At 44.0% G+C, this 42,862-nt stretch carries 29 protein-coding genes and 3 pseudogenes (1 of these 32 running past the window's edge); 5 read left to right on the forward strand and 27 right to left on the reverse strand.

The annotated features are described in order from the left end of the window. The 13 genes and pseudogenes from ACQKMP_RS06665 to ACQKMP_RS06725 all read right to left on the reverse strand — a co-directional run. A protein-coding gene (locus tag ACQKMP_RS06665) for a response regulator (RefSeq protein WP_341125854.1) crosses the window boundary here: on the reverse strand, nucleotides 1-557 show its 5' portion. 1,003 nt of this gene lie to the left of the window's left edge; 557 of the gene's 1,560 nt are visible here — the first part of the coding sequence; its start codon is at nucleotides 555-557; its stop codon lies beyond the left edge, outside the window. After that, nucleotides 550-2,043, reverse strand: a complete 1,494-nt coding sequence (locus tag ACQKMP_RS06670) for a sensor histidine kinase (RefSeq protein ID WP_427469039.1) — start codon at nucleotides 2,041-2,043, stop codon at nucleotides 550-552. The genes ACQKMP_RS06665 and ACQKMP_RS06670 overlap by 8 nt, the downstream gene beginning before the upstream one ends. After that, the gene (locus ACQKMP_RS06675) at nucleotides 2,040-2,957 is read right to left on the reverse strand and encodes a sugar-binding protein (RefSeq protein WP_427469040.1); all 918 of its coding nucleotides are present in this window, start codon (nucleotides 2,955-2,957) and stop codon (nucleotides 2,040-2,042) included. The genes ACQKMP_RS06670 and ACQKMP_RS06675 overlap by 4 nt, the downstream gene beginning before the upstream one ends. 239 nt (nucleotides 2,958-3,196) lie before the next feature. Further along, nucleotides 3,197-5,920, reverse strand: coding sequence for a glycoside hydrolase family 3 N-terminal domain-containing protein (locus tag ACQKMP_RS06680; RefSeq protein WP_427469218.1), 2,724 nt, complete (start codon nucleotides 5,918-5,920; stop codon nucleotides 3,197-3,199). A 54-nt stretch (nucleotides 5,921-5,974) separates the two neighbouring features. Further along, a pseudogene (locus ACQKMP_RS06685) lies at nucleotides 5,975-8,167 on the reverse strand (glycoside hydrolase family 3 N-terminal domain-containing protein); the annotation flags it as partial. 639 nt (nucleotides 8,168-8,806) lie between these two features. After that, a pseudogene (locus ACQKMP_RS06690) lies at nucleotides 8,807-9,439 on the reverse strand (S-layer homology domain-containing protein); the annotation flags it as partial. Between the two features lie 235 nt (nucleotides 9,440-9,674). Next, complete coding sequence (locus ACQKMP_RS06695) at nucleotides 9,675-11,747, reverse strand: methyl-accepting chemotaxis protein (protein WP_427469041.1); 2,073 nt, start codon at nucleotides 11,745-11,747, stop codon at nucleotides 9,675-9,677. 48 nt (nucleotides 11,748-11,795) lie between these two features. Further along, nucleotides 11,796-12,758 (reverse strand): acetylxylan esterase, encoded by a 963-nt coding sequence (locus tag ACQKMP_RS06700; protein WP_427469042.1) that lies wholly within the window; start codon nucleotides 12,756-12,758, stop codon nucleotides 11,796-11,798. A 696-nt stretch (nucleotides 12,759-13,454) separates the two neighbouring features. Then, entirely contained in the window at nucleotides 13,455-14,486 is a 1,032-nt protein-coding gene (locus ACQKMP_RS06705; protein WP_379422683.1) for a glycoside hydrolase family 130 protein, read from the reverse strand. Between the two features lie 76 nt (nucleotides 14,487-14,562). Then, entirely contained in the window at nucleotides 14,563-15,396 is an 834-nt protein-coding gene (locus ACQKMP_RS06710; protein WP_042186110.1) for a carbohydrate ABC transporter permease, read from the reverse strand. A gap of 3 nt (nucleotides 15,397-15,399) precedes the next feature. Beyond that, complete coding sequence (locus ACQKMP_RS06715) at nucleotides 15,400-16,281, reverse strand: carbohydrate ABC transporter permease (RefSeq protein WP_042186108.1); 882 nt, start codon at nucleotides 16,279-16,281, stop codon at nucleotides 15,400-15,402. 129 nt (nucleotides 16,282-16,410) lie between these two features. Continuing rightward, a complete protein-coding gene (locus ACQKMP_RS06720; protein ID WP_042186107.1) occupies nucleotides 16,411-17,781 on the reverse strand; it encodes an ABC transporter substrate-binding protein in 1,371 nt (456 codons plus the stop codon). 320 nt (nucleotides 17,782-18,101) lie between these two features. Further along, nucleotides 18,102-18,881 carry a response regulator transcription factor gene (locus tag ACQKMP_RS06725; protein WP_042186104.1) on the reverse strand — a complete coding sequence of 260 codons (780 nt, stop codon included), beginning with the start codon at nucleotides 18,879-18,881 and terminating at the stop codon, nucleotides 18,102-18,104. Between the two features lie 302 nt (nucleotides 18,882-19,183). On the opposite strand from ACQKMP_RS06725, the gene ACQKMP_RS06730 reads away from it, so the two are divergent. The 4 genes and pseudogenes from ACQKMP_RS06730 (at nucleotide 19,184) to ACQKMP_RS06745 (ending at nucleotide 23,719) form a co-directional block, all read left to right on the forward strand. Then, on the forward strand, nucleotides 19,184-20,134 hold the full coding sequence (locus ACQKMP_RS06730; protein WP_427469043.1) for a glycoside hydrolase family 113: 951 nt from the start codon (nucleotides 19,184-19,186) through the stop codon (nucleotides 20,132-20,134). A 22-nt stretch (nucleotides 20,135-20,156) separates the two neighbouring features. After that, the gene (locus tag ACQKMP_RS06735) at nucleotides 20,157-21,371 is read left to right on the forward strand and encodes an AGE family epimerase/isomerase (protein WP_427469044.1); all 1,215 of its coding nucleotides are present in this window, start codon (nucleotides 20,157-20,159) and stop codon (nucleotides 21,369-21,371) included. Next, a complete protein-coding gene (locus ACQKMP_RS06740; protein WP_427469045.1) occupies nucleotides 21,371-22,543 on the forward strand; it encodes a glycoside hydrolase family 130 protein in 1,173 nt (390 codons plus the stop codon). The genes ACQKMP_RS06735 and ACQKMP_RS06740 overlap by 1 nt, the downstream gene beginning before the upstream one ends. A 274-nt stretch (nucleotides 22,544-22,817) precedes the next feature. Beyond that, nucleotides 22,818-23,719, forward strand: a pseudogene (locus ACQKMP_RS06745) (manganese catalase family protein). Between the two features lie 63 nt (nucleotides 23,720-23,782). Here ACQKMP_RS06745 and ACQKMP_RS06750 read toward each other — a convergent pair. The 13 genes from ACQKMP_RS06750 to alaS all read right to left on the reverse strand — a co-directional run bounded on the left by ACQKMP_RS06750 (nucleotide 23,783) and on the right by alaS (nucleotide 39,291). After that, nucleotides 23,783-24,343 (reverse strand): GNAT family N-acetyltransferase, encoded by a 561-nt coding sequence (locus tag ACQKMP_RS06750; RefSeq protein ID WP_042186094.1) that lies wholly within the window; start codon nucleotides 24,341-24,343, stop codon nucleotides 23,783-23,785. Nucleotides 24,344-24,402: 59 nt separating this feature from the next. Beyond that, on the reverse strand, nucleotides 24,403-25,467 hold the full coding sequence (locus tag ACQKMP_RS06755; protein ID WP_042186092.1) for a LacI family DNA-binding transcriptional regulator: 1,065 nt from the start codon (nucleotides 25,465-25,467) through the stop codon (nucleotides 24,403-24,405). A 45-nt stretch (nucleotides 25,468-25,512) separates the two neighbouring features. Further along, entirely contained in the window at nucleotides 25,513-26,820 is a 1,308-nt protein-coding gene (locus ACQKMP_RS06760; protein ID WP_427469046.1) for an ABC transporter substrate-binding protein, read from the reverse strand. Between the two features lie 22 nt (nucleotides 26,821-26,842). Then, nucleotides 26,843-28,723, reverse strand: coding sequence for a sensor histidine kinase (locus ACQKMP_RS06765; RefSeq protein ID WP_340968204.1), 1,881 nt, complete (start codon nucleotides 28,721-28,723; stop codon nucleotides 26,843-26,845). 163 nt (nucleotides 28,724-28,886) lie between these two features. Then, entirely contained in the window at nucleotides 28,887-31,064 is a 2,178-nt protein-coding gene (locus ACQKMP_RS06770) for a methyl-accepting chemotaxis protein (RefSeq protein WP_427469047.1), read from the reverse strand. A 316-nt stretch (nucleotides 31,065-31,380) separates the two neighbouring features. Further along, a complete protein-coding gene (locus ACQKMP_RS06775) occupies nucleotides 31,381-32,712 on the reverse strand; it encodes a peptidase U32 family protein (RefSeq protein WP_427469048.1) in 1,332 nt (443 codons plus the stop codon). 97 nt (nucleotides 32,713-32,809) lie between these two features. Further along, nucleotides 32,810-33,742: a peptidase U32 family protein gene (locus ACQKMP_RS06780; protein ID WP_427469049.1), complete on the reverse strand. Its 933-nt coding sequence runs from the start codon at nucleotides 33,740-33,742 to the stop codon at nucleotides 32,810-32,812. A 56-nt stretch (nucleotides 33,743-33,798) separates the two neighbouring features. Next, nucleotides 33,799-34,848: an endolytic transglycosylase MltG gene (mltG, locus tag ACQKMP_RS06785; protein WP_339316583.1), complete on the reverse strand. Its 1,050-nt coding sequence runs from the start codon at nucleotides 34,846-34,848 to the stop codon at nucleotides 33,799-33,801. A 178-nt stretch (nucleotides 34,849-35,026) separates the two neighbouring features. After that, nucleotides 35,027-35,335: a DUF1292 domain-containing protein gene (locus ACQKMP_RS06790; RefSeq protein WP_076300046.1), complete on the reverse strand. Its 309-nt coding sequence runs from the start codon at nucleotides 35,333-35,335 to the stop codon at nucleotides 35,027-35,029. After that, entirely contained in the window at nucleotides 35,328-35,636 is a 309-nt protein-coding gene (locus tag ACQKMP_RS06795; RefSeq protein WP_038569507.1) for a DUF1292 domain-containing protein, read from the reverse strand. The genes ACQKMP_RS06790 and ACQKMP_RS06795 overlap by 8 nt, the downstream gene beginning before the upstream one ends. Nucleotides 35,637-35,649: 13 nt before the next feature. Beyond that, on the reverse strand, nucleotides 35,650-36,066 hold the full coding sequence (gene ruvX / locus ACQKMP_RS06800) for a Holliday junction resolvase RuvX (protein ID WP_042193474.1): 417 nt from the start codon (nucleotides 36,064-36,066) through the stop codon (nucleotides 35,650-35,652). Further along, complete coding sequence (locus ACQKMP_RS06805; protein WP_042125473.1) at nucleotides 36,066-36,341, reverse strand: IreB family regulatory phosphoprotein; 276 nt, start codon at nucleotides 36,339-36,341, stop codon at nucleotides 36,066-36,068. Before ACQKMP_RS06805 ends, ruvX begins: the two co-directional genes overlap by 1 nt. 316 nt (nucleotides 36,342-36,657) lie before the next feature. Next, entirely contained in the window at nucleotides 36,658-39,291 is a 2,634-nt protein-coding gene (alaS, locus tag ACQKMP_RS06810; RefSeq protein ID WP_427469050.1) for an alanine--tRNA ligase, read from the reverse strand. Between the two features lie 567 nt (nucleotides 39,292-39,858). Here alaS and ACQKMP_RS06815 point away from each other — a divergent pair. Then, a complete protein-coding gene (locus tag ACQKMP_RS06815; protein ID WP_427469051.1) occupies nucleotides 39,859-40,722 on the forward strand; it encodes a CPBP family intramembrane glutamic endopeptidase in 864 nt (287 codons plus the stop codon). A 210-nt stretch (nucleotides 40,723-40,932) separates the two neighbouring features. Here ACQKMP_RS06815 and ACQKMP_RS06820 read toward each other — a convergent pair whose 3' ends face one another. Beyond that, nucleotides 40,933-42,318 (reverse strand): MATE family efflux transporter, encoded by a 1,386-nt coding sequence (locus ACQKMP_RS06820; protein WP_427469052.1) that lies wholly within the window; start codon nucleotides 42,316-42,318, stop codon nucleotides 40,933-40,935. Between the last annotated feature and the right edge of the window lie 544 nt (nucleotides 42,319-42,862).

The raw sequence follows: 42,862 nt of genomic DNA on the forward strand, positions 1-42,862 counted from the left end.
ATCACAAATACGATAGCGAATCCTGAAGATTCTGGTACACCAAGGGTATGGCTCCAATCTCTAACCTGCACTTCCTGTATTCGATCCATCAAAATAGCACTAACCCATTCGGACTCTACTAGTGATAATGTCTCTTTAAATTTGGACTCCAGCTCATTAGTTCTTTGTTTATCCTCTTTTTCTCGTGCAATCTCATGGGACATCGTGCGGATGACCTCCACGATCTGATCCTTCCGATATGGCTTGAGCAAATACTCCCTCACACCATAACGCATGACTTTACGTGCATATTCAAACGTATCGAACGCAGACATCATAATAAAACGAATCGCTGGAAACCTATTATGGATCAAGGACACAGCTTCCGTTCCATCAATTCCCGGCATTTTGATATCCATAGTGATGACATCAGGCCGTAGTTGTTCGGCGAGCTCTACAGCTACCCTACCATTTTCGGCTTCACCAACTACTCGAATCTCTGGTAGAAACCGCTCGATGATCATCCGTAGAGCACTACGTTCAATACGTTCATCATCCACAATCAGGAGCTTAAGCATGCAGGATCTCCTCCTTGCTATTATTCACACGCGTTAGCCTCAGTTTGATGGTCGTTCCCTTTCCCTGCTCGGACATAATCTCGATTACATCGTTCCTTTGATAGAAAAGCTGCAGCCGTCGTTGTACATTTCGAATTGCAATTCCATTGGAGTTCGAATCAGCGCTCACCACAGGCTCCCTTTCTTTCTCTGAATCTATGGGCGTATGTTCGGAAAAAGGAATATCTCCGCTCAAGCGAGCAATCGTTTCTGGGTCTATTCCAACGCCATTATCCTGTACCTCTACGATGACATCATTACCACTCTCGTAAATGGCCAGATGCAGTTTCCCACCCTGTTCATAGGATTCCACACCATGGGTGAAAGCGTTCTCAATAAAGGGCTGCAAAGTCAGTGGTGGTAACAAGCAATCCAAGGCTCGCTCCTCAATGTCATCCGTAAACGCAACTCTATCATCAAAACGCATCCTTTGAATAAACAAATACTCTTTAACAATATTCACCTCATCACGCAGCTGAACAATATAATTCATCTTCTTCAGATTGTAACGCAGCAAGGTCGAAACGGAATCCACCAACTCGCTTGTTCTTTCTGCGCTCTCGACATAAGCCATTTTAGAAACCATGTTCAGTGTATTAAATAGGAAATGTGGATTGATCTGATTTTGCAGACTTTTCAGCTCCATTTTCTTAACCAATTGATCGAGTTCCGATTTCTGTTTGATTTCAACCACGAGATCGCGGATGTTAGAGCGCATATTATTAAAGGTTGTTGCGAGAAAGCGCATTTCATCACGCGTATTCACCGTAACCTCCCCCTCGAAATTCCCGCGAGATATCCGATTCGCCGCAGCCGTCAATTGCTGTATGGGCTTCGTAATTCCATTGGAGAACCAATATGCAAAAATCATACACAAAATGGCTACCGAACTAAAAACAAAAACACCTAAATATCTAAAGTTCTCATTCTTTCGACTAATCAGCTCAAACACATTCCGGTAATCCGTCAGTTCGCTATTAATAATCGTCAATGTGGTCTCTTGAATATATCGGGTAATCTCACCCGATTGTTTTAAGTGTGCGTAGTAAGCATCCTGGTTGCCTAGATCAAAAGCTATAAGACTTTGCCGGCTCTCTGTCATGTAGCTGTCTATCATATTGCTATAGTTATCAACGAGCAGTTGGTTATGATCATTTTGTAGAATATCTACTAGTAAATCCTGTTTGTTATTAAGCTTCATAATGGCAGTTTCATACTGCTTCAGGGTCTCATCGCCGCTTCGATTCCGGAGCACATACCGGTTCATAGCATCATTAACATCAGTGGCATCCTGGTATAGCTCATTAAGCAGAAAAAATCGGTGCAGAACTTGATCGTATGTCCTTGCCATATTGATATTATCTATGTAAAGAAAGACGAAGACACTACTAAGTAGTACTATAAAAGCACTAAAAAAGATCATCAGTTTGCTTTTAATACGAATCATGGCCCGAAGTCCCCCTTTCCGCGGGAAATTTCCTCTTTGCGGACCACATTGGCATCCGTATTAAAGATAGTAACAATCTTTTTCCCTGCTAGATAATCCACCATCAGTTCTACACTTTTTCGTCCCATCATGTACGGTTGCTGCACTATAGAGGCATCTATGATGCCCTCTTCAATGAATTCAAGCGTTTCCGGTAAGTCATCAAAAGCAATGATCCGCGCCTGCTGATTTTTACCTTTCAGCATTTGGGCAATTCCCAATCCATCCAAAGAACTTGTACCCAAAAAAGTGTCTATTTCCGGATGCTGATTCATGATTTTAAAAGCTATGACTTCTGACTGAATCCGATTAATGTTTGATTCTTCAATTTGTACGACATGGATACCAGACTGTCCATCAATTGCATCCATAAAACCTTTAACCCGCTGCTGTTGATTCGTAGAGGTAAAGCTCCCCGTCACAATCCCAACTTGACCTACGCCCTTCGATTGCTGAACAAGTGTCGTTCCTGCTAAATATCCAGCCGCGTAGTTATCAGTGCCAACATAGGCAATCCGCCCGCTAGATGGTGCATCCGAATCAATAGTAATGACAGGGATACCTTGTTTAACAGCTTCAGCTATGATGGGATTAAATTCCTTATCATTAAGTCCTTGTGTCAATATTCCGTCTACCTTAGATGCAATAGCTTTATCTATGATTCGAATTTGCTCTCTCTTATCTGCTTGGACGGGTCCGAGATATTCCAGCGCAATCCCTTCCTCTGCTGCTGCTCTCTGAGCACCTTTCTCAATTTCACGCCAATAGGGATTATCCAATTCTTCCGAAATTAAGACCAGATGTAGTAGTGGCTTTTGCGCGGGCTTTTGTTCGGCTAGTAAATGATCGTAATACAACACTTTTCCAGTAAACACGCCAGTAAAACATAGGGAAATGGACAGTAAGAGCAGCATGAAAGTATAAAAAGGTCGGCGAAGTATGTTTATGATGTTCTTCCCCCTCTAGCATTGTTTATGCCAATAAGAATGCGCTTACATTAAAATAATAATAGATACTATAGTAAATATAGTCAATTCCCGATTCCAAAAAAAACTGCCCCAAGCTACTTATAGCTTGAGGCAGCTTTGTCATTCCTGCTTACGAAGGGAAAAGGCTATGGTGCAACAGTTAAAGCCTCTTGCGCGTAATCGGCAATGACCGGATGAACCAAAAGATTTAGTGGTTTGACTGGAATCAGTACACTGTTGGTGGTTTTCACTGTCAATAGCGATTCCAACTGGAAGTACGTATTCAGTTTCTCTCCTGCGGAAGAGGAACCGATTCGAACCGCATAAGTGCCTGAATCTGCTACCCAAGAATGACTGCTCTCATCAAAGGAAGCTAGATCCATACTATTTAGTGTGAACGTAAGGGTCTGATGCTCTCCTGCATTCAATAACGCTGTCTTTTGGAAAGCCTTCAATTCTTGAACTGGTTTATTGGCACCCGGAGCGCTTAGATATAGCTGAACTACCTCTTTACCTGCAACTGTACCGTTGTTATATACATCCACGGTTACAGTCACACTTCCTGCTGCAGAATCAAAAGCATCTGAACTGATCTTAAGATGGCGGTAGCCAAAGGTTGTATAGGAGAGGCCATATCCGAATGGATAGGCAACCGCACTGCTTTTGCCAAACGTATCATAGTAACGGTAACCCACATAAATATCTTCCTCGTACTTCACTTCCGCACTATTTCCTGGAAAGTTATTAGCGGAAGGAGCTACACCATAACTTGTAGGAAAAGTCATTGGCAGCTTGCCCGATGGATTCACAGCTCCGGATAATACGTCGGCAATTGCATGGCCTGCTTCCTGTCCTGGCTGCCAAGCCAAGAGAATAGCATCCACTTTATCTTTCCAGGAGATCATTTCAATCGGACCGCCGATATTCAGAATCACGGAGACCTTCTTACCTTGCTCATGGTAAGCAGTTGATACCTTATCAATCATATCCAGCTCTGTTGCTGTCAACAAAAAGTCACCCTCAGCATTTTTCCGGTCTGCACCTTCACCAGATATTCTGCTGATTACAATAATGCCCATCTCGGAAGAAGCTTCTGCTGAATTAATCTCATCCGCTGATAATACCTTTTCAGGAAGCGGTGGATAGGCCAAGCCGCCAAAGCTGCTCACTGGACCGTATTCTGGTTTCTTTCTTAGCTCTGTAATATATTCTTGATAGCTGACATTTAAAGGTTCATATATGGTGTAGCCTGCGTCACTTAACCCTTCAACAATCGATACTGTATGCTCGACATTGACATCCCCGCTGCCAGTTCCGCCCTTGACGGTTTCAATCTGAGCATTTCCGAAGAGGGCAATATTCGTACCTACTGCGATAGGCAAAGCCGCCGCTTTGTTCTCCAACAGCACCATACCTTCTGTTGCAGCTTGACGAGAGGTCACTGCGTTTGCAGCAAGATCAGGCTGGTTGCTATGTCCGATTCCTTTAAAGGATGGTGATTTCACTACGACTTTCAAAATTCTTTTTACGTTAACATCCAATTGTTCTTCACTCAGATCGCCATCGTTCACAGCTTTAGCAATCGCTGCAATGGCTGTCGCATTACCTGGCATGATGAGGTCATTGCCTGCAATCATATTTTGTGCCCGGTTCGAGCCCCCACCCCAGTCCGTCATTACAAAGCCTTGGAACCCCCACTCATCGCGGAGAATTGTGCTCAGTAGATCTTTATTTTCGGAGGCAAACGTTCCATTGATTTTGTTATAAGAGCTCATAACAGACCATGGCTGCGATTCTTCCACTGCGATTTCGAACCCTTTCAAGTAGATTTCGCGCAGTGCTCTCTCTGAAACGACTGTGTCGATAGACATCCGGTTCGTTTCCTGATTATTTGCGGCAAAATGCTTAATTGTCGTTCCGACCCCATTCGCCTGAACCCCATTCGTAATCGCAGCGGTCATTTTTCCTGAGATGAGCGGATCTTCGGAATAATACTCAAAGTTTCTGCCCCCCAATGGATTGCGGTGAATGTTCAGCGCGGGAGCCAGATATAAATCCACACCATACTCCAGTAGCTCATTCCCCATCGCATTACCTACTTGGTTAGCCAAGGCTTCATTCCAAGTCGCTGCAATGGAAGTGGCGATAGGGAACCCTGTAGCAAATGTTGTATCTTCACCCTGTTTCGTGTTGATTCGGACTCCCGCTGGTCCATCTGCCATGATTAACTTGGGAATCCCAAGACGTGGCAACTCATAAGAACCACCAGCAGCTCCAGCTACCTTCGTGCCTGAACCAGCACCGACAACCAGCGAAGCTTTTTCCTTAAGCGTCATTTCACCAATAACGGCATCAATGGATGCTTCGTCTGTCAGTACAACCAGACTTGCGTCGATAGTGTATTTTAATTCAGCTATAGGACTGGATGGGATACCAGCTTTAACTGCCAAGGCTTTAATTGTAGCCGTCTCTTTATCGGCACCTACAATCGTAATTGGTCCTTGATATACGATACTGTTTTCAGTTGGTGTACTTCCGTCAAGTGTGTAATAAATTGTAGCGCCGGATGTTGAGGTGAGCGTAACCTTAGGGCCACTCTTATATACACCAGGCTCTGGAAAAGCAGTAGGCAATGCCGCTCCAATTACATAATTGAATTCAGCAACTTTACTTGTCTTGCCGTCTTTAACCGTTAATGCCTTTACTATTGAGGAGGCCGTAATACTGATTCCAGACCGTGAATTATACTGCTTGGTCGTATTCATTACCGATGCTGCAGGTGCAGATCCATCGGTAGTATAGAAGATGGTTGCGCCACTCGGAGCAGTCAACATTACCGTCTGAGCTCCATAATAAGTTCCTGACGGGATAGAAGCTGTTGGAGCAGCAACGAGTCCTTCTTCAGGTTCAGTTCCGGGATCAACAGCTTTTTTGTATTTCGCTGTCCGGGCATCGTTAATTACGCCGCTCCAGTTCATCCCGAAGGCAAAGTCATAAGCATTCCCTTCAGAATCTACATAGACTTTCATATCATGGGATACATCCTCATACTGCTCCTCTACCGTCTTCATGTCTTTAGGCATTTGCATAGGCAGAAGGGCCGATGGTTCATATGCACCTACCAGAATATCGAAGATCGCTTGATTCTGAATGCCAAAGTTCGCAATAATCGCATCCGCACGATCTTCGAATTCAGCAACAATCGTTGGATTAGACATCGTTAGGGAAACGACTACTGGTTTATCTCCCATTGCTTTTTTGGTATCAAGCACCAGATCAAGATCAGACTCATTGGATGCCGTAGTCTTCTTTCCCTTGTAAGAACGGTTCAATACATCTCTTGCATCACCAGCCAAACTCGTTTCACGTGCATACTCCGCTGTATATGGACGATACTGCAGGCTGATCGGGATATACCCATTACCTCCGGCATCTACGTCAGCTTTGCTGTAGCCTGCGCCAGTTTGCGGATTCTTGATAAAGACAATCGCGCTGTCAGCTTGAGCCGGATCATCCGTCACATTGAAGTATTTCTTCAGCTGATCAATGTTGACAGGATACGAATACGATTTGGTAGCTGCATCATAAGTTTTTGGAACATAAACTTTCTCATCTTTTTTAAGTGGAAGTACATGGTTATCTTTGTTTTTCAGCATAATGACTGACTTTAATTGGGCCATATAACCCTCTGTCATAAACTCCTTGTTACCCACAGTAGCTTTTGTTTCCTCTACATCAAGATATGGATTCTCAAATAGCCCTGCGTTAAAAATATTAGTAAGTAGTCGTACTGCTGACTCTTCAAATCGTGTCCGTATCACCTTCTCGCCTTGTTTCTCAATTCCTATTTGATACGCTGCAATGATAGGTTTGGAATCGTTATTTCCACCGAATTGGTCGACACCGGCCATGATGATTCGATAGTGACGTTCCGCAACTGTGTAATTTTCTTCTACACCCCATGGGCGGTTACCAAATAATTCAACAGGTCCTTCATCGCCTGTGATTCCCCAGTCTGTTGTGATTACCCCGTCGTAATGATACGTGTTCCGTAAAAGATCGGTGATTACATAAGGACTATACGAGTTCCCTACATTCTCTCCATTCGCCTTATCCTGATTAAATGAGATTGTATAATACGGCATAACTGCAGCGGCTTTTCCAGTCGGTCCTTCCAGGTCAAATGCTCCTTTTGTAAAAGGAATCAGATGCTCATCGAAGTTATTTCCCGGATAAACAGCATACTTTCCGTACCCGTAGTGCGCATCTCGGCCGCTTTCACCTGAACCCCCACCTGGCCAATGTTTTACCATAGCATTCACACTCTCATTGCCCCATCCATCGCTGCTGCCCGGTGTAGTCTGAAAACCATCCACATAGGCTCTTGCCATATCAGCAGACAGTTTGGAGTCCTCACCAAATGTTCCGCTGAAACGAGTCCAGCGCGGTTCCGAAGATATATCCACCTGAGGGGATAAAGCTGTTGCGATGCCAAGCGCCCTGTACTCTTTAGAAGCAATTTCGCCAAACTGCTTCGTCAGATTGGCATCGAAGGAAGCAGCAAGACCTAGTGCCTGCGGCCACATCGAGATCGCTCCACCTGATCCTTCGTTATACTCTGCGTTAGCTACAGTGCTATGACGAGGGTCCGAGCTGTTATTAGCTGGAATACCAAGTCCAATCTTCTCCACTAAGGCTTGGGCATTGTTGTTCCAACGGGCAGCCACCTCAGGGCTCTCAACCGTAGTAATCAATACATGCCGCAAGTTATCTTCTGTCAAGAATACTTTCTGTTGGTCTGTTAGATCGGATGCTAATGCACCGCTTTCCACCAGCGGTTTTCCACCATAAGTTCCCCCACGGAATCCCGAAGCTGAGGCTGCTGGTATGGATTGATGACCACTGTACAGCATAAGTCCGGCAATTTGCTCCACAGACATTTGCGAAGCAAGATCCGTAGCTCTTACTTCTGTGCTAAGACGCCAATCCTCATATTTGTCTAGCTTGCCGTTTTTATTCAAATCTTTAAATGCTAACCCATCTACGGTTAACAGAGCTACCCCTGATTGTGTTGAGTATCCTAAGGTCTCTCCACCAGGATTGGTCACTGTACCAATCGTACCAACAACGCTTTGGCTCCATTTCGTGCTACTGCCTCCATTATTTGAGCCTGACCCGGACCCTCCGCCGCCAGTAGCAGGACTGCTGGTTGGCTTAGCCGCAGTATCTTTACCATCATAAGTAATTGTTCCTTGGCCAACCTCTTTACCATCAATGATCACACCTGAAGTTTGTACCACGATACTGGTCACATTTTTCCCACCAGTTATGATTGTTCCCTCTGCTCCTGGCCGGATAGTGATCGTTCCCACCTTCGCCCCATCATTGATTACAATAACGGTAGGAACTAAAATTTCCATAGATTGGATTGCAGTGAACCCTTCGGCTACAACTCGAACCTTTCCGCCTTGCTTATTAATGGTTACACCCGACAAAGTGCTACTCTTCAAGTGAATACTGTCTATTCCACCGCCGCTTACAAACGTGGTTCCAGATACGGTTACTTGATCAAGTGTAGCCTCTCCGTTACCGATACCTGCGGTTAAATATAAATCTCCACTCACTTTGCTACCAGATAGGATTGCTCCTGAAGCAGTAATTAGCGCAGAGCCCGCGATCGCCGTGGCATCATAAGTACCTGCAGCATTGTAATATCCTTTTGCCATACCATCAATAATCTTAATGACCTCAGCACGTGTTATGGATCCCGTTGGTTTGAATGTTCCATCCGTATACCCGTTGATAGCCCCTTTTTGAGTAAGGATGCCAACCGCTGAGGCAGCATAAGCACTTATTGAAGCAGCGTCCGAGAAGGATAGGGAAGCCGTCCCTGCCTGTTTCAATTCGAACACACGAGCCAGCATGGTTGCAGCGTCCTGTCTCGTTAGGTAGTTATCTGGTTTCGCAAGATTACCTGCAAAACCTTCAAAGTAACCTGCTTGACGTGCGATCAGCACATCAGCTGCATACCATTTCCCGCTCGGTATATCGTTAAAGCTATTGCTTGTTTGCTGTGAAAAACCGAATAATCGGTTGAGCACTGCCACGAATTCTGCTCTAGTTACTTTTCCGTTTGGTAGGAAGCTTCCATCCGTATATCCATTTATAATTCCGCTTGACGCCCATTTTCCTATTGGTGATTGCGCCCAATGCCCGTTTACGTCCTTAAAACTCGCAACCGTTTGAACATTTGTAATTTCAGCGGCAAACGCCCCTGGATTCACAGATGAGAATAACAACGCAGCGACTGCTAAGCTACTGGCCAGCTTTCTAGCTATGGGCATTTTCTTAACTTTTAGGCTTGAACTGTTTTTATATTTTGTCAACATGCCATCCTCCTCAGTAAAATATGTAAACGCTAACAATACTGTCTAACAAAAGGATCTCTTCAGTTCACCCCCTATTTGATAGACATATTATAGCTTGAGGTTTGGGATGGCTTATCTAGACTATCTTCAGATGCATCTGGATTATTTTATACTCGCTACATGCCGCTCAAAACAAAGAACCGCTTCTCCTAAAGGAATAAGCGGTTCTTTAATTTAGTATTCTGTTAAGGCTACCCTACACGCTGAATTTCGATAATTTCTCCTTTAACTGCAAGGATGCATCCTCCAGCTTCAAAGAAAGCTCTACCAAATGATCACTTACACTTTGTTGCTCTCCACTAAGTGAGGCAACTTCTTGAGAGGCAGCTGATGATTCCTCAGCTATTGAGCTTACGTTGCTCATCGAATCGGATAGAACCTTTTGCGATTGACTCAGGCTGTCCATCGACACAGTTACAGCATTCAGACGGGCGATAAAATGCTGCATCTGATCCTGCACAGATACGAAGATATCGCTAGTACTCTGCACGGAAGTCATTTGCTGATTAAAGAGCGGTGCAACTTCTGAAAGGACCACAACCGTCTCGTTCATATCTCTCATAACGGTATCTGTTATTTCTGCCACAACAGCGATAGACTCTTTCGATTGATCTGCAAGCTGGCGTATTTCATCGGCTACCACCATGAATCCTCGCCCGGCCTCGCCTGCTCTTGCTGCTTCAATGGTGGCATTCAGAGACAAGATATTCGTCTGCTGAGTAATATTTTGCATCACATTAAGAACCTTCATAACGGAAGATGCCGCTTCTGTCAGCTCGTTAACCTTCAACACAAGCTGATTCGTCTTCAGGCCCGTCCTATTCGTCTCATTAAGTAATTCTTTCAACCTGTTGAAGCCTTCCTCACTGAGTTCGCCGATGCTATGTGCGGTGTGATCCATCTCGTGAGTAGCTGAATTGACTAAATCCATCTGTACCGAAATTTGCCCCGTCAACTCATTGCCACGATCAGCTTCCAAGGCCAGACTGCCTGCACCACCCGCAATTTCTTCCGTGGCCGCAGCAATATCCATAGCTGCATCAGCTGTCTTGCGCGAAACACCGCTAAGCTCATCGGCGGTTTCCAGTACCTTCCGAGCGGTTTCATTCGTATGGATAACCAGCTCTGTTATTCGTTCCATCATCATGTTAAAAGAACTGGATAACTGACCGATCTCATCACGTGATGTGATATTCGTACGCACCCCTAGATTCCCTTCGGCTCCCTCTGACATCAAATTCTTAAGTCTGGTCAGCGGTCGAGATACCATTCTGAACATCCAATACCCTATTAAAATAGCGATAACAGCAGCTACAGCAACAATAATATAAGTAGTCTTGAGAATACGCAGCGCGTCTTTCGTCAAGTTCTCAGCCGGTACAACACCAAGTAACCTCCATCCCGAGGTTTCTAGTGTTCCGTATACAGCTAATATAGATTTCCCCTTCTCATCCTTTGTTGGCAATGAGCCTGCTGTATTCTGCAGACCACCCAGAAGCGTCCCTCCCAGATTCAAATATGTATCCGTCCCCACTTGCTGGGAGGAGGCTATCAATTCATCCTTATTCGTTAGCAATTGCATGTAGGAGCTTGTTCCAAGATCCACTTTACGAAGCTGATTTTCTAATTCGCTAATTCTAATATCGTTAATGACTATGTATCCTGAGCTTTCAGAATCACCAGCAATCGATTTGGCCAAATGGAAAACACCTGACGTATTTCCTTCCTGGCCCTGTAATTCACGTGGAATCCATACACTCTGTGGCTTCTCCTCTAGCTGCTTAAACCATGAGGATTCTCTGAAACTCTCAATAAAAGCGCTATCTTTTGTACCCGCCGAAGAAATCGGAAAATCTTTATTCATCGGAATAAGGTATACGGCCTCCACACCGTTTGATGCCGTGAGCCAATCATTTAGCTGCGCACTAATCTGGTTAGATAGTACCTTACGTTCCTCATTACTTGTAGTGGGATTATTCCCTTGTTTGAGTGCATTTTGAATTTCATTGTCGTACAAGATTCTACCTAGACCATCCTCATAACGTAACAATTCCACATCAAACTTCTCAGCGGTTTGAACGACTGTCTGTTGATTGGCTGACAGCGCATTCGTCTCGATCGTATGCTCAGCTACGGAATAGGAAGTGTAGCCGAGAGAGAGCACGAGCACCATCGTCGAAACAAAGAAGATGAGAAAAAGCCGCACCCCAATGGATTTGGATGGATGCAGCTGGAATCGTCTTTTTTCTTTTTTCACTTGTACTTTCATCTAATCATTCACCACCGTTGTCGTCTGTTATGCCTACTGGCTTATCGTTTACAAGGTCATGAACATTTGTAACACCCGATCGGAAAGATATGGCAAATACTCATGACCGTACTCATAATAAACCATAAGCTCTTTGGGCGCTAGTACTTTGTTGTACGCGGCAAACTGCGTTGAAGGTGGACAAATCACATCGGATAACCCTGTAACCCACAATATTTTGGCTTGAATTCGCTCCGCGAGATTCTGAATATCGATGTAACCCAGTCTATTAAAAATCTCGTCCTCACGTAAATGATGGGGATCAAAAAAGCGGAAATAATAGTTAATTTCCTCATAAGCTGACGTAGTGATATCAAGCTCCCAAGCCCGTCTATAATCTGAAAGAAAGGGATACACAGGAACGGCCATGCTCACACGCGGCTCTAATGCTGCACAAGCTACAGTAAGCGCTCCGCCTTGAGATAAACCAAAAGCACCTACTCGTGCTGGATCAACTTCTTCCATAGACATCAATATTCGAGCAGTCTGCGCTGTATCCAGAAACACATTACGATAATAAAGGTTGTGCGGATTAGGATCGTCAATGCCGCGAATAATATGTCCACGAATGGTTGTGCCTTTTACTGTAAGATTATCCTCGGAAAGTCCGCCTTGTCCCCGGCAATCCATCGCAAGGACACTAATCCCATGGGCCGCATAAGTCACCTTCTCCATCCAATCCCCGCTGTCACAGGAATATCCATGAAACATCACGACACCAGAACCTTTTTCTGAACCCCTTTTCTTCGGTCTTACATATTTACAATGGATTCTTGCTCCGCCAACACCGGTAAAATACAGATGAAAACATTCCGCCAGCTCGCTGACGAACTCCGCAGGCTCTAGTTCATAATCTAGTGACTGGGCGTCCAGATCATGCAAAGCCCGCTCCCAAAATGCGTCAAAGTCGACTGGTTTTGGGCTGCTTCCGTTATATTTTTTTAATTGTGACAATGTCATGTCATTTCCCATATTAAGGTCCTCCTTAAGGTTTTTTCACTTAAAAAACAATGGAAACGGAAAACCCGCTATGTGGGTTTTCCGTTAGTTTCTACTAATAACAAGAGCTCGCTAGTTGCACATTGTGCAACTATTACAGCTAAGTAAGTCGTGTTGTTCATTTAATTGCATTCTATACAACTAAAATTGCTCACAGCGGGGTTTCCGGGGCAAAATCGCCTGAAATAAGTGTACAATGTGCAACTATTTACACTAAACACCACCAAACTGGTTAGTTTAAGTGCACTTTGTGCAACTAGCGGCTTTAGCCTAGACATACTGGCGTCTCATGAATGAGCTCATAGTACTCACTCGTTGCTCTTTGGCTGCACTTTGTGCAATAGAATCTCTCCATATGAGTGTCCGTCTTTGTTCTATTGCACTTTGTGCAATCAGTTCGAGCGAAACCGAGCATAAAAGTGATTTTTGCGGAAATCCATTGCAGAGAGTGCAATAGATTCTATTTTCAGACGAAATCGAGAGTTTCTATTGCAGAGAATGCAATGAAAAGCCCAAACCACAGAACACAAAGCACGCAACGTGCAGAACCCAGCATACAAAATACAGCACACTACACGCCGCACACTTTTTTCGAACGCTGCTCAGCCACCAAATATCTACCCAACTTCACTCTACCTAAAGCTTGTTCCTCAAAGGTTGTTCACCCTATTAAATTTTACCTAAACCCGCATCATCGCCAACCTCTTCATGGGTGTCGATGACATAGTTGACGATTTCATCAACAGTTGTATATGCAACGCCTACATAAGTGTCAGCAGCGCCATAATAGATGGCGATACGGCCCGTTTCTGCATCATGCAGAGTGGCACATGGGAACAGAACGTTATTCACAAAACCTCTTTCCTCATACCATTCTTCAGGAGTTAGCACAAAATTTTTCGAGCGATATTTTACTTTCGAAGGCTCGTTAATATCCAAAATAACTGCACCCATGCTATATACAAGACCGTTGCAGGTTCCTGTAACGCCATGGTAGAACATCAACCAGCCTTCTGTAGTTTCAATCGGTGCAGGTCCGCCGCCAATCTTGACACTTTGCCACCAGCCTTGGCCACCTTTACTCATGACATGGCGGTGTTTACCCCAAAATACAAAGTCAGGGCTTTCACTAAGGAATACATCACCGAATGGTGTATGTCCGCTGTCACTTGGACGGGACAACATCACGAAGTTATTATTGATTTTTCTAGGGAATAATACACCGTTCCGGTTGAAGGGCAGGAATGGATTTTCCAAGCTGATAAATGTTTTGAAATCTTGCGTTTTAGCAACACCGATAGCTGCGCCGTAAAAATCTGTACACCAGATAATATAAAATGTATCTTCGACCTTAACCAGACGTGGATCGTAAGCATAACGCGGCTGATAAGAGTTACCTTCTTCATCTATAAATCGGATCGGCTCATCATCGATTTTCCAATCTAGACCGTCAACACTATGCCCCATGCGCAAATGCGGACGCGTTGTGTTATCTTCTACACGAAATACTCCGATAAAACTACCTTCAAACGCAGTAACCGCACTATTAAAAATACGGGCTACACCTTTTGCAGGATTTCTTTTGATAACCGGGTTATCATTATGTCTCCAAATCGGGTTCTCATAGCCAGCAGGCTTATCCTGCCAAGGCATGTTCGGGATGTTAATCGCACTTGCTCCAACCAATTTCACTTCACTCATTAGTATTCCCTCCAAATGTATGCAACTTTTCAGTTTGCTATTTTATCTAGTACTGCTATGAAATCCACTACTAAGCTTACTTAACGGAACCTTGTGAAAATCCATTGTAGATATACTTTTGCAACGCGGTAAACACAACCAATGTCGGAATAATCGCGATCATAATCGCCGCACATATTACTTCCCACTGCGATCCGTATGGACCTTTAAACTTAAAGAGTGCTGTGGAGATCGTTTGGAGATCTGTTTTCGGCATATATAGGAAAGGAGTGTAAAAATCGTTATAAATATTTACGCCCTTCACAATAATTACTGTTACAATCGCCGGTTTCAGCAGTGGCAAAATAATTCTCCAATAAATCGTCCAATACGAAGCCCCGTCCAGCATCGCGGATTCATCCAGTGACTCGGAAATCGAATCCAGGAACTGCATGAAAATATATACAGCAATAATATCCGTACCGAGGTACATCACGATGGGTGCCCATCTGGTATTAAACAGGCCCAAGTGATTGATGATTTGGAAGGTTGCCACTTGCGTTGTAACACCCGGAATCAGGGTAGCAATCAGAAACATACTGATGAGAACTTTACTGCCTTTAAATTTGAAACGGGATAAAATATATGCCATCATCGAACCCGTCAGCGTTGCACCCAGGATAGAGATCACAACGATAATGACAGTGTTTTTAAATCCTAGAAGCATTTTGCCATCAACAAAAGCCTTAGTGTAGTTGGAGAAATTCAGCCAATTCTCTGGCAGCGTTAACGGTCCGGTTGAAGCGTATTCCGGCCCTGTTTTTAATGAGGCAAAAAATACAACTACGATAGGTATCAATGCTGCAAGTGCTCCCAAAATCAAGGTGAGATATTTGAATATACTAGCAGTGGTATATTTTACAGAATGCATAGTTTATTTCTCCTCCTTGATCAGAACGCGCTGCAAAATAGTAACTACTATAACGATACCCAGCAAAACTACGGCCATCGCTGACGCTAATCCAACTTTGCTATATTTGAACGCTACATCGACCGTCTGAATAACAAATGTGCTACTTCCGTTAGATCCGCCTGTCATGACGTATGGAATTTCAAACACACCAATGGCGCCACTGACCGCAAGAATCAGGTTCAATTGCAGAATACGTTTAATACTTGGCAAAATAATATGCATAAACTGATGCCATCTGTTTGCACCATCAATCTCAGCAGCTTCATAAATATCCGAACCGATCGAGGAAATAGCCCCAAGGAAGATCAGGAAGTTCATCCCCATGTATCTCCACAGTGACGCACCTGCGAGCGAGAAGTTAATCAAGTTCGGATTGAGCAGCCACTTCTGCTGTAAACCGCTGAGTCCGAGCAGGTTAAGAATCGTATCTAGCGTTCCATCTGGTTTGAAAAAGAACAGAAAGATAAAGCCGATCGCTACACCGTTTAGCAAGGTTGGGAAGAACAAAATCCCTTTGAATAAATTTTTCATGCGAACACTAAAGCTCAGTATGGTTGCAAAATACAAAGCAAGTGCCATCTGAATAAAGGTAGTGAAGAAATAATACAAGCTGACCTTAAATACGGAAAAATACTCCGGTTTCGTAAAAATGGTTTTGTAGTTTTCTAACCCAACGTACTCCATGTTTTTACTTAGGCCATTCCAGCTGGTGAAGCTGTACCGAAACATACTGATTACTGGATAATAAGCAAATGTGAGTAGTAATACGATCGGCACTAATGAGAACAAGCATATGATGGCAATCCGTTGATTTTTGTAACTCAAATTCGAAAACTTGAACACCCGATACACCTCCAGAAAAGCATCCTCATTTATTTATGACTCGTTTAAATGTGAAGGGGGAAATGCCCGTTAGCATATCCCCTCCCACATCCACTACCGCCTATAGCATTTAAGAAAGCTTATAGTTGTTTACTGTGCTGTGACTTTAGCGCGAGCGGCTTTCCACTTGTCGTTGAGGTCCTTCATGATGTCATCATAGGATTCTTTTCTGTTGCCAATTGCGGCTTCAATAATCCGTTTCTTGAAGTCTGGTTGCCAAGCACCGATTTCGGCTTGTTTGTCGATTTCATCAGACCAGCCTTCTTCGCCGGCTTTAGCAGCTGCAAGTGTATCAAAGGTTACTTCAGTGCCTTCATATTGTTTCAGAATTTCTGGAAGCTCTGCACCGATAGCCGGACTCATACCGCCACCTTCAGTCGTTGGGTAGCCAGATTCGTTAATGAACCAATCCACCCAAGCTCTAGCAGCTTCTTTGTTTTTACTATGAACGCTGACACCCAGATTGTAGTCACCAGCAAGTGGTACAAGGATTTTATCTGCATTCGTAGGGAATGGCATAAAGCCGACATCATCTGGATTCGTTGCTAAACCTTTGATTTGACCGATTGCCCAAGATCCAAGAACCATCGTGCCGATTTTTCCGTTAGCCAGATCCGCTTTGGAAGATTCCCAGTCTGTAGTCGTTGGATCTTCTTCAATCAAACCTTTTTGTGCTGCATCATACAGGATTTTGTACAGTTCATAGTGAGGTTGGCCTGGAACATAGTTATCGTCGCTAGCCACTTGCCCAATGTTCACATAATCACGGTTACCAGCTACTGTAGCCAAATCCGCTTCCCATTGGGTCAATGTCCAGCCAGCTGCGTAGTTTGTGTACAGAGGCACAGCTTTCGTTTTATCTTTAACAGATTGCAGAGCAGTTAAGAATTGTTCAGGCGTTCTTGGAACCTCTGTAATCCCAGCATCTTTAAAGACTTGTTTGTTGTAAATAATACCGTTAAAGTTGATGGTCATTGGAATTCCGTAAGCCATTCCGTCTACTGCTCGTTCTTCCACACCTGTATATTGTTTTTGCATATCTTCGAGTGTACCCAGTGGTTCGAAGAAATCGGGAATATCTTTAATAGCTATGCTTGTAGGTAACAACAGAACGTCGCCATAGTCACTAGTGCTCATGCGAATTTTAATTTGATCTTCGTAAGTAGCAAGCGCTTCAAAGTTTACCTTTACATCAGGATATTTCTCATTGAACTTAGCCGCATACTCTTTGAATACGGTATCAACAATATCCGTTCTTTGCGTAATGACCGTGATATCCCCTTTAATATCCTTGGCTGCTGCATCATCAGCCGGAGCTGCCGTCGCCTCTGTTGAGGATCCATTGCTTCCTGTGTTTTTAGCACCTTCATTGTTGGTGTTGTTGTTTGAGGAACAACCGCTAAACAATCCTGCCATAAGTGTCAGTGCCATCAAGCCCATCATTGTTTTGCCTTTTTTCATGCTTTTACGACCCCTCTCTTCAATTCGACTCTAATTTGGTTTAATAACAAAAATAATAACTTTTATCATCACCATCAATTTAATAGAGTAATCACTATTATCAAAATCACTGAAATACTCTTGAAAAAAAGTGATGATATCGCTTACAAACTCATTATAGATCTATTTTTAACGCAAAACGATGGTTTGAATTGCTTTTTCTGGTCTTGTATTTGTTATTTTTGTTTTTGTTATGGTGTTTTTATTATCTAATTTATTGAAAATAACCACAAAAAAAAGAGAGCTTATCGCTCTCCTAAATAATAGCTTCCTATATAGGACTAAAACTCACGCTCCATTTTCGGTAATTTACAGCCACTTTTATAATCCTTAGGTGTCATACCACACATTTTCTTGAACAATTTATTAAAATAAACCGGATCACTATAGCCAACCTTATCGGCAATTTCATAATTTTTTAAGTCGGGATGCTCGATCAGCAATTCTTTCGCCTTAGTAATACGAATTCGAATTAGATAGTCGGTGATGGTTTGCCCCGTCTTTATTTTGAACAACCGGCTGAGGTAGCTCGCATTCATACCGACGGTCTCCGCCAAACGCTCAAGTTCGAAGTTCTGATCATACTCCCTCTCCAGTATGCTTTTAGTCTGTTCAACTACGTAATGCTCTCCACCATCTGCCGCTTGAGAGAACATCTCCTCCTGCTCTGTGACGTTCTTTTTCTTTGTATCCTCTACTCTCTTGAGCAATTCATATAACTGAGTCTTATCAATAGGTTTTAGTAAATAATCCATCACCCCATGGCGGATTGCTCGGCGGGCATATTCAAATTCACTAAAACCGCTAAGAACGGCAATAGGTATATCCTCCATATGTCCTCTAACCTGTTCAATCAACATAAAGCCATCCATTCTAGGCATTTTGATATCTGTAATAAGCAGATCAATGTCATCTCGGGATAACTTTTCAAAATGCTCCCAGGCTTCCACCCCGTTACCGTAGGATCCAATTACATGTACATCTAGCTCCATCCTCGATGTGATTTTTTCGAGCCCCCTGCGAATGACCTCCTCGTCGTCCGCAATCATAACATTTATCATTTGAGCACTTCCCTCCAGTTGTATCTGCCAGTTATTATGAATGCTCCATCATCACGAATAGAATTCTTCCTATGTATTACGACAATGTACGATTACACTCTTTTATAGTCTTGTATTTACTATAACGAAAGTTATTCTAATTTCCCAGCTGCAACTATAAATTGTCCTTGAAATCATCTTCGAAAAAGTATATAACTAAATTAAGTTGTTATCATAAACTAACAAATTAATAATAACTATATAACAAAATTATTTTACTAATTATTCTCTTTTCTATTTTCAATGTAAGGTGGGGATTCTCGATGGTATTTAACAACGAATACATTGCAGGTATAACCTGGGGCTTCTCGGGTACACGTGGTTCATGGAAAACGGAAGAAGCGGAACGTTCGATGGAACTCATGTCTTCAGTCACTGGAGCGAACTGGACGGCCATTGCCTTTAGTGCGCTTCAAGCTACCGCTCATTCTACGGAAATTCCCTACTGGGAGGCGCCAACCGTTACCGACGAAGAAGTGAAACAGTCCATCAGTAAAGCGAAGTCACTGCAGCTAAAGGTATGCCTGAAGCCGATCGTTAATTGCGCGGACGGAACTTGGCGTGCTCACATTAACTTTTTCGATAAGGATGTTCCTTGCGAGCCTAAATGGTCGGAGTGGTTCAGCTCTTATACTAAATTTATTCTGCATTATGCTGCTATTGCTGAAGAAACAGGCTGTGAGATGTTCTGTATCGGCTGCGAGCTTGTACAAACGGATAGACGAGAAACCGAATGGCGTACGCTTATTGCCGAGGTTCGGAAGGTTTACTCAGGAATTCTTACTTATAATTGCGATAAGTATCAGGAGGATAACGTGACCTGGTGGGATGCGCTCGATGTAATTTCTTCAAGTGGATATTATCCAGCCAACGATTGGGAAGCTCAGCTCGACCGGATTGAGCATGTGGTGAGATCACAGAATAAGCCATTCTTTTTCATGGAAGCGGGTTGCCCAAGCCGAAGCGGGAGTGCGGCGATCCCTAATGATTGGACCTTGAAGGGTGAACCAAGTCAAGCAGAACAAAGCAAATTCTATCAGGCAATGTTTCAAGGCTGTGAGCGCAGAGATTGGGTTCAGGGCTTTATGCTTTGGGATTGGCCTACTCATCTTTATCCAATTCATGAAGCAGAACACAATGATGATTATTGTATGTATGGCAAACAAGCCGCTGGGATCATCAACGATTACTTCACCTCGAAAATCAATAAGTAATGTGAGGAGTGACTACTTACCAATGATTAATTCACCAGAATTATGGTTGACCCAGCTTGAGGATGAGCTACAGGGTAATATTCTTAGTTTTTGGATGAAACAGACGAAGGACGAAATCAATGGCGGTTTTGTTGGTGAAATCGACAATCAGCTGAACATTGCACCTGACGCGGAGAAAAGCCTTGTGCTTAATGCCCGTATTCTTTGGTCCTTTGCCAGCGCTTACCGGAACTACGGCAAGACAGAATATCTGGCCATGGCAGAGCGTGCCTATGCCTATTTGATGGATCATTTCATCGATAAGGAGTATGGCGGATTATACTGGATGGTGAATGCTGAAGGCAAACCTTCTCAGGAGAAAAAACAGATCTACGGCCAAGCTTTTGCTATCTACGCATTGGCTGAATTCTACCACGTGACTGGACGGCCTGAGGTGTTAGATGAGGCCATTCAAATATTCCGGCTTGTTGAGAAATATGGCTATGATTCAACTTATAAAGGTTATGTTGAAGCTTTATCTCGGGAATGGCAAATCACGGATAACCTCAGTCTTAGCAGCAAGGACTTGAATGAAAAAAAATCTATGAATACCCATCTGCATGTTCTGGAAGCGTATACCGGTCTCTATCGAGTATGGAAGTCAGAGGAGTTGGCGAGTACGCTGGCTGAGCTAATCGAAACGATGCTGGACCATATCATTGATAACGAAGGCAAGCATTTTCATCTTTTCTTAGATGAGGCATGGAATGTAAAGTCAGATATTATCTCCTATGGACATGATATCGAAGGCAGCTGGCTGCTTGTGGAAGCCGCAGAAATACTTGGCGAAGAAAAGCTGCTACAGCGTGTTCGAACCGTCGCTATCTCCATGGCAGAAGCTGTTCTTGCAGAAGGTATAGATACCGATGGCGGGATATGGAATGAAGCTGATCCGAGCGGATTGCTAAGCAAAGATAAAGATTGGTGGCCGCAAGCGGAGGCGGTTGTTGGATTCTATAATGCTTATCAGCTGACCGGTGACAGCAAATTTAACGAGGCTGCCCAAGCCTCCTGGACTTTTATCGATAAATATATGGTGGATCACAAACAAGGCGAATGGTACTGGGGCGTGGACGAGAAGCATCTGCCTCTCCCTCACGCAACCAAGGTTAGTGCCTGGAAATGCCCTTATCATAACAGCAGAGCCTGCTTCGAAATGATCGCACGACTGAATTCAACCCTAAAGGAGACTGTATAATGTCATCGTTATTTCATGAACGCAAACAACTATTAACAGAACGTTATGAAGCGCTGATCACCCGTAAAAATGAAAAGCTTCCTTGTGGAAACGGTATTTATGACCGTTATGCTTATCCACTGCTTACCGCTGAGCACGCTCCTCTAATCTGGCGTTACGACTTCAACCCTGACACTAATCCTTACTTCGCTGAAAGAATCGGCGTCAACGGCGTTTTCAACCCGGGTGCCATTGCACTGAACGGCAAATTCTATCTTGTTGCCCGTGTTGAAGGCAATGACCGCAAATCTTTTTTTGCTGTAGCAGAAAGCGACAATGGCGTAGACGGCTTCCGCTTCTGGGATCATCCAGTCGTGTTGCCTGAGACAGAAGCTCCGGATATCAACGTTTACGACATGCGCTTAGTAAGTCATGAAGATGGCTGGATCTATGGCCTCTTTTGTACAGAACGCAAAGATTCAGACGCCCCACACGGTGACCTTTCCAGTGCAGTAGCACAATGTGGTATAGTTCGCACAAAGGATCTGAAGACCTGGGAACGTCTGGCCGATCTTAAGACAGGTTCTGCTCAACAGCGCAATGTCGTGCTCCACCCTGAATTTGTGGATGGAAAATACGCCTTCTACACTCGCCCACAGGATGGCTTTATTGATGCAGGCTCCGGTGGCGGTATTGGCTGGGGACTCTCGGATACGATTGAGGATGCCGTGATTACAAGTGAGACAATCATGGATGAGCGCCACTACCATACCATCAAGGAAGTTAAGAATGGCCAAGGTCCAGCTCCAATCAAAACACCAAAAGGCTGGTTGCATATCGCACACGGTGTGCGAAACACTGCCGCTGGGCTTAGATACGTCCTTTATGCCTTTTTATCTGATCTGGAGGAGCCAAACAAAGTCACACATTCACCAGGCGGTCATTTCATCGCACCAGACGGTGAAGAACGTGTCGGTGATGTCTCCAACGTTGTATTCTGTAACGGTGTAATTGCACGCGATAACGGTGAGATCTATATCTACTACGCTTCCTCCGACACCCGCATCCATGTAGCAACAACTACGGTTGATCAAATGTTAGATTACGTACTGAACACACCAGAAGATCCACTCCGCTCTTATGCTTGTGTAGAGCAACGTATCGCCCTCATCGATCGTAATTTAGCGCTGTAAATAAGAGTTCAGAGTCCTTAAAAATCAACAGAGCAGCGATTCTCCTTAATGGAGGGTCGCTGCTCTGCGTTTTTGATCATTCTGTGTCCCCTAGCACGTTACTATGGGTATTTGATAGTGTTTACTAATGCTCTTTCGACTTGTAAATCTGTTCATGGATACTCCCTTATTGTTGATAAATATCCATACTTTTTAGCCGTTTAATGATTAATTCCTATAGATTAAGCTCAAAATAGCTCAGTAATCCCCTAACTCCAAGGAGGCTGAGATATAAATGTTCAAACGTATGGATGAGATCATGATCGAAATTCCTGAAGTTGAGAAGCCAGATCCCAATGCTGCTGCCGCTGTACAAGAACTGCTTGGCGGAAAGTTCGGAGAAATGTCGACCCTTAACAATTATCTCTATCAATCCTTTAATTTCCGTTCAAAAGACAAACTGAAACCCTTTTATGATTTGGTGATGAGTATAACAGCGGAAGAGCTAGGCCATGTGGAGCTAGTTTCGCATGCCATCAACAAATGCCTTCGAGGGTCAACAAGTTATAAAGAGCCTGATTCCACCCCTCTAGGGTCCGTAAAGATGCGCGTTTATCCTATCACTTTCTGGCGGGGGCTCAAGGTGCTATGCCTTTTGATTCAACGGGGAATCCATGGACCGGAGCAAATGTATTTAATAGCGGCAACTTAGTGGAAGATCTGCTACATAACTTCTTCCTCGAATGTGGAGCCAGAACACATAAAATGAAAGTTTACGAAATGACGGACCATCCAGCTGCACGCGCTGTAGTCGGATTTCTCTTAGTGCGCGGTGGTGTCCATGTGGTCGCTTATGCCAAAGCCATCGAAATCGCAACAGGTGTTAATGTAACGAAACTCGTGCCGGTTCCTTCGTTAAATAACAAATCGTTTAGTGAAGCGAAGAAATATGAGGAGAAGGGTGTGCATACAAAGCTGTACACCTGGAGTGACAGTGACTTCGGCGCCATCGATCAGATTTGGAAGGGAACCCACCCAGAGGATAACCTCCCGCTTGAAGTCATTAAGGGAGCACCTAAAGGCTTCCCGATCCCCGTAGCTCCTGCTGTCGAAGAGGAGTTCGCCCCAGGAATCTCCCCCGAAGACTTTAAAGAAATTGCCAAACGCCTCAAAATGGCTGGAAATATTACCGAATAATATTTAAAATGAATCTGGTGAGGAATTTACGCAGCGTCTTCCTCACCATAGGTTCACTTTTTTTTAATTGTACAAAGCCCGATATTCATCCTCCAGCATAGACATCAGAATCATGTTATGAAATTCTCCGTCTACATAAAGAGCATCCCGCTCTACACCATCGTGCTTGAAACCAAGCTTCTCATAGACATGAATGGCTCTTGGATTAAAAGGATATACACCCAGATGGATACGATGCAGCTTCAAGGCTTCAAAGCCATATCGCAGCATTTGAGTCATAGCCTCAGTACCGTAACCCTTCCCTCTATGTTCATGACTACGAATCCCAATTCGAATATTTGCGCTACGGTTGTCCGGATCTATTTCGTTCAGAACCACTTCTCCAATAAGCTCATCCGTTTCCTTGACGATAATCATAAGATCCACACGATCCTCAGCTGGAACACTAATCTTTCGAATCCATGCCGAAGTTTGCTCGCGAGAGATTTCCCCTTGCGACCCTGTTAGACGACCCATCTCATCATCAAGTAAAAATTCGTAATAGGCCTCCAGATCGGACTCTCCTACACCACGCAGATGAATATTTTCGCCTTCGATCTTAGGTATTGCAACTGCTTCTGACATAACTGAATTCCCCCTAACCAAAATTCCATGACTTTCAATTATTTTTAATCGGCTGATTTCTAGTCTCTCGGTATATCCACAGAATCACGATGCACTATGTCTGCTGCAATCAGGATCTTCTCCAGTGGTGCAGAGGGATGCCCAATCCGACTTAGCAGTTTCTCCACTGCCGCCCGGCCCATCGCTTCTTTAGGGACATGTACAGTAGTAAGCGGCGGAACGCCTCTTGAGGCATCCTCAATATTATCAAAGCCCGTGACCGAGATATCCCCTGGAATATTAAGACCTTCTGCCTTCAGGATATCACTGACCGTAAGTGCTGTTTTGTCATTGGCGCAGACCAAGGCGGTTGGGAGTGTCTTAGCTTTTTTCCGCTTCATCACCCAATTTTTAAAATCCTCTTGGAATACATCTTCCTCCACCCCTTCTAAAAAGAGATTCGCATCATCTTCCAAAGGCAGTCTTATCCCACTCTCCTCCAGCGCACTCCGGAAGCCAATCCACCGATCCCGAAAACTGCGTGAAAATCCAATATTCCCGATAAAATGCATTTGTGTATGGCCTGTCCCCATCAAATGATTAGTAAGTCGAGCCATGGAATCCACATTGTTCGCGAATACAGTATCACTTGGAATTAATGGATCTTCATGGTCAATCAACACCATCGGCAGACCGATGCGATGTACCTCAAGTAGTAAAGAAGTGGAGATTTCGCCCACACCTACCAAACCAAGAATCCCGCTTGGGTTCAAGATATTCACGAAATTATCCGCACGATTCTCAGAGATGATCACCATTCCAAGTCCTTCTTGATCCAGCGCAAGGGCAATACCGTCCACAATTTTCCCCCAATACAAGGAATCCTGAGTTTGCGAGCGGATATTCGGCATTAATACAAGCACAGATTGCTTATTCCGATCACTCCCCCCTACCGGAGGAGTCCGTTTGACACCTTGGACAAAAGCATTTTTTTGCGTAAAATAGCCTAACTGCGATGCCGCTTGAATCACTCGTTCTCTGGTCGTCTCATTAACGCCAGCTTTACCAGATAGTGACTTGGAGACAACAAATTTGGATACACCGAGATGATCAGCTATTTTCTGCATGGTGACCTTTTTAGCCATATTAAAACCTCCAGAGATTGTAATAAAATTAATATTAAACTAAAGTTAAGGCTGAGAAGTTACCTGTGTAGCTACCCGCGCTTCCGTCCATTTTGCATTTAATTCGTCAAAAGACTTTTGTAAATCAGGCGCAGCAAGTAACTCTTGAATATAATCTCCGGACCAAAAGGACAGCTTAGCTCCATTTGCCAGATCGATGAACGCATCACTTTGTACCGTGCCATAAACCAGCTTAGGTTCATAAGATAAAAATTCACGGTACTGCGGCAAAAAAGGGTTCAGACTACCATCAGCAGGAAGGAATCCCCAATCATCTGAATACGAAGTCTCTTTTACAAAAAAATTCAACCAAGCCATAGCAAGCTCTTTATTCTTACTGTATTTGCTAACACCCACGAACCAGTCCGGATTGATCGGTGCATAGTGAGTACTGCTATTATCATAAGGAAATGGGAAGAATCCGATATCATCTGGTGAAGCCCCCACATCAAGCACTTGACCAACCGCCCAATTTCCAAGTAAATACATGCCAGCTTGACCTTTAGCGAGTCTAGTCTTAGAGATCTCCCAATTGTTCGAGAAGAGTTCATTCTCTACATAACCTTTAGCAATTAAGGTTCGAGCAATGGAAATGGATTTCCCCCACTCATTATCAAGCTGCCATGGACTATCCTCATTTACCATATTATTTAGATACTCAGGGTTGCCTGTCATATAATTGACCAGACTATTTCCCCATTCACGCAGTGGCCAGACGGCTCCATAATTCATATACAGCGGGATAATTCCAGCCTCTTTTAATTTAGCGCAAGCTTCGTAGAATTGATCCAGTGTCTGTGGAACTGCGGTAATTCCTGCTTTTTCGAAGGACCTTTTATTATAGACAATCCCTACCGTGGTAGTTCCCGTAGATAGCCCATATCGCTTACCATCATAAGTAGCAAAAGAAGTGAAGCGCTCACTAGCCGAAGTTTCTTCATCCAACGGTTCGAAAAAATAATCCAGTTCCTTTGATGGTAGATTCACAGGAAGCAAAAGTACATCTCCGGCGTCCTTGGTGGACAGTCTTACCAGAATGTCCGTTGCGTAATTGGATAAACCTTCAAATTCAACATTCGCTTCGGGGTACTTTTGCTTAAATTGGTCTGCGTACCCTTGAAAGGTTCCGTTCTCAATCAGATCTATTCGATTGGTCATCATGACTATGGTGCCGGATAAGTCAGACTTCACCTCGTTTCCAACTAGAGGCACTGTAGATTCCGTCTGCTTGGTGTTGTTCTCACAGCCACTAATCGATAACAAAATGAGAAGCAGCAGTATGGTACGCGTAGTCCAGTGTAATCTCATCCCCATCAACGGACAGCCTCCTCTTATTTCAGTCAGATAATCTAATCATTTCCGGTTCCAGCAACGGCAGTGACAAAATAACATCCGTCCCTTGTCCAAGCTCACTATATACCTCAATTCCAAAAGCCGCTCCATAATGAAGGCGCACTCGCTGCTGTATATTTTTCATACCAATGCCCCCATTGATACTTTTCTTAGGAGGACTTTCTTTCTGCAGCCCATCGTTCAATCTCTCCAAAGTGATCTTATCCATTCCACAGCCATCGTCCTTAATATGAAAGAACAGCATTTGCTCAGTCATCTCACAACGGATACTTAAATGCATTTGTGGTTTATTATCATCCAAGCCATGATAAGCAGCATTCTCTATGATCGGCTGGAAGACCAGCTTGATAATAGAGTAATTATCTAACTCCTTCGGTACGTCGATCTCGAGTACAAAACGATTAGGGTAGCGACAGTTCAGCAGCTCAACATAATTGCGTACATATCCAAGCTCTTGCTTCATTGTCGTTTTGCCGCTCAAATCACTTGTACTATATCGTAGCAGTTTACCTAAAATTGAGATCATGTCCGCAGCTTCAATATCATCATTGAGCTCAGCGGTCATTCGGATCGACTCCAGCGTATTATAGATAAAATGAGGATTAATCTGACTCTGCAGTGCGTGAAGCTCCGCTTCCTTCTTCTGTTCTTCAATTCGGTAGATATCCTGAATTAACTGCCTGATCCGAGCCAACATTCGATTAAACTGATGCCCGAGCAGACCAATCTCGTCACGCCGTCTAACCCTAAACATCACATCTAGATCGCCGCCCTGAACCTTTTTCATCAGTTGAATCATCTGCGATAGTGATTTAGTGAGTGCAAAGGAAAGGATAATGGAGATAATTAACGCAAGTACAATGATACTTAATGTAGCAGCGAGCGTTGTATTACGGGTTACCTTCACATCCCGCATTAGCACATCTACAGGAATCGAAATAATGGCCTTCCAATTGGTCTTGCTAGAGCTTGAGTAAATATTTAGAAAATCTTTTCCGTTGACTGTATCATAGAAACTCCCGGATTTCCCATCGACCCTTTTGAATAGCTCTGAATCAGATACATCCGTGGCAAGAAGTTTTTTATCACTGTCGTACACGACCATCCCCATCTCATCAACGATCAAAGATTTGCCATGTGTTACTTTATCCAGCTCCGTAACCCGATTCTCCAAATTGCTAATATTTGCTTCAACCGCGATCAGCCCAATCGGATTTAACAAACCATCCACGATTTTGCGAACAACGGTAAAAGCATATCGAGTGCTCTGCAAATTACTCGTAAATGATTGGGTACCAAACAAAAGGGCCTCTCCGCTGGAATCCTTCGTCTGCTGACTCCAGTACTTATAGCTTTGATCGAGGTCGAGCCGTACTCCACCATCCTTGGCAGAATAATAACCATTCCCATGCGCGTCAAAAATATAAACCGTGTTCGCGCCTCGCTTAATATTGTTAATAAATGAAATGTTGCCTTCTATGCCCCGCTGAATGGACAACAGTAAATCAAAATCTCCGGGTAACAATGTAGCACTGCCTGATTCGCCACCCATGATCTCTTTCTGCTCATGATAGTGGTTCGAACGAATTAAATTTTGTTTAATATCGTTCACATAGGCTGGCATAGATGAAATACGCTTCATATCTTCGATATAATCATCTACTCCATCCATCATTTGATCGATTAGCTTCTCAGAATAAGCAATGGTGTTGCCCTGAATAGATTCTGAATAACTCTTATAAGTAAACACACTAATAAAGGTAAGCGGAAGGGTAATAATTATTAAAAAGACGAGGAGCAGCTTGCGTTCCATACTCATGTCCCCGATAACGGACCACCAGCCAAAGATGCGTTTACCTTTCATACGGTCCTTCTCCTTAACCCTTTTTTACCTAACTTGTTATTATTATTTACCTAACAAAATTATTATACGGGGAAGTCCTTCTTTACACAATAACAAAACCGCTTCCTCATAACGAAGAAGCGGTTTTGTTATGTAAATCATAAAAAATTAGTTAGGGACCCACTTATTTTATCGTGAATAATGACAGTTTGTCCTTTAACTGTCCTGAAGCACTTTCCAGCTTACCTGACAATGAAACGAGTTGATCACTTACACTTTGCTGTTCATTACTGAGTGAAGCCACTTCTTCGGAAGTCGCTGATGATTGCTCAGCTACAGCACTTACGTTACCCATTGCTTCCGACAACACAACCTGTGAATGATTCAAGCTACTGATCGCTGTTGTCACCGATTCCAGACTAGTAATGAACTCATCCATCTGTCCTTTTACGGATACAAAGATATCGCTCGTGCTCTTCACTGCGCTTATTTGCTCTTTAAAGAGAGGTGCCACTTCAGATAATACAGCTTCCGTTTCGTTCATTTCCGTTATGATCTTGTCGGTGATCCCAGCAACAAGAGCAATAGACTGCTTCGATTGGTCGGCAAGCTGTCTTACCTCACCTGCTACCACCATAAAGCCCTTGCCAGCTTCGCCTGCACGTGCGGCTTCTATCGTCGCATTCAATGATAAAATATTCGTCTGTTGTGTGATACTCTTCATCACATCCAGCACCTTAATCACTGAGAATACTGTTTCTTTCAAATTGTTAACACGTTCTACAAGCGCACCTGTCTTTTCCCCAGTACGGCTAGTCTGATCCAGTAAATCCGTTAATTGCTTGGCACCTTGAGCACTAGCTTCTCCAACCCCGCGTGCTGCCTCATCCATCTCACTGTTGGCACTAATCACGGTCTGCATTTGCGTAGCTATCACATCTGTAAGCTCATTACCACGTTCAGCTTCAAGTGCCAGACTGCCTGCTCCTCCAGCAATTTCTTCCGTAGCGGCTGCGATTTCCTTCGCGGAAATAGCAGTCTTACGCGAAGCTTCTCCAAGCTCGCCAGCGGTCTCTAGCACATCTCGAGCAGTTTCTCTAGTTTGCGATACAAGCTCAGTAATACGCTCCATCATCAAGTTAAAGGAGGCTGATAGTTGTCCAATCTCATCCTTAGACACATATTCTGTACGTACACTTAAATCTCCGCTTGCACCTTGAACCATAAGATCCTTCAATCGTGCCAGAGGGCGAGCAATCATACGAACCATCCAAATCCCGATCAATATTGCAAGCAGTGCTGCGCCAGCAGCTGTAATAAACGTCGTCAACAGAATCGGACGGGCTTCCTTCACTAGCTCGTCTGTAGGTACTACGCCTGATAGCTTCCAATCCGCCCGTATCATCGGATTAAATACCGCCAGAATTTCTTTTCCGTTTGGATCTTTAGCTTCTAGGCTATTATTATTTTTCTTACTCTCTTTGATAAAAGAAAACTCGGATGGCTTTCCATCGTCTATCGAATTAGAAGAAGCTACAACTGTACCTTCAGGAGATACTAGTTGAATACGGGAGCCATCTCCCAGCTTCACACTTGCAAAAGATTCCTCCAGCAGTGTGTTTTTCAACACAAGCATGATTATGTATCCTTTTTCTGATCCCAGATTTTTAAGGGATCTTACCATAGCAATCTCCTTATCTCCATTTCCTTGAATAGAAGTGGAGAACCAAATATTCTTGGCGCCGCCTTTGTCACCGTCCGAATAATATGAATTATATTCTTTGGTGTCGGCTACTAACTTCTTGTACCATTCTTGTTCACGTAATCCGTCAAGACTAATACCAGCACTACCACTTGTAACGATATCCTGCTCAGGTGTCTCTGGAATCAAAGAGACACTGATAATATTAGAATCCGTTGTTGTCTGACTGGACAATTTCTTACTTATTGCACTTGTTGCTTCAAATTTCTCGTAAGCTGTTTGTGCAGTAGACAAAGCCTTCAGATCCGTTTGCATCTGCGCATCAAAATAAAGCTGTAATGCCAAGTTCTCGTACTGTTTCAAGGTAATATCCAGCTTCTCAGCAGTCTGAATAATAGTCTGACGATAGGCTTCGGATACATTATTCTTTATCGTTGTTTTCGCCTTCGAATAAGATATAAGTCCAAGTGACATTACTACAATTACAGTGGAACATAGGAATATTAGAAATAACTTCACTCCGACGGATTGGATAGGATTAACTCTCTTGATTTGGCTTCCCCAACCCAACATCATTTTCTTAGCATCTAACTTTGATGTCTTTCCTGTACCTACTTCATTGCTCTGTACATTTACGGATTTTTTATTGTTCTTCTTCATCTCTCTAACCTTCTCTCTTTATGCTTTTCACTAATACTATCTTGATCAGGATCCCCATCATGATCATCTCCGCTAATATTAGAGGACATATGAAAGCGCTAACTATATTATATATCGGTTTATTAGGCCTTTTTTCTTAGCTTTACTATACTTTTTTTATAACTTTTAACCTATGTATTTTAGACAAAAAAACGCCCTTCGTTCTACCCTCCTTCTTGGATTTATTTGTTAGTTACTAATATATATAACTTATTGTTAGCTTTGTCAAAAGAAAAACAGGGATGCTCTTATAGCAAAGAACATCCCTGTATCTTATTTAAGATTTTCTCTTACGCATCATATCAAAGTATGCTACCGGCTGATCTACCTTCATGCGGACACGTTGCAGAGGATGACGGGCTGCGTCAAGCGGGTTACCTGCTTCATCCCACAATTCCGCTACAGTCTGCTTAAAGAATGTATCATTGGGTCCGAAGAATTCAACTTCCTGCCCTGGCTTGAAGTGATTGCGTTGCTGAATGAGCGCCATTCCACTCTCAGCGTCGTATTCTAGTACAAGTCCGGCAAAATCATAAGGAGCGGCTTTTTCTTCAGGCTCATAGATATGATCTTCATGATCCGGAGTATCATAGAAGAACCCTGTGTTAAGCGGACGATTCGCCGCTTTATTCAGCTCATCCAGCCACTCTTGCTTCAACTCGTATCCTTCCGGATCAACCATGTAAGCATCAATAGCTTTACGATAAGCGTTAACTACAGTAGCTACATAGTGAATCGACTTCATTCGTCCCTCGATCTTGAAGCTGTCAATGCCTACTTCAATGAGTTCAGGGATACTTTCCAGCATGCACAAATCCTTAGATCCCATGGAGAAAGGATTATCTCCTTGCTGATGCTGTGGAATCTGAGTTACACCCGGAAGCAAAGGGGCCGGAGATTGTGCTTCAGCTTGATCTTCTTCAGATACCCAAGTGCCTTCAGGACGCGCATCCTCGAACAAATCATATTTCCAGCGGCAAGACTGACAGCAGCCTCCACGATTGGAGTCACGGTCTGTAAAGTGATTGGATAATACGCATCGACCGGAGTACGAAGAGCACATCGCACCATGGATAAAGCTCTCGATTTCAATGTCAACATGCTTCTTAATCTCAGCGATCTCTTCCAGGCTTGTCTCACGTCCGAGTACTACACGTGGCAGACCCTCTTCTTTCCAGAAGGATACCGCTTGCCAGTTCAGTGTAGACTGCTGAGTACTCAAATGTACCTCTAATCCAGGAACTAAACGGCGTGCTGTATCTACAATGACCGGATCAGCAACTATAATAGCCGCAATGCCAACTTCATATAAGTTACGCAGATATTCTTCAATCCCTGCGACATCTTCATTGTGAGCATAAATGTTCGTTGCAACAAATACCTTAGCGCCGTATTTCTTGGCGAATTCAACACCTTCACGCATTTCCTCAAAGCTGAAATTGTCTGCTCCTGAACGCAAACCGTATTTCTGCCCTCCGATATAAACAGCATCCGCACCATAGTGTACTGCGAATTTTAATTTTTCCAAATTACCGGCCGGAGCTAGGAGCTCCGGTTTGTCCAGACGGTAACGTTTGCCCTTGTATTGCGGCTTTGTCATGGTTCCCATTCCTGTTCTCCCCTCCATCGCCCCACAAAGTGATGTCTATGCATGCTTACTGCACCTAGTCTTTGCGGGGAACTAAAAAACTCTCATTAAATTAAACTTAATATACTTGCTCTTTATAGAAAAATCCGAAGCTTAGCTCCCGTTCTGGATCCTGCAACGTTCTGATAGCTTCCATCCAATCCTCTTGGAAAGAATATGCTTCTGGATCAGCTACGTAGAGATCAATAGCTCTGCGATAAGTCTTAACAACCGCCACATTATACACTGTTGATTTCAACAATCCTTCAATCTTAAAACTCTGTACGCCTGCAGCCATAAGGATATGAAGATCCTCCAAAATACAAATATCTTCCGAACTCATAATATGTGTACCGTTCTCGTCTTCATAGATTGGGAACTTTTGGTCATCTCGTTCTGCCTCGATTAAAAATAGACCACGTTCCTTACCAAGACTGCCGCCCTCGCTTGGACGTCCTTGATGTGACATATAGCTTTCTACAAGCTTACGCTTGGAATGGTATATATTGGTCATGCCGTGAACCTGAACCTGTGCCTCTACCTCTAAAAGCGGAACCATTTCCGTCATTTCATCCATATTCAGCTCACGGGCAAGAACGACGCGAGTAGCACCTTTACGCCCCCAATAATTCGCGGTTGCGTAATTGGTAGAGGTCATTTCCGCATTCCAATGCAGATTCATGCCCGGTGCTTCCTTCTTCACTGTGGTTAACACAGCAGGATCACCGAACTCAACACCGTCAACACCAAGTTCACCTATAGCCTTCACATAGGCAGGGAGCTCTTCGAGAAGAAGGTTGGACATAAGTCCACCTAGTCCAGCATATACTTTGCAGCCACGCGCATGTGCCATTTCTACAACAGCAGCTGTATCCTCCAGAGAAAAATGTCCGGCAAGACGCATGCCAAAACGGTCATCCCCGATGAGCAATGCATCTGCTCCGGCATCCAGCAAAGCAGCAGCTTCCTCTAAGGATGCTGCTGTCGCCAGCAATTCCGGTTTGTTAATCATGTTGTACCTCCTACTTGTACAGTTATTTCAACCGCACCACTCTTCATTTTAATATTTTATTTCGATTCTTGCTTACTTTTTTCGATATTGGCTAAATGTTCCTTGTAGGTCTTAGCAAACAAATGGCCCTGTGTACCATCTTTCTTAGTCACATAGAAGTAGTATTCAGATGCCTCAGGTTCAAGTGCCGCCTGAATGGAGGCCAGCCCTGGATTACTAATAGGTCCCGGAGGAAGCCCAATATTTCTATACGTATTATAAGGACTGTCAACTTCCAAATCTTTATATAACAGTCTTTCCTTCTGTTTGTCGAGCAAATATTGAACCGTAGCATCAATCTCCAGCTTCTGCTCTTTCTTTAAGCGGTTATAAATCACGCCAGCAACTAGTGGTCGTTCACTATCTACCACAACCTCACGCTCGACTAACGAGGCCACTGTCAACAGCTCATGAAGTGTCATTCCACGTGCTTCTAGCTTTTGCTTCCAATTCGGAATCGTGTCCAGTTTCTTCTGGAACTGATCCAATAATGCCTCTACAACTTCCTGCGGCGTACTATCCTTGGCTAGTTCATACGTTTCAGGAAACAAATACCCTTCAAGCCGATGACGAAGGTTCTTATTCTGCGGGATACCTAGAACATCAATTCCCTTCAAGCCCGCACCGGTATCCATTATTTCGAGAAAAATAGCAGCATCCTGATTCCAAGCCTCAGCAAGCTTCTTGGCAATCTGCTCAGCAGTATATCCTTCCGGAATCGTAAAAGTTACGGTCTCTTCCTTTACAACATCACCCGCATTTAACCTCTCGATGAGCTCGTCATAGGTGTCTCCTGGACTTGCAACATAAGTACCAGCTTTGAAGCTGGAACCTTCTTTGGTCCATTTCAAATATCCCTTAAAAAACAGACTGTTCCGAATAATGCCATTTTGTTCGAGCAGATCAGCAATTTCAGCGCTGCCCATGCCCTTCTCTATCGTAAATGTTACGGCGGGTCCTGCAGGTTCTACCGGCTGCATCCCGTTCCAAATGTACCAAGCGCCTCCGCCTCCTGCTGCTACCAGCAAAAGAATAACAATAAGCACAGTACGGATTGCGGATTTCAAGTCAGGTTCCTCACTTTCCGACTATAAAGTATAAAAGTGTACTACTAAAAATTCAATACATATATTTCATGATCATGATTGTTGTTTTAATTATATTGATCGTATTCCAAGCAAAAAGAGCGCGGAATTCTCCGCCCTCTTCCGTACTCATCATAAATGTAACGTACATGTTTAAAGTTTATTCTGCATCGTCCACTGGAAAAGTCATCTCATCATATAGCTCAGAGATGTCTTCCCACTCTTCATCGTCCACGATGTTCTCTAGTTCCGGAAGTCCGTTAGGAGAGACAACGATACGCAGAATTTCATATTCCACGTCTTTACCGGTGCCTTTCAGCACCGCATAGCCAATACCACCGACTTCAAATTCGGCGATAATATCGTAAATGGAAGACTTGCCCTGCTCATCTTCCAGTTCTACTGTTTCTCCATAGGCTTCCTTAAGCCGCGAAGTCCATACCGCTTGATCAGCGGATACATCAGTCATTCTCAGATCCTCCGTCCAACTCGTCAACCAGTGTGTTGAAAGTCTCTTCGACAATCGCCCACTCCTCGTCATTATCGATCATGAACAATTGAAGATCGTCGCCTTCTTCCACATAACGGAACGCATAAACCTCATCGGTTTCCTCGTCCTCGGAATCAAGCGGAACCACCATCATGTACTTAGCGTCCGAGCCATCAACCTCAAACTTCATAATGACCTCGAATTCCTCTTCATTACCTTCCTCATCAGGAATATAGATAATTTCCGGTTCTTCCTCTTGGCCAATCTGTTCGTTTGTCATATCCTCGCACCCCTCACCTTTTACTGTTAGCATCCAAAAAATTTTGCAAAATCAGGGCTGCAGCCATTTTGTCCACAATCCCTTTGCGTTTCTTCCGGCTGACGTCCCCTTCAATCAGCACCCGCTCTGCGGATACCGTCGTCAGACGCTCATCCCAAAGGTGTACGGGCATTGCAAATTGCTCCCGTAGCTTGTCAGCGAACTCTATGCAGATTTCGCCCCGGGGTCCTACTGAGCCGTTCATATTCTTCGGTAGACCAACTACAATCTCTCCAATTTCGTGCTCCGTAACAAGTTCACGAATACGTTCGAACTCATTACCAGTACCGCGGCGCTCAATCGTTTCAAGAGCTTGTGCCGTCCATCCAAAAACATCGCTTGTGGCTACACCGATTCTACGGTCGCCGTAATCCAATCCTAACTTCTTCATCATCTGGGATTATCCACCTTGTGATTGACGAGGTAGAATCTAACCAGCTCTTCAATCAGCTCATCACGTTCTTTTCTCCGGACCAAACTTCTCGCATTGTTATGACGCGGAATGTAAGCTGGGTCTCCGGAAAGTAGATACCCTACGATCTGATTGATCGGATGATACTCTTTCTCCACCAGTGCATCGTATACAGCGAGCAATATTTCCTGGGGAGAAGCTTCCTTTTCGTCGCCCTTCACATTGAATTTGACCGTTTTGTCCATGGAGTCCATTTGTGACACCTTCCTTCTGCAAAATCACCCTAAAAGGGCGGCTTCGCAAAGTTGCTACTGTGCAGCTCACTTGCTTCCTTTATCATAACATATTCATAGCCCAACGAGGAAATCCTGCGCGTGGAATAACGCTTTTTTTGGCATTTCCTCTACAAAAATAATGATATTTTTGGCTTTTAAGCTATTGTCAAGCACAACTATTCATGAAAATCTAACCACCTGTTAATAAAGAGTAGCGGTACTGATGTCAAACTCTCAGTACCGCTATGTTTTTTCGTAATACGTTTAAATTAAGAAATAGTTTCGTAATTTTTATTTATGCTAGGGAAGCCACTAATTCTTCTGCTTTAGCCAGTGCCTCGCCAAGCTTGGAGGCATCTTTACCACCAGCTTGTGCCATATCTGGACGTCCGCCACCGCCGCCACCGCATACTGCTGCGACTTCTTTAACGATCTTACCAGCGTGGAAGCCCTTCTTCACCAGATCCTGTGGTACAGCCACAACAAAGTTCACCTTATCGTCCATGGCAGCACCCAGAACAAGTACAGCATCCGGGAGCTTGGATTTCAATTCATCTGCAGTAGAACGCAGTGCGTCCATATTTCCTGCTTGAACAGCAACAGCAAGAAGCTGTGTACCTGCACCAACCGTCTTCACACTGCTTGTTAGTTCAGCGGCAAATGTTGCGCTCAGCTTAGATTGCAAGGATTCATTCTCACGCGAAAGCTCACGCACTTGGTTATGCAATGCTTCAATCCGTTTTGGAACGTCGTTCAGAGAAGACTTCAGTAGACCCGCAGATTGCTTGAGCAAATCCAGTTGGCTCTCAGTGAACTGATAAGCGTAACGTCCAGTCACTGCTTCGATACGGCGCACTCCGGAACCAATACCACTTTCGCTAAGCAGCTTGAAAATTCCAATTTGAGACGTGTTGGATACATGGCATCCACCACAAAGCTCAAGGCTGTAATCGCCGACTTGAACGACACGGACAATATTGCCATATTTTTCACCAAATAATGCCATGGCGCCCATAGCCTTAGCTTCGTCAATTGGCTTGTTCTCAATGACTACATCAAGGCCACGCCAAATTTGTGCATTCACACGATGCTCAATGTCGCTTAGTTCTTCCGGTGTAATCGCTCCGAAGTGGGAGAAGTCAAACCGTAAACGAGCACCTTCTACTAGAGATCCTGCTTGGTTGACATGACCACCAAGAACCTCTTTGAGCGCTTTATGCAGTAGATGAGTAGCTGTATGGTTCTTCACGATATCTTCACGCTGTGCACGATCCACTTCAGCGCGAACCGATTCGCCTACTTTCAATTCTCCAGCTTCGACAGTTACCAAATGTACATGTTGACCATGTGGAGCCTTGAACAATCCTTTTACCTTAGCTGTAACTGAACCGCCAGTAAGCAGACCTGTGTCACTCACTTGTCCACCACTTTCAGCATAGAACGGTGTTGCCTCAAGAATTACTTGGCACTCTACGCCTTCGCCAGCGGTATCGACCAATTCATCACCCACAACAATAGCCATAATTTTCGACTCTGTTACCGAGTCATTATATCCAACAAATTCACTTTTAACCGTCAGATCCGCTAATGCGCCACCTTGGATCTTCATGCTGCCACCGTCATGACGTGCAGCTCTTGCACGATCACGCTGTTCTTGCATGGCGGCATCGAAGCCTTCACGGTCTACAGTTAATCCTTGCTCTGCTGCGAAATCTTCAGTCAGGTCAAATGGGAATCCGTAAGTGTCATATAGCTTAAATGCATCAGCGCCAGCAATCGTGCTGTGCCCATCTGCTTTTGCTTTAGCGCTGATCTCACCCAAGATGGCCAATCCATCAGACAATGTCTCATGGAAACGTTCTTCTTCTGTACGGATAATCTTGGCGATATATTCCCGATTCTCGACAACAGATGGATAATATACACCCATAATCTCACCAACGGTTTCCGTCAACTCATGCAGGAACGGACGATCCAGACCCAGGGTCTTTCCGTAACGAACAGCACGGCGTAGCAAACGGCGGATAATATAACCACGACCTTCATTAGAAGGAAGTACTCCATCCCCTACGGCAAAAGTAACGGTACGCACATGGTCAGCGATAACTTTAAGCGCGATATCCTGCTCAACATTATCTTTATATGTTACACCAGCAAGCTCAGCTGTTTTTTGAATAATCGGTTGGAACAAATCGGTATCGAAGTTGGAATCTACATCTTGAAGAATGGATGCAAAACGCTCCAGTCCAGCACCGGTATCAATGTTCTTGTTCGGAAGCGGCGTATAGCTGCCATCCTTGTTATGGTTGAATTGTGAGAACACAAGGTTCCATACTTCGAGCCAACGTTCGTTTTCTCCACCTGGATACATTTCTGGATCGCTCATGTCGCTGCCATAAGCTTCGCCGCGGTCATAAAAGATTTCCGAACAAGGACCACAAGGGCCTTCGCCGATATCCCAGAAGTTCTCATCTCCCAACTTAATGATGCGTTCTGCTGGTAAGCCCACTTTTTCATTCCACAGCTTGAATGCCTCTTCATCCTCAGCATACACAGTTACGGAAATACGTTCTGGATCGAAGCCGATCCACTCCTTGCCAGTCAAGAATTCCCAAGCCCATGTGATAGCTTCTTCTTTGAAATAATCGCCGATAGAGAAGTTACCTAACATTTCGAAGAATGTATGGTGACGGCGTGTCTTCCCTACATTCTCGATATCATTGGTACGAATACATTTCTGCGAGTTCGTCAGGCGCGGATTCTCAGGAATCTCACGGCCATCGAAGTATGCTTTCAGCGGTGCCATACCTGCGTTGATCCACAACAGCGAAGGATCGTTATGCGGTACGAGAGATGCACTAGGTTCAATCTTGTGACCTTTACTTTCAAAAAACTTAAGCCATTTGGAACGAATTTCACTTGCTTTCATTGTTTACAGCTCCCGTCTCATCTTTTTAATTCGGCTCATGCGCCAGATTGTACAAATTTTCTAAAAAATAAAAACAAAAAAACGCCCCTGAATAATTCAGGGACGATTAATATCGCGGTACCACCCTGGTTATCGCCTTGACCCAATTTACGGGAAAGTTAAAGGGCGATCGCCTTGTCGCGGCTGATAACGGGTGCCCCCGGTGAGTTTGTGATCTCACACTCCGAAATTAGCTTTCCACCGGCCTGTCTTCAAGGTTCTCCCAGCCATTACGAAATGTTTTCGTAAAGGAACCTGTTCTCTGATCAAGCCATCCTCCGGCGTACTTCATTTTCATCAACGTTTTATCCGATTTACATTTTAACATTTCAAGTATAGCCAGTGCCCCTTCATCTGTCAATCTGAGTAGGAGTTAAGAATAACGTGAGAATATATGATTTTTGTAATGGTGAACTCGGGCACTTAAAGAATATAGTAAATCTCAGATAACATTTGGAAAATTATGTATTATAAATAGTGCTCTAGAATACGCAATGCTCGGGTAAAACCAAAGGAGGATTACAAATCATGCTGCGCAATAAAGTAACTGAGGAGCTATCGATTGTTAAAGTTCAGCCTACATCAATACGCTTTATCGTCAGTCTCATTTTTATTCATATTCTCTTCACTCTAACGGTTAACCTTGTACTTTTTGCAAATGGAACTTTAAGCGTTATTGCCAAAAGCACAAACGGATGGATCAACGAAACGTTAGCTGCAAATCTGTTCGGTCTTGTGTTAGAAGTGGTTATTTTCTTATGTATAATAGCTAAATTATCGCTGAGGGATTTGGGGTTAAAAAGGAATACATTATTAGCAGGACTTATCGGCACTTTTCTATTTTGGCTCGCAATTAACATTGTTGATTTAGGTATGACATTACTGACTCACTCAAGTTTAACATTCAATAATGATATATTTACGAATTCGAACGTCGTCTTTGGTGCATTCCTGGGTCAGATTTTCGGAAATGCTTTACTGGAAGAAGTCTTGTTTCGGGGCTTTCTGCTAGTTCAAATCTATCTCTTATTAAAAAAAGTCAATAACAATACTTCACGCATTGGTTATGCAATGCTTATCTCACAATCGATCTTTGCCGCTATACATATCCCAAATCGGATCTATTCAGGATTAGCCGGAATGGATTTTGTTTATGATTTTATCGTACTAGTAATTCTAGGGGTCATATTCTCATTACTCTATGTCTTAACCAAGAATCTATTTTTCGTGATTGGCGTCCATTCCTTAATGAATGTTCAGATTATGTTTTGGAATAGTAGTTTTACTCATACAGCAACGTTAATCTGTGTGTTGTTACTGACTTGTCTTTTAATTTGTTTCAAAAGGAAGGAATTCCGAGCGCAGAAATCAGAGGAGGCAGTGCCAAGCTGAATAAATGGAATCGGAGAATTTTCTAGAATCGCGACTGACCCAATTGTAAACATAATCAGCTAAAGCAAGCAGTCGATAACTAAAACGGAGGGCAGCAATTCTCAAGTAAATATGAGAATCGCTGCCCTGTGCTGTATTTTTACGTTGTTAATATAAAAGAGCTACGTTTCCGTCAGCTGGCGTACGTAGTACGTATCCTTAACAACAATTCTAAATCAGCTTGTGTGCAAACCACTTTTCGCCCCTGAAGCGCCAAAGAAAAATGCCCCCGCGAACGGCCCACTCGCAGTTCATCGCCAGCCAGACACCCATGACGCCGTAGCCCAGTACGATCCCAAGGATGTATCCAAAAATCACCCGAAACAGCCACATCGTCAGCATTGAGGTAATTGAGGTGAAGCGGGAATCTCCTGCTGCCCGCAGTGCGGACGGCAAAATAAAGCTGATGGCCCACAGCGGAACTTGGGCAATGGAATTCACCAGCAGCACCACAAACAGATCATCAATGATCTCGGAAGGTGGGGAAAAAATCGATACCAGCGGGTGGAATAGCGGCATCAGAATCAAGGCGATCAACGCCAAAGAGCCGGACCCGATCCAGAGAAAGGACTTGATGAACTTTCTGGCTTCAGAGACATTCCCCCGCCCGATACATTGGCCGACCACCGTTACAATAGTTAGCGACAGCGCGCTGGCTGGAATTTGAAACACCAGAGCCAGCGAGCCGGCAATGGCATTGGTCGCTATGGCATAAGTGCCTAGGCTGACAATAAACACCTGAGTGAGCAGTTTCCCCCCGTTGAAGAACATCTGCTCTGCCGCGAACGGCACGCCGATGAACATGATTCTCCGCAGCATGGTCAGAGGGATTCGGAATAGGTCACGAAAACGCACCCGCAGGGCCGTATCCACCTTGAACAGATACACCAGGGCACAAACCATACCAGCATACCGCGCGATATTAATCGCTAGCGTCATCCCCAGCACACCCATGTGCAACAGGTTAATGAAGACCACGTTCAGGATAACATACAGCAGGTTCATGATGAGCGACAGCATCAAAGAAGCCCGTGTCTTGCCCACTCCTCGCAGAGCTCCGCATACCGCCTGAACCACCGCGATGCCCAGATATGAGATGCTGCTGCCGATCAGGTAGATGCGGGCATTGTCCAGCACTTCGGGTGAGGCGGTTCCGAACAAAAGGTTCAATATAGGAGTATGTAAGCCCATCAGCAGCAGACCGATTCCCAAAGCGATCAGCGACACCGAAGCGACCGAAGCCGCCGTAGCCTGGGACACCATCCGGTCGTTTCCGCTCCCTTTATACTGCGCGACTACCACTGTCCCCCCGGTTGCAACCGCCACGAACACATTGATCAGAAAAATATTCAGCGAATCCACCATATTCACTGCACTGACCGCCGCCATCCCGGACGAGCTGATCATTGCGGTATTTACCAGATTAAGTCCAATAATGAAGGCCTGGTCAATCAGAATTGGAATAAATAAAGCTATAATTTGCCGATAATCCATCCCCTCCCCAGAAAGATATTTCTCCAGCAATCTTTTCTTCTGAAGACTAGCCCGAAGCTGCATAACATATCACATTCTTTTCTGTAAAATGGAAAAAACTCTTCATCCGAAGAGCTTTTCAACAAATTATACCCATTATACCGTGGGCACTTTACATTCAGTTTACTATAGATACACTTTTAAGTCTTTAATCAGGAGTCAAAAAACAGCAACTACCCTTCACATATTTGGAGAACATAAACTTCATCAGAATTATGCAGCTTCAGACCATAGAATCATTCGTTCATCAAAAGTGTTGGCAAAAGTCTTTAAGCGGATTGCGTTATGCTTGATGATTATGATCGATTTTTGCATTTACGCAAGAAAAACGCCTGACGGCTTCCTTGGAGGTAGAGTAGAGTTACAAGCTGAGTACATCCGTAATTCCATAATCGTATCCATATACACCTTCGTAGTGAGGTTCCGAGAGACGGACCATATTTCACTTATTCCCTAAAACAAGCCCATTCCCGGGTGATTTGGGGCGGATAACGGCGCTGGCTCGCTTACTTTACCGTAGGCACATTGTATTCGGTTTTTCGCATACATTTGGCTCGTTTACGTTACC

The sequence above is a fragment of the Paenibacillus sp. NPDC101420 genome (assembly GCF_050277435.1).
Lineage (GTDB): Bacteria > Bacillota > Bacilli > Paenibacillales > Paenibacillaceae > Paenibacillus_AQ.

Coding starts and splice junctions, on each gene's coding strand:
- ACQKMP_RS06805 (WP_042125473.1), bottom strand. CDS start 36,341: ATGGACTCCATGGACAAAACGGTCAAATTCAATGTGAAGGGCGACGAA.
- ACQKMP_RS06700 (WP_427469042.1), bottom strand. CDS start 12,758: ATGGGAAATGACATGACATTGTCACAATTAAAAAAATATAACGGAAGC.
- ACQKMP_RS06705 (WP_379422683.1), bottom strand. CDS start 14,486: ATGAGTGAAGTGAAATTGGTTGGAGCAAGTGCGATTAACATCCCGAAC.
- ACQKMP_RS06670 (WP_427469039.1), bottom strand. CDS start 2,043: ATGATTCGTATTAAAAGCAAACTGATGATCTTTTTTAGTGCTTTTATA.
- ACQKMP_RS06695 (WP_427469041.1), bottom strand. CDS start 11,747: ATGAAAGTACAAGTGAAAAAAGAAAAAAGACGATTCCAGCTGCATCCA.
- ACQKMP_RS06780 (WP_427469049.1), bottom strand. CDS start 33,742: ATGATTAACAAACCGGAATTGCTGGCGACAGCAGCATCCTTAGAGGAA.
- ACQKMP_RS06735 (WP_427469044.1), top strand. CDS start 20,157: ATGATTAATTCACCAGAATTATGGTTGACCCAGCTTGAGGATGAGCTA.
- ACQKMP_RS06710 (WP_042186110.1), bottom strand. CDS start 15,396: ATGCATTCTGTAAAATATACCACTGCTAGTATATTCAAATATCTCACC.
- ACQKMP_RS06725 (WP_042186104.1), bottom strand. CDS start 18,881: ATGATAAATGTTATGATTGCGGACGACGAGGAGGTCATTCGCAGGGGG.
- ACQKMP_RS06820 (WP_427469052.1), bottom strand. CDS start 42,318: ATGCAGCTTCGGGCTAGTCTTCAGAAGAAAAGATTGCTGGAGAAATAT.
- ACQKMP_RS06760 (WP_427469046.1), bottom strand. CDS start 26,820: ATGGGGATGAGATTACACTGGACTACGCGTACCATACTGCTGCTTCTC.
- ruvX (WP_042193474.1), bottom strand. CDS start 36,066: ATGAAGAAGTTAGGATTGGATTACGGCGACCGTAGAATCGGTGTAGCC.
- ACQKMP_RS06790 (WP_076300046.1), bottom strand. CDS start 35,335: ATGACTGATGTATCCGCTGATCAAGCGGTATGGACTTCGCGGCTTAAG.
- ACQKMP_RS06740 (WP_427469045.1), top strand. CDS start 21,371: ATGTCATCGTTATTTCATGAACGCAAACAACTATTAACAGAACGTTAT.
- ACQKMP_RS06795 (WP_038569507.1), bottom strand. CDS start 35,636: ATGACAAACGAACAGATTGGCCAAGAGGAAGAACCGGAAATTATCTAT.
- alaS (WP_427469050.1), bottom strand. CDS start 39,291: ATGAAAGCAAGTGAAATTCGTTCCAAATGGCTTAAGTTTTTTGAAAGT.
- ACQKMP_RS06720 (WP_042186107.1), bottom strand. CDS start 17,781: ATGAAAAAAGGCAAAACAATGATGGGCTTGATGGCACTGACACTTATG.
- ACQKMP_RS06775 (WP_427469048.1), bottom strand. CDS start 32,712: ATGGGAACCATGACAAAGCCGCAATACAAGGGCAAACGTTACCGTCTG.
- ACQKMP_RS06765 (WP_340968204.1), bottom strand. CDS start 28,723: ATGAAAGGTAAACGCATCTTTGGCTGGTGGTCCGTTATCGGGGACATG.
- ACQKMP_RS06755 (WP_042186092.1), bottom strand. CDS start 25,467: ATGGCTAAAAAGGTCACCATGCAGAAAATAGCTGATCATCTCGGTGTA.
- ACQKMP_RS06730 (WP_427469043.1), top strand. CDS start 19,184: ATGGTATTTAACAACGAATACATTGCAGGTATAACCTGGGGCTTCTCG.
- ACQKMP_RS06770 (WP_427469047.1), bottom strand. CDS start 31,064: ATGAAGAAGAACAATAAAAAATCCGTAAATGTACAGAGCAATGAAGTA.
- ACQKMP_RS06750 (WP_042186094.1), bottom strand. CDS start 24,343: ATGTCAGAAGCAGTTGCAATACCTAAGATCGAAGGCGAAAATATTCAT.
- ACQKMP_RS06815 (WP_427469051.1), top strand. CDS start 39,859: ATGCTGCGCAATAAAGTAACTGAGGAGCTATCGATTGTTAAAGTTCAG.